Origin of the sequence: Stenotrophomonas hibiscicola ATCC 19867, from assembly GCF_000382065.1 — a bacterium.
In the GTDB taxonomy this organism is placed as follows: Bacteria; Pseudomonadota; Gammaproteobacteria; order Xanthomonadales; family Xanthomonadaceae; genus Stenotrophomonas; species Stenotrophomonas hibiscicola.
Map to the genome: position 1 here is coordinate 1 of NZ_KB907499.1, position 46,645 is coordinate 46,645.

General features: G+C 67.5%; 45 protein-coding genes. All 45 read right to left on the reverse strand.

Going from position 1 to position 46,645, the window contains the following annotated elements; translation table 11 throughout:
* Positions 1-235: transposase (locus G370_RS0104855; protein WP_026346970.1), on the reverse strand; the 235-nt coding region annotated here is incomplete at its 3' end.
* 593 nt (positions 236-828) lie between these two features.
* Positions 829-3,207, reverse strand: a complete 2,379-nt coding sequence (locus G370_RS0104860; RefSeq protein WP_019659581.1) for a methyl-accepting chemotaxis protein — start codon at positions 3,205-3,207, stop codon at positions 829-831.
* Positions 3,208-3,308: 101 nt separating this feature from the next.
* Positions 3,309-3,692, reverse strand: a complete 384-nt coding sequence (locus tag G370_RS0104865) for a hypothetical protein (protein WP_019659582.1) — start codon at positions 3,690-3,692, stop codon at positions 3,309-3,311.
* A 136-nt stretch (positions 3,693-3,828) separates the two neighbouring features.
* Complete coding sequence (locus G370_RS0104870; protein ID WP_019659583.1) at positions 3,829-4,320, reverse strand: chemotaxis protein CheW; 492 nt, start codon at positions 4,318-4,320, stop codon at positions 3,829-3,831.
* A gap of 195 nt (positions 4,321-4,515) precedes the next feature.
* Positions 4,516-5,289 (reverse strand): flagellar brake protein, encoded by a 774-nt coding sequence (locus tag G370_RS0104875; RefSeq protein WP_019659584.1) that lies wholly within the window; start codon positions 5,287-5,289, stop codon positions 4,516-4,518.
* Between the two features lie 158 nt (positions 5,290-5,447).
* The gene (locus tag G370_RS0104880; protein WP_019659585.1) at positions 5,448-7,697 is read right to left on the reverse strand and encodes a methyl-accepting chemotaxis protein; all 2,250 of its coding nucleotides are present in this window, start codon (positions 7,695-7,697) and stop codon (positions 5,448-5,450) included.
* 386 nt (positions 7,698-8,083) lie between these two features.
* Positions 8,084-10,072 carry a chemotaxis protein CheA gene (locus G370_RS0104885; RefSeq protein WP_019659586.1) on the reverse strand — a complete coding sequence of 663 codons (1,989 nt, stop codon included), beginning with the start codon at positions 10,070-10,072 and terminating at the stop codon, positions 8,084-8,086.
* A 45-nt stretch (positions 10,073-10,117) separates the two neighbouring features.
* Positions 10,118-10,483: a response regulator gene (locus tag G370_RS0104890; RefSeq protein ID WP_005409521.1), complete on the reverse strand. Its 366-nt coding sequence runs from the start codon at positions 10,481-10,483 to the stop codon at positions 10,118-10,120.
* Positions 10,480-10,788, reverse strand: coding sequence for an STAS domain-containing protein (locus tag G370_RS0104895; protein ID WP_019659587.1), 309 nt, complete (start codon positions 10,786-10,788; stop codon positions 10,480-10,482). Before G370_RS0104895 ends, G370_RS0104890 begins: the two co-directional genes overlap by 4 nt.
* A 169-nt stretch (positions 10,789-10,957) precedes the next feature.
* Positions 10,958-12,172: a chemotaxis protein CheW gene (locus G370_RS0104900; protein WP_019659588.1), complete on the reverse strand. Its 1,215-nt coding sequence runs from the start codon at positions 12,170-12,172 to the stop codon at positions 10,958-10,960.
* Positions 12,169-12,951 (reverse strand): ParA family protein, encoded by a 783-nt coding sequence (locus G370_RS0104905; protein WP_019659589.1) that lies wholly within the window; start codon positions 12,949-12,951, stop codon positions 12,169-12,171. Before G370_RS0104905 ends, G370_RS0104900 begins: the two co-directional genes overlap by 4 nt.
* A 4-nt stretch (positions 12,952-12,955) precedes the next feature.
* On the reverse strand, positions 12,956-13,972 hold the full coding sequence (motD, locus tag G370_RS0104910) for a flagellar motor protein MotD (RefSeq protein ID WP_019659590.1): 1,017 nt from the start codon (positions 13,970-13,972) through the stop codon (positions 12,956-12,958).
* A gap of 1 nt (position 13,973) precedes the next feature.
* Entirely contained in the window at positions 13,974-14,714 is a 741-nt protein-coding gene (locus G370_RS0104915) for a flagellar motor protein (protein ID WP_010482457.1), read from the reverse strand.
* Between the two features lie 103 nt (positions 14,715-14,817).
* Positions 14,818-16,650, reverse strand: coding sequence for a chemotaxis protein CheA (locus tag G370_RS0104920; protein ID WP_026346971.1), 1,833 nt, complete (start codon positions 16,648-16,650; stop codon positions 14,818-14,820).
* Between the two features lie 2 nt (positions 16,651-16,652).
* Positions 16,653-17,258 carry a protein phosphatase CheZ gene (locus G370_RS0104925; RefSeq protein ID WP_019659591.1) on the reverse strand — a complete coding sequence of 202 codons (606 nt, stop codon included), beginning with the start codon at positions 17,256-17,258 and terminating at the stop codon, positions 16,653-16,655.
* Positions 17,258-17,650 carry a chemotaxis response regulator CheY gene (gene cheY / locus G370_RS0104930; protein WP_019659592.1) on the reverse strand — a complete coding sequence of 131 codons (393 nt, stop codon included), beginning with the start codon at positions 17,648-17,650 and terminating at the stop codon, positions 17,258-17,260. Before cheY ends, G370_RS0104925 begins: the two co-directional genes overlap by 1 nt.
* Positions 17,651-17,707: 57 nt before the next feature.
* Entirely contained in the window at positions 17,708-18,451 is a 744-nt protein-coding gene (locus G370_RS0104935; RefSeq protein ID WP_019659593.1) for an RNA polymerase sigma factor FliA, read from the reverse strand.
* Positions 18,448-19,335: a MinD/ParA family ATP-binding protein gene (locus tag G370_RS0104940; protein ID WP_005409532.1), complete on the reverse strand. Its 888-nt coding sequence runs from the start codon at positions 19,333-19,335 to the stop codon at positions 18,448-18,450. Before G370_RS0104940 ends, G370_RS0104935 begins: the two co-directional genes overlap by 4 nt.
* A complete protein-coding gene (gene flhF, locus G370_RS0104945) occupies positions 19,322-20,938 on the reverse strand; it encodes a flagellar biosynthesis GTPase FlhF (protein ID WP_026346972.1) in 1,617 nt (538 codons plus the stop codon). Before flhF ends, G370_RS0104940 begins: the two co-directional genes overlap by 14 nt.
* Positions 20,939-21,083: 145 nt before the next feature.
* Complete coding sequence (gene flhA, locus G370_RS0104950; RefSeq protein ID WP_171953159.1) at positions 21,084-23,144, reverse strand: flagellar biosynthesis protein FlhA; 2,061 nt, start codon at positions 23,142-23,144, stop codon at positions 21,084-21,086.
* Positions 23,145-23,188: 44 nt separating this feature from the next.
* A complete protein-coding gene (flhB, locus tag G370_RS0104955) occupies positions 23,189-24,319 on the reverse strand; it encodes a flagellar biosynthesis protein FlhB (protein WP_019659596.1) in 1,131 nt (376 codons plus the stop codon).
* Positions 24,320-24,477: 158 nt separating this feature from the next.
* Entirely contained in the window at positions 24,478-26,613 is a 2,136-nt protein-coding gene (locus G370_RS0104960) for a putative bifunctional diguanylate cyclase/phosphodiesterase (protein ID WP_019659597.1), read from the reverse strand.
* Positions 26,614-26,887: 274 nt separating this feature from the next.
* Complete coding sequence (fliR, locus tag G370_RS0104965) at positions 26,888-27,679, reverse strand: flagellar biosynthetic protein FliR (RefSeq protein ID WP_019659598.1); 792 nt, start codon at positions 27,677-27,679, stop codon at positions 26,888-26,890.
* A gap of 13 nt (positions 27,680-27,692) precedes the next feature.
* Positions 27,693-27,962: a flagellar biosynthetic protein FliQ gene (locus G370_RS0104970; protein ID WP_005413254.1), complete on the reverse strand. Its 270-nt coding sequence runs from the start codon at positions 27,960-27,962 to the stop codon at positions 27,693-27,695.
* A 60-nt stretch (positions 27,963-28,022) separates the two neighbouring features.
* On the reverse strand, positions 28,023-28,802 hold the full coding sequence (fliP, locus tag G370_RS0104975) for a flagellar type III secretion system pore protein FliP (RefSeq protein WP_019659599.1): 780 nt from the start codon (positions 28,800-28,802) through the stop codon (positions 28,023-28,025).
* Between the two features lies 1 nt (position 28,803).
* A complete protein-coding gene (fliO, locus tag G370_RS0104980) occupies positions 28,804-29,223 on the reverse strand; it encodes a flagellar biosynthetic protein FliO (RefSeq protein ID WP_019659600.1) in 420 nt (139 codons plus the stop codon).
* On the reverse strand, positions 29,220-29,555 hold the full coding sequence (gene fliN / locus G370_RS0104985; protein WP_005409543.1) for a flagellar motor switch protein FliN: 336 nt from the start codon (positions 29,553-29,555) through the stop codon (positions 29,220-29,222). The genes fliO and fliN overlap by 4 nt, the downstream gene beginning before the upstream one ends.
* Positions 29,552-30,556: a flagellar motor switch protein FliM gene (gene fliM, locus G370_RS0104990; RefSeq protein WP_019659601.1), complete on the reverse strand. Its 1,005-nt coding sequence runs from the start codon at positions 30,554-30,556 to the stop codon at positions 29,552-29,554. The genes fliN and fliM overlap by 4 nt, the downstream gene beginning before the upstream one ends.
* Positions 30,557-30,566: 10 nt before the next feature.
* Positions 30,567-31,082: a flagellar basal body-associated FliL family protein gene (locus tag G370_RS0104995; RefSeq protein ID WP_019659602.1), complete on the reverse strand. Its 516-nt coding sequence runs from the start codon at positions 31,080-31,082 to the stop codon at positions 30,567-30,569.
* 137 nt (positions 31,083-31,219) lie between these two features.
* Positions 31,220-32,365: a flagellar hook-length control protein FliK gene (locus G370_RS0105000; protein WP_019659603.1), complete on the reverse strand. Its 1,146-nt coding sequence runs from the start codon at positions 32,363-32,365 to the stop codon at positions 31,220-31,222.
* Complete coding sequence (fliJ, locus tag G370_RS0105005) at positions 32,365-32,832, reverse strand: flagellar export protein FliJ (RefSeq protein WP_019659604.1); 468 nt, start codon at positions 32,830-32,832, stop codon at positions 32,365-32,367. The genes G370_RS0105000 and fliJ overlap by 1 nt, the downstream gene beginning before the upstream one ends.
* A gap of 3 nt (positions 32,833-32,835) precedes the next feature.
* Entirely contained in the window at positions 32,836-34,221 is a 1,386-nt protein-coding gene (locus G370_RS0105010) for a FliI/YscN family ATPase (RefSeq protein WP_019659605.1), read from the reverse strand.
* Positions 34,218-34,859: a FliH/SctL family protein gene (locus G370_RS0105015; RefSeq protein ID WP_019659606.1), complete on the reverse strand. Its 642-nt coding sequence runs from the start codon at positions 34,857-34,859 to the stop codon at positions 34,218-34,220. Before G370_RS0105015 ends, G370_RS0105010 begins: the two co-directional genes overlap by 4 nt.
* Positions 34,856-35,842 (reverse strand): flagellar motor switch protein FliG, encoded by a 987-nt coding sequence (gene fliG, locus G370_RS0105020; RefSeq protein ID WP_024958226.1) that lies wholly within the window; start codon positions 35,840-35,842, stop codon positions 34,856-34,858. Before fliG ends, G370_RS0105015 begins: the two co-directional genes overlap by 4 nt.
* 7 nt (positions 35,843-35,849) lie before the next feature.
* Positions 35,850-37,496, reverse strand: coding sequence for a flagellar basal-body MS-ring/collar protein FliF (gene fliF / locus G370_RS0105025; RefSeq protein WP_010485928.1), 1,647 nt, complete (start codon positions 37,494-37,496; stop codon positions 35,850-35,852).
* A gap of 13 nt (positions 37,497-37,509) precedes the next feature.
* Positions 37,510-37,875: a flagellar hook-basal body complex protein FliE gene (gene fliE / locus G370_RS0105030; RefSeq protein ID WP_005409552.1), complete on the reverse strand. Its 366-nt coding sequence runs from the start codon at positions 37,873-37,875 to the stop codon at positions 37,510-37,512.
* Positions 37,876-38,753: 878 nt separating this feature from the next.
* Positions 38,754-40,259 carry a sigma-54 dependent transcriptional regulator gene (locus G370_RS0105040; protein ID WP_019659607.1) on the reverse strand — a complete coding sequence of 502 codons (1,506 nt, stop codon included), beginning with the start codon at positions 40,257-40,259 and terminating at the stop codon, positions 38,754-38,756.
* Positions 40,256-40,633 (reverse strand): response regulator, encoded by a 378-nt coding sequence (locus G370_RS0105045; RefSeq protein ID WP_005409556.1) that lies wholly within the window; start codon positions 40,631-40,633, stop codon positions 40,256-40,258. The genes G370_RS0105040 and G370_RS0105045 overlap by 4 nt, the downstream gene beginning before the upstream one ends.
* A 14-nt stretch (positions 40,634-40,647) precedes the next feature.
* Positions 40,648-42,057 (reverse strand): RNA polymerase factor sigma-54, encoded by a 1,410-nt coding sequence (gene rpoN / locus G370_RS0105050; protein WP_019659608.1) that lies wholly within the window; start codon positions 42,055-42,057, stop codon positions 40,648-40,650.
* Between the two features lie 437 nt (positions 42,058-42,494).
* On the reverse strand, positions 42,495-43,127 hold the full coding sequence (locus G370_RS0105055) for a response regulator (protein ID WP_005413261.1): 633 nt from the start codon (positions 43,125-43,127) through the stop codon (positions 42,495-42,497).
* Positions 43,128-43,219: 92 nt separating this feature from the next.
* Positions 43,220-43,798 (reverse strand): PilZ domain-containing protein, encoded by a 579-nt coding sequence (locus tag G370_RS0105060; RefSeq protein WP_019659609.1) that lies wholly within the window; start codon positions 43,796-43,798, stop codon positions 43,220-43,222.
* On the reverse strand, positions 43,795-44,088 hold the full coding sequence (locus G370_RS0105065; protein ID WP_019659610.1) for a hypothetical protein: 294 nt from the start codon (positions 44,086-44,088) through the stop codon (positions 43,795-43,797). The genes G370_RS0105060 and G370_RS0105065 overlap by 4 nt, the downstream gene beginning before the upstream one ends.
* Positions 44,085-44,501 (reverse strand): flagellar export chaperone FliS, encoded by a 417-nt coding sequence (gene fliS, locus G370_RS0105070; RefSeq protein WP_019336597.1) that lies wholly within the window; start codon positions 44,499-44,501, stop codon positions 44,085-44,087. Before fliS ends, G370_RS0105065 begins: the two co-directional genes overlap by 4 nt.
* A gap of 128 nt (positions 44,502-44,629) precedes the next feature.
* Positions 44,630-46,048 carry a flagellar filament capping protein FliD gene (gene fliD, locus G370_RS0105075; protein ID WP_019659611.1) on the reverse strand — a complete coding sequence of 473 codons (1,419 nt, stop codon included), beginning with the start codon at positions 46,046-46,048 and terminating at the stop codon, positions 44,630-44,632.
* A 441-nt stretch (positions 46,049-46,489) separates the two neighbouring features.
* Positions 46,490-46,645: flagellin (locus G370_RS1000000121205; protein ID WP_281162048.1), on the reverse strand; the 156-nt coding region annotated here is incomplete at its 5' end.

Below are 46,645 nucleotides of genomic sequence, written 5' to 3' on the forward strand. Positions count from 1 at the left end.
GCCCGGACATACCGTCCTGGCTCATTTTTTCCAGGACAGCCAACTTGAACGGGAGGTCATAGAACCGGGCCTGGCGATGAAATCCGCGCCAACCATACAGCCGATAGGTCGCCACCCAGCGCCTGACCGTGGAGGCCTCCAGGCTGTGGCGACGAGCAACGGCTTTGACTGATGTGGAGGTCTTGCAGGCCTCTTTGGCGACCTGCAGTTTGAAACGAGCGTCGTATCTGTTCATGTATCCCTCGGGGTTGGATCTGGCGTCCAACTCCCGGGGGTCACTTCATGGACGGGTTTACGGCGTCCCCCGCAACCGGACTCACCCCGCCATCCCACCCTGGCCCGGCCCATTCGATATCCCGGCGTCGGACGGCAAGAGCGTTGGGTTTCCAAGTGGAAAGAGGGGTCAGATCCGTTTTCCGCAGGAAAACGGATCTGACCCCGGAAGTGACCTGGCTTTTGTTTTTTGCTTTTCTTTCTTCAATCCGGGGTGGACGCGCACGGAAATTTTCCGTGGCCGGGAGGGTGGGCTACGCAGGGGCGTGAGCCGCATGGGCCCGAGGCATGCCTCGGGCGGGTTGGGCAGGACGCCCAACCCCGGTCTTGCCGTGTGCGCAGGACAGCGCACACGAGCAAGCGGCGACCGAGCCTACAAGGACGTATTCACGGCGTCCCCTGCGCAGCCCACCCTCCCGGCCTGCCCTCAGCAGCCCAGCACTTCGACCGACCACCCCGAGGGGCTTCGCCGTTGGCTGGATAATCAGATATCCCGTAAACAAAAACGCCCCAGCACAGGGCCAGGGCGTTCTCGTACCTCAGGTCAGGCAGGCATCAGAATTCCTGCCAGTCCCCGTCGGCCAGTTCCGTGGCCATCGGGCGACCACCCGCGCTGCGGCGGGCGGGCGGGGCGGCCGGAGCCGGTGCCGCCGATGCGGCAGCACGCGGGGCCGGGGCCGCGGCGACGCGCGGTGCAACCACGGTATCGGCTTCGTCGACCACGAAGATCGACACGGCCTCGCTGAGGTGGCCGGCCTGTTCTTCCATGGCACGGGCGGCGGCGGTGGCTTCCTCCACCAGAGCAGCATTCTGCTGCGTGGTTTCGTCCATCTGCACCACGGTCTGGTTGACCTGCTCGATGCCGGCGCTCTGTTCCTGCGAAGCGGCGGAGATCTCGGCCATGATGTCGGTCACGCGCTGCACCGAGGCGACGATCTCGCCCATGGTGGCGCCAGCCTTGTGCACCAGCGCCGAGCCATCGTTCACCTTGCCGACCGAGTCGTCGATCAGGCCCTTGATTTCCTTGGCGGCGGCGGCCGAGCGCTGGGCGAGGGTACGCACTTCGCTGGCAACCACGGCGAAGCCACGGCCCTGTTCGCCGGCACGGGCGGCTTCCACCGCGGCGTTCAGTGCCAGGATGTTGGTCTGGAACGCGATGCCGTCGATGACGCTGATGATCTCGGCGATTTTCTTCGACGAGGCTTCGATGGCCGACATGGTGGTAACCACCTGGCCCACCACCTCACCGCCCTGCGAGGCGACGCCATGGGCGCCGATGGCGAGCTGGTTGGCCTGGCGGGCGTGTTCGGCGTTCTGGCGCACGGTGGAGGTCAGTTCCTCCATCGAGGCTGCGGTTTCTTCCAGATTGGCGGCCTGCTGTTCGGTACGGCGCGACAGATCGCTGTTGCCCGAGGCGATCTCGCCGGCGGCCGAGCTGATCGCGCGGCTGGACTGCTTGATGCGGGTGACGATCTCGCTCAGCTGCGCGGCCGTGGCGTTGGCATCGTCGCGCATACGGGCGAACACACCCTGGTAGTCGCCATGCATGCGCACGGTCAGGTCACCCTGCGACAGTGCGGCGAGCAGGCCGGAGATCTGTTCGATGCTGCCGGCGTTGGCGTCCAGCAGGCCGTTGATCTGCTGGGCCAGCTGCAGGAAGAAGCCTTCTTTGTCGGTAGCATCGATGCGGCCGGACAGGTCGCCGGCGGCGGCCTGGGCGATCACGCGGGCCACTTCCGCTTCAACCTGCGCTTCCTGGGTACGGTCGCGCCATTCCACCACGTAGCCGACAGTGTCACCGTCCTCATTGCGGATGGTCGAGACGACCTGGGCAAACTGGGCGTCGCCATACTGCATCGGGCGGCGGGCGACACCGTGCGCCTTCAGGTTGCCCAGCAGGGTCTGGTCCATTTCGCCACGGTGCTCAAGCACGGTGACCGGCTTGCCGATCAGCGAGGCCTGGGCATCGAAGTCCGGCAGGTCGCGGCGCACGTCGTCCTGGTACTGGCTCAGGGTCTGCTGCAGGGCGCGATTGGTGTAAACGATGGTGTTGCTGGTATCAGTCAGGTACACGCCGGTGGAGCTGTAATCCAGCGCGGTGCGGATGCGCAGGTTCTCGCGGGCGACCGCCTGGTCGGTCTCGATGCGTTCGCGCAGGTCGCGCTGCATGCGCTGCATGGCCTGCATCAGTTCGCCTACCTCGTCCTGGCGGCTGACGTCGATATGGCCATCGAGCTTGCCACCGGCGACGTCGTTGGCGACCGAGACGGCGCCGCGCACGCTGCCGACCAGTGCGCGGGCGAACAGCCAGACCAGCACCAGGCCGAGCGCGGCGCCACCCAGCAGGGCGATCACGGTCAGCACGGCCGAGGCGGAATAGGTGGACGCGGCCTGTTCGCGCGAGGCGCGGGCCAGACGGTTGTCTTCGGCGATCAGCGCTTCCAGTGCCGAGGCGGCCTTGCGGTGCTTGGTGCGGGTTTCGCCGACGAAGGTATCGATGGCATCGTCCGGCAGGTCCAGTTCCAGCATCTCGGTGACACTGTCATAGGAGGCCAGGGCGTCCTTCCACTCCTTGGCGAACGTGTCGAACAGCTTCTTCTGCTGCGCGTTGTCGACCAGCTTCGGGTACTCCTTGATCGACTTGTCCATGCTCGCGCGCAGCTCGACGCCCTGCTTGCGCGCATCGGACTTGACGTCGTCGCTGGCCCGGATCAGTTGCTGGTAGGCGGCATTGCGGTATTCGCCCAGCATGCCGCGCATCTCGCCGGCGAGGCGGATGCTCTCCATGCGTGAACCGGCCAGCTCGGTGGTGACGTTGTTCAGCGAATGCAGGCCGCGATAGGCGACGATGCCCTGCAACAGCATCACCAGCAGGAGGACGCCGAAAGTCAGCAGCAGCTTCGGCATCAGTTTCAGGTTGTTGATCCACGGCATGGGCGTTGCGAGCTCCTAAGGCAGACGCGCCCGGGCATCGGGCCCGGTTGCAGCAGAAACCACGCCGGCACCAGCACCGGCGTGGTCCGACGGACAGCGGATTACTTGATGTTGGCCAGCTTCAGGCCAGCCGGCGAGCTGACTTCGATTTCCGCGCGCGAGGCGTCACGCTGGATCTTGCCGATCACGCACACGGTCTTGCCTTCCAGGGTTTCCAGCGGGAAGGAGAACTTGCTGCGGTTCTCGCCGGCGATGCGGGCCGAGAAGGTGTGGCGCGGGAAGGCGCCGCCCATGTACAGGAAGGTCGGCTGGCCTTCGGAACCTTCTGCGTAGCGGGCCTTTTCGACCTTGCCGCAGACCATGCCGTCCTTGCCGACCGAGCGCGGTGCCAGTTCCGGCGGGATCATGTCGGCCGACTGGGCGAACGCGGAGGAGGCGGTGGCGGCCAGGACAGCGGCCGAAACGAACGCAAGCAGGGACTTCATCGAGGTATATCTCCGGGGATGGTGATGGTCGTTCCGGTTCCGCGCGCTCCTGCGCGACCGGCTTCTGTCCCCCTATCGGCACTGCCGGGGAGAACTGAAGGGTTTTGTGACCGGAACGTGAAGCAGGTCCGCTCGATCAGGCAGCAGCGTCTTCGGCAAGGGCGTTCTGCCCCATGTCGGCGCTGTCGAGCAGGGTCTCGATGTCCAGCAGGATCAGCATGCGGTCGTCGTGGGTGCCGATGCCGGAGATGAAGCGGGTGTCGACGGCAGCGCCGAATTCCGGGGTCGGACGGATCTGCTCGGCCGACAGCGGGATGACGTCCGAGACGCTGTCGACCACGATGCCGACCACGCGGTCTTCGACGTTCAGCACGATCATCACGGTGAAGGCGTCGTAGCGGGCATTGTCCAGGCGCAGCTTCAGGCGCAGGTCGATGACCGGCACGATGGTGCCGCGCAGGTTGATCACGCCCTTGATGTAGTCCGGTGCATCCGGCACCCGGGTGACGGCGTCGTAGCCGCGGATTTCCTGCACCTTGAGGATGTCCACGCCGTAGTGCTCGTCACCAAGGGTGAAGCTGAGGAATTCGCCACCGGCGCTGGCGGCGGAGTTGGTCTTGTCGTTCATCGAGGGGTCCTGGTTCTGCCGGAAGTCCCGGTGTCAGGCTCGATATCGGCCCCGCCGGGGGGGACTTTAGGTGCCGGCTCGGAGGCATCCGCGCATGGCGTGCGTCTGCCGAGGATCGGTAGTGCCGGCCGCTGGCCGGCAACGGCAATATGCGGGTTGCCGGCCAGCGGCCGCCACTACCCATTGAAACGCGCCCTACAGCTCGCCGTTGCGGCGTGCCTTGCGCTGGCGGTCGATGCGGAAGATGTAGCGCTGGATGGCGCTGTCGGCGCCGCGCGGCAGGGTGTCAAAGCGCATGCCCACCCGCTTGATCTCGATCCCGTTGGGTTGGCGCTGCGGCAACAGGTTGCAGACAACCAGCCCGATCTCCAGGTCCGGGCCGTCGGGCAACGACAGCACCGCCGGGTAGCGCTTCTGCAGGCTGAACACTGCGCAATCGGTAGGCACGGCGACCGCCAGGCCGCCGCCACTGATGTCCACCACCCGCATCGACAGGGCGTCGGCGCGGCTCTCGCCGGCGGGGATCAGCAGTTGGGGCGAATCGGTGACGGGGGTTTCCAGCCGGTACATCTCACGGCGTTGCAGATGCACCAGTTCGTCCGGAAGGGGAGCGCGAAAGGCAACGTGCCCATCGTTGTCCACGCGCTCCAGCGCTTGCAGGCGGAACCGCACGAGGACACGCTCGAGCTGGGCGAAGCACAGCAGATGGTCGGCCTGTTCAGCGGCGCGGTTGGAAGCCTCCTGCAGGCTGCCATCGAGCAGCAGGTAGTCTTCATCCTCTTCGAGTTCGAGCAGTGCGGTCGGGAACGACCGGTCGCGGCCGTCGATATGGGCATTGATCAGTGATCGCTGGTCGATCAGCGAGCGCAGCAGCTGGCGCAACTGGCGCGGGTTGCGGACCAGGAAACGTTCGTCGGCGGCATCAGCCGCGTGGACATCATGCACTGCAGTGTCGTTGCCGTCGGACATGGAATCTATGGTCAGGGGCGGGCGCCAGCACGCGTTGGCGCGAGGCTCGATGGGGATATCGGCCTCTGCACCGGATTATGAAGTGGGATTTGCATCACTTTCCATGCGTAAGGGACCAGACCCCTCTCCCGAAGGAGAAGGGTCCGACCCTCGCGACATCAGAACTCCTGCCAGTCGCCGTCTGCAGCCAGCGCCGACTGGGCTGTCCCGGTGCGCAGCGTACGTGCCGGGGCCGCCTTCACGACCGGTGCGGCAGCTGCGACCTGGCGCGGTACCGGCGCCGCCAGCGGACGCGCCGGAATGGCCGTCGTGCCCTGCGATGCCAGCCGGAAGCGGGCCACGGCTTCGCCCAGCTGCACGGCCTGGTCTTCCATCGCACGCGCGGCGGCGGTGGCTTCCTCCACCAGCGCAGCGTTCTGCTGGGTGGTTTCGTCCATCTGCACCACGGTCTGGTTGACCTGCTCGATGCCGGCGCTCTGTTCCTGCGATGCGGCGGAGATCTCGGCCATGATGTCGGTCACGCGCTGCACCGAGGCGACGATCTCGCCCATCGTGCTGCCGGCCTGGTGCACCAGGCTGGAGCCTTCGGCGACCTTGCCCACCGAGTCGTCGATCAGGCCCTTGATTTCCTTGGCGGCGGCGGCCGAGCGCTGGGCGAGGGTACGCACTTCGCTGGCAACCACGGCGAAGCCACGGCCCTGTTCGCCGGCACGGGCGGCTTCCACCGCGGCGTTCAGTGCCAGGATGTTGGTCTGGAACGCGATGCCGTCGATGACGCTGATGATCTCGGCGATTTTCTTCGACGAGGCTTCGATGGCCGACATGGTGGTAACCACCTGGCCGACCACCTCGCCGCCCTGCGAGGCGACGCCATGGGCGCCGATGGCGAGCTGGTTGGCCTGGCGGGCGTGTTCGGCGTTCTGGCGCACGGTGGAGGTCAGTTCCTCCATCGAGGCGGCGGTTTCCTCCAGGTTGGCGGCCTGCTGCTCGGTACGGCGCGACAGGTCGCTGTTGCCCGAGGCGATCTCGCCGGCGGCAAGCGTGATGCTCGAAGCGCTGGCCTGGATCTGGCTCACGATCTGGGTCAGCTGCGTAACCGTGGTATTGGCATCGTCACGCATGCGCGCGAACACGCCGTTGAACTGGCCGTCCATGCGCGCGGTCAGATCGCCGGCTGCGATCGATTGCAGCAGCTGCGAGAGCTGGCCGAGGTTGCCGTCGGCCACCTGCATCATGCTGTTGAGCTGCTCGATCATCACGCGGAAATCGTGATCGAAGCGCTGCGCGTCACCGCGCTGGCTGAAGTCGCCCGCAGCGGCGGCCGAGGCCAGGTGCTGGATCTGCGTATTGATGGCCAGCAGGCTGGCCTTGGCGGCGTCCATCGATTCGTGCAGGATCGCGCGGCTGCCTGGCAGGCGGCGGGCGTCCGGAGCAAGGTTGCCGATGGCGTACTGGTTGAGCACTTCAATGGCATCGACGATCGCATCGAGGTGTTCGAAGATCACCGTGTTGATGCCGCTGGCCAGCTGGCCGTAGACGCCCGGGAAGTCTTCCGGAATACGGTGGCTGATGTCCGGGCCGGCATGCATCTGTGCCATCAGCTGCGTCTGCTCGCTGAAACGGCGCAGCATTGCGGTCATTTCGGCCGTGGCCGTAAGCATCCTGCCGGCTTCGTCCCTGCTGGTGGCCTGGGTGCTGACGCTGAGATCGCCGCGGGCGACCGCCTGGATGGCATGCACGGCCTTGCCCAGCGGGCCGGTGACCGCGCGCGAGATGACGATGGCCAGCGCGGCGGCCACCAGCGACAGCAGGATGATGCAGCCGATGATGGCGATCATGCTGTTGCGATGGGTGGCGTTGGCGTCGGCGATCTTGCCGTCCATCTGCCCGGCGATATGGGCGCCCAGTGCCTTCATCGCAGCGAACAGGTCGCGGCGCGCCGGGCGTGACTGCTCGTCGGAGATCTGCCGCGCCAGGACGCCGTCACCGGCGGTCACGGCGTCGCGCATCGCCTTGTTGGCGGCGAAATAGCGATCCAGTTGCGCGCTGGCTGCGCGATACAGTTCACGCTCCTTGTCCAGCGCCGGCAGCGCCGCGTACGCCGCCAGTTCGTCATGTACGGCCTTGGCGGTGTCGTCCATGCGCTTGTTGTAGTCGGCCACCTTTTCCGGCTGGTCGAGCATGCTCAGCTGGGCCAGTTCGTAGGTGCGGAACTCCCCGAGCTGCGAGCGCGCCTCGCCCAGGTGCTGGACCGAGGGGATATCGTTGCCAGCCATGTCGCGTAGCTGCGCGTTGGCTTCGCTCAGTCGCAGCAGGGCGAACGCGCCGAGGATCAGGGTCATCAACGTGGTGAGGGTGAACCCCACAGCCAGCTTGCGGGCGATGGGCAGATCTTGGAACCACTTCATGCAGGGTGCTCCAGGTGGGCAGAGTGCCGGCGTCTGTGCGCCGGTTTGGGGGTGGTTGCAGAGCGAACGGTGGTTCCCGGTGGGGTTCGGTGACGGCCGTCAATGCGAAATAGCGGCGCAGTCTCGATGGACTTTATGGACGCAGATCACATTCGGATGCGTAGGGAGGGCAGCGCGGAAGCGTTGCAGCGACGCGGTTTTCGATTGGATGAAGTGGTTGCGACAGCAACTATCGTGCCGACGGAGTTCACGATGTGGTTTCGGGGTGCCGTCCCGCAGTCATATTCCGTTCCTGCGGAAGGGAATCTGACCCCCCTGGCAGGGCGAACACAAACGAAAACCGCCGCCCCGAGGGGCGGCGGTCCATGGTTCGCATGCAGCGTGGATCAGGCCGCCTGCGGCATCCGCAGCGAGCGCACCAACCCACCGATGTCGACGATCAGCGCGACCCGGCCGTCGCCGAGGATGGTGGCGCCGGATACTCCGCCGATGCGGCGGTAGTTGTTCTCGATGTTCTTCACCACGACCTGCTGCTGGCCGACCAGTTCGTCCACCTCCAGCGCGATCTTCTGGCCATCACCTTCGACCACCACCACCAGCGATTCGCTGCCGGGTGCGCGGTTGCCGTAGCCGTAGTACTCGCTCAGCGAGAGGATCGGCAGGTACTCGCCACGCACGCGCAGCACGCGGCCCTCGCCGGCCATGCTGCGGATGTCCTCGGCCTGCGGCTGCAGGGCCTCCAGCACGTACGCCAGGGGCAGGATCAGGGTTTCGCCGGCCACTGCTACGGTCATGCCATCGAGGATGGCCAGGGTCAGCGGCAGGCGGATCAGCGTGCGGGTGCCGGTACCGAGGCTGCTTTCGATCTGCACCTCGCCGCCCAGTGCCTGGATGTTGCGGCGGACCACGTCCATGCCGACACCACGCCCGGACAGGTCGGTGACCGCATCGGCCGTGGAGAAGCCTGGCTGGAAGATCAGGTCCCAGACCTGCGAATCGGTCGGGTTGTCCGGCACGGCCAGGCCGCGTTCGTGAGCCTTGGCCAGGATCTTGGCGCGGTCCAGGCCACGGCCATCGTCGCTGACTTCGATGACGATATGGCCGCCTTGATGCGAGGCTGCCAGCGTGATCGTGCCGGTCTCGTCCTTGCCCGCACCGCGGCGGACGTCGGGCATTTCCAAGCCGTGGTCGATCGAGTTGCGTACCAGATGCACCAGCGGATCGGCGATCTTCTCGATCAGGCCCTTGTCCAGTTCGGTGCCTTCGCCGACGGTGCGCAGGCGCACCTGCTTGCCGAGGCGGCTGGACAGGTCCCGGACCAGGCGCGGGAAGCGGCGGAACACCGCATCGACGGGCAGCATGCGCACGCCGATCACCGCTTCCTGCAGGTCGCGTGTGTTGCGTTCAAGCTGGTCCAGGCCGGCGAACAGGCTCTCGGCGTGGACCGGGTCCAGCGCGTGCGAGACCTGCTTGAGCATGGCCTGGGTGATGACCAGTTCGCCGACCAGGTTGATCAGCGCATCGACCTTGTCGACGCTGACGCGGATCGAGGTTTCCGCCTCCTGGCTGGCACCACCGCTGGCGGCAGGCGCGGCAGGTGCCGACGGCGCCGCTGCCACCGGAGCGGGGGCCGCTGCGGCCGGGGCCTGGGTGGCCAGGCTTGGCGGCGCGGCCGGACGGATGTCCAGTTCGCAGTCGTCCAACACCCAGGCGAAGGTGTCTTCGATCTTGCTGCGCGGCACCTTGCCGACCAGGCCCAGATCCCACGCCAGGTGGGCCTCCAGCGGGTCGAGCTGGGCGAAGCCGGGCAGGCGTTCCATGCGCGCGGCGACCTGCAGCGAACCGAGGTGTTCCAGTTCGCGGATGATGCGCAGCGGATCGTTGCCACTCATGAACAGCGACGGCGCTGGAGTGAAACCAATCTGCCAGGCTTCGGGGGTATCGTCCACCTTGGCCGCTGCCACGACCGGAGCGCTCGATGCGGCCTGGCCGGAGAGAACGGCTTCCAGGCGCGCCTTCACTGCGGCGACAGCGGCGGGGTCGGCAGCCTGGCCGTGTTCGGCTTCGCGCAGCAGGGCGCGAAGCACGTCCACCGAAGACAGCATGGCGTCGACGGCATGGCCTTCCAGCGCCCGCTTGCCGGCACGCAGCTCATCGAGCAGCGTTTCCAGCACGTGGGTCAGGCCGGCGATGGCATCGAAGCCGAAGGTGCCGGCGCCGCCCTTGATCGAATGGGCGGCGCGGAACACCGAATTGATGATCTCCGCGTCCTGCTGCCCCGATTCCAGGGCCAGCAGGCCAGCCTCCATCGCGTCGAGGCCTTCGCGGCTCTCCTCGAAGAAGGTGGCGTGGAAGCGTTGCAGGTCCATGCTCATGGCAGTGGCGGTCCGGAAGCGAAGAAGGGGAGCGGTGCGGGGCGATCAGCCCAGCACTTTCTGCACGGTGGCGACCAGCTGTTCCGGATTGAACGGCTTGACCAGCCAGCCGGTGGCACCGGCGGCCTTGCCTTCGGACTTCTTGTCGGCAGCCGATTCGGTGGTCAGCATCAGCAGCGGGGTGAACTTGTAGTCCGGCAGCTGGCGCAGTTCGCGGATCAGCGCGATGCCGTCCATGTTCGGCATGTTGACGTCGGTGACCACCGCATTGAAGCGCTGGCCCTTGGCGCGACCGAGCGCGACCGCGCCGTCTTCGGCTTCTTCGACGGCAAAACCGGCCGAGGTGAGGGCGAAGGAAACCATCTGGCGCATCGACGCCGAATCGTCCACCACCAAGATACGTGCGCTCATGCAGCGTTCTCCACAGATTTCAGGTTGTCATGGGTTGCGTCCAGGCCCAGGGCCTGGGTGACGCCCAGCAGGCGCGCGGCGTCACGGAAGGTTGCGGTGCAACCGTGGAAGCCGGTGCCCAGGCCTGCCTCGCGGCGGGCCTGCACGAATGCACACAGCACCTGCACGGCGGCCGTGTGGATGCGGGCGACCTGGCTTGCATCCAGGGTCAGCTCGCCTGCCTGCGCCACCAGCGGGGCGAGGCGGTTCTTGAGCTCGGTGCTGCTCTCGATGCCGAGATCCCCACCCAGTTCGACAGTGCTCATCGTTGCTCCGGACAAACGGTTCCGTGATCCATAACGGCACCCCGGCAGGGTTCTTTAGGGGAATCGACGCGGTGCGCCGATGCGGTGTTGTTCGGGGACGGGAGATGCCAATGCTGCGCATCGGCACCTGCAGTCCCCGACAGGCACCGCGTCGGCGCAAAGCGCCGACTCAACTCAACAGCCGTGTGGCGTCGAGCAGGATCATCGGACGCTGGCTGACCCGGGCGACGCCACGGAACAGGTCGTTGGAAATCTGGCAGATGCGCGCGGTATCAGGCGGCTCGATCTGCGAGTCGGTAAGGTTGGCGACATCTTCCACCGCCGACACGCGCAGGCCGATGGTTTCGCCGTCTTCCTCCAGCACCACGATGCGGGTCTGCGAATCGTCTTCGGCAGCGGCCGCACCCAGGTGCAGGCCGAGATCCATCACCGGTACCACCTGGCCCCGAAGGTTCATGATGCCGAGCATCGCTGGTGCGGTGCCGCGCAATGGCAGCAGGGGAACTGGCAGCACCACTTCCTGCACCTTCAGCAGTTCCAGCGCATAAGCCTGGGTGCCGCAACGCAGGCGCAGCCAGCGCGAGGTGCGCTCGCCGGCGCGGCGGTTCTGCGGATGCGGGCTGCTGGCGGGCTGGAGAGCCTGTGCCTGCAGTTCCTGCCAGGTGCCGGGACGGTTGGTGGCCGGGGCATCCACGGCAACGCGGGGCGGCGGCGCGACGGCAGCGGGCGCAGCCGGGGCAGGCGCGGGTGCAGGGCGCGGCGCCGGGGGCGCTACCACGGCCGGGGGCGGCGTGGGGACATCCGCGCCGCCGGCAGCGGCCTCGAACGCAGCCTGCAGGCCGGGGCTGTCAGTGTGGGCGAGGTGATGGCTGTCGGCCGCGTCGGTCTCGTAGATCACTTCGTCGGGCAGGTCGTCCCAGGTGGGCTCCGGGCCGGCCTTGGCCGGGGCCGTCTCGTGGATCACCTCGTCAGGCAGATCATCCCAGGTCGGTTCCCGCTCGGGAGCGGCGACCGGCATTGCGGCGGCCTCGAAGGCGGCCTCCAGTGCTGCGTCGTCCTCTGCCGGTGCAACGGCAACAGTCTCCGTTTCGTAGATCACCTCGGCAGGCAGATCGTCCCAGGTGGGTTCGCGCCCGGCCGTTGCGGCGGCCTCGAAGGCGGCTTCGAGCGCGGCGTTGTCCGCGGCAGGCGCCGCGGCGACGGTGTCGGTTTCGTAGATCACCTCGGCCGGCAGGTCATCCCAGGTCGGCTCATGTTCCGGTTGCGATATGCTGGCCGGGGCCGGGGCGACGCTGTCCGGCGTTGGAAGCACGACGGCCGCCGGAGCGATCGCTTCGCCCAGCAGTTCGTCCAGATAGTCGTCCAGTACGCCGGTGCTGTTCATGCGGCCTGCTCCAGGGCGCGGGCATCCTCACCGAGGATCCAGTTCAGTGCGCGGCGATAGGCGGCCAGGCCGCGGCCCGGGTACTCCTCACCAACGCTGGGCAGGGTCAGGCCTGCGGCATTGCTGATGCGGGTGTCGATCGGAATGGCGTCTTCCCACACGCGGGTGCCATGACGATCCTGCATGGTGCGCAGCGACTCGTTGCCGGCGCGGGTGCGGCGGTCGAACAGGGTCGGCAGGATCGAGATCGGCAGCGGGCGGCGGCGAGAGCGCTCGACCATCTCGCCGGTGCGGACCATGCCGTCCAGGCCATGCAGGGCCAGCGGCTCGGCCTGGGTGGGGATGATCAGGCGGTCGGCAGCGGCCAGCGCGTTGATCATCAACAGGCCAAGGGTGGGGGCACAGTCCAGCAGGATGTAGTCGTGCTGGCCCTGGTGGCGCGCCAGTGCGTTCTGCAGGGCCAGGCCGAGGCCGGGCTGGTTGGCGCTGCGGCGCTCCAGCGTGGCCAGCGCCGACTGCGCGCAGACATAGTCCAGGCCTTGGATGCTGCTGGCATGGCACAGGCTGGAAAGATCGGCCGGCGGAGCGCCGAACAGTTCCAGCACGCCGGCCGGCGGCGGATCCACCGGTACGCCGAAGGCGCGGCTGAGCGAGGCGTGCGGATCGAGATCGATCAGCAGCACGCGATGGCCCAGCGCGGCCAGGCCGCGGCCGAGGGCGAGGGTGGTGGTGGTCTTGCCGACTCCGCCCTTCTGGTTGGCGATTGCCCAGATGCGCATCGGTTTACTCCTTCATTGCCGGGGGAACGGCGGCGCCGACGCGGCTGCCAGCCGGCACCGGCGGCAACTTCACCGGTGCGATGGGGGAGGTGGGGGCGCTGGCCGGAGTTGCGGCGGCCTGTTCGGTGGTGCTGTCGTCGACGGCGCCGGTGGCCGCATTGAGGCGCTGGCCGAGCGGATCCACCGAATGCGAGGTGTCGGCCAGGATGATGACCATCACCCGGCGGTTGCGGTTGCGCCCCTGCGCGCTGTCGTTCTCTTCGCGCGGACGGAACTGGCCATAGCCGACCATCGCCAGCCGCGACGGCTGCACGCCCTGGTCGGCGAACAGGTGCACCACGCTGGCGGCGCGTCCGGCCGACAGTTCCCAGTTCGAAGGGAAGGTGGCGGTGGCGATCGGCACGTTGTCGGTATGGCCTTCCACGCGCACGCTGTTGGGCACGTCACGCAGCACCTCGGCCAGGCTGGCCAGCGTCTGCCGTGCATGCACGTCCAGCGCGGCCGAGCCGGTGGGGAACAGGATGTCGCTGTTGATCTCCACTTCAATCCACAACTCGGTGCGGCGCACGCTGATCATGCCGCGGTCGATCAGCGGCGCCAATGCAGCGGTGAGGCGGTCGGCGATGCTGTTGAGCTGGCGCTCGGCACGGGCGATCTGTTCCTGGTTGTGCACGGAGACCGGCATGCGCATCTGCGAGGCCATCGACGGCAGCAGGGTCGGGTCGTGCGACGGCGCCGGCGCGGAGGGGCCGATCTTGGTGCCGGACTTGATCACCGAAGGGCTGTCCCAGCCGCCACCCTGCACCTGCTTGTTCCCCACCTGCACCGGGTTGATGGTGCGCGGTGCGCCACCGAAGGCATCGGTGAGCGCGTCGGCCATGATCCGGTACTTGCCCTCGTTGACCGAGGAGATCGCGTACATGACCACGAAGAAGGCGAGCAGCAGCGTCATCAGGTCGGCATAGGGGATCGCCCATGCTTCATGGTTGGCGTGCTCTTCGTGGTGCTTGCGGCGGGCCATGTCAGTGCAGGAAGCCGGAAAGGTTGGTTTCGATGTTGCGCGGGTTCTCGCCCTGGGCGATCGAAATCAGGCCTTCAATGACCATTTCGCGGTCGCGGGTGTTGTGCGAGATCACACTCTTGAGCTTGGCAGCCACCGGCAGGAACAGCAGATTGGCCGAGGCGATGCCGTAGATGGTGGCGGTGAACGCGGCGGCGATGCCGTGGCCGAGTTTGCTCGGGTCGGCCAGGTTCTTCATCACCGCGATCAGGCCGAGCACGGCACCGATGATGCCGAGTGTCGGTGCGTAGATGCCCATCGCTTCGAAGACCTTGGCGCCGGCCTGGTCCTGGTGTTCCTGGCTGCCCAGTTCGATTTCCAGCATGTGCCGCATCGATTCGGGCTCGACGCCGTCCACCAGCAGCTGCAGGCCCTTGCGCAGGAACGGGTCCTGCTGCGCTTCCACCTGCGATTCCAGGCCCAGCAGGCCCTGGCGGCGGGCGATGTTGCTCCACTCGACGATCTGCTGGATCAGTTCGCGGCGATCACTGTGTGGCGGGCGCACGACCCAGCGCACGATCTTGAACGCATGCTTGAACACCGCCGGTGAGGTATGCAGCAGGATCGCGGCGACGGTGCCGACGATGACGATCACGAACGCCGCAGGCGACCACAACGACGCCAGGCCGGCGCCCTTGAGGATGCTGCCACCGACCAGCGAGGCCAGGGCGAGAAAGAGTCCAATGAGGCTGAGTCTATCCATGGTTCCGGTATCGGCGTGTATGAATGGGACTTGAGACACCGGTAGATCGCGTACAGACGGTAGTCACAGTTTTTCGGGTTGCCGGGCATGGCCCTGGCGGGGTTCAACGCAGCCCGTCCACGTCCAGGATCAGGGCCATGCGACCATCGCCGATCAAGGTTGCACCGGCATAACCGCGCAGGCCTCGCAGGGCCTTCGGCAGTGGCTTGATGACCACTTCCTCACGCCCGCGCACCTGGTCCACGACCAGCCCGAAGCGGGCTTCGCCGGCCTGCAGCACCACGATGGTCAGCAGGGTTGACGCGGCCGGTGTCACATCCAGCCACTGGCGCAGGTCGACCAGCGGCAGGGTGTGCGAGCGGCGATCAAGCACGGCGCGGCCATCGAACCAGCCCAGCGAGGTGCGCGGCGCGTGCAGCACTTCCATCACGCGTGCCAGGGGTAGTGCGTAGACGTCCTCGCCGGCCTGCACCAGCAGGGTCGGCAGGATCGCCAGGGTGAGCGGCACGCGGATCAGGAAGCGGCTGCCACGACCCAGTTCCGACTGGATCTGGATCTGGCCGCTCAGTTCGCGGATGCGCGACTGCACCACGTCCATGCCGACGCCACGGCCGGAGATATCGGTGACCTGCTGCTTGGTCGAGAAGCCCGGCAGGAACACCAGGTGCAGGCACTCCTCGCTGCTCAGGCGGGCAGCGGCTTCTGGATCGATCAGGCCTTTCTCACGCGCCTTCGCGCGCAGCTTCTCCGGGTCGATGCCGGCGCCATCGTCCTGCACCTCGATGCTGACGTAGTCGCCTTCCTGCTGCGCCGACAGGCGTACATGGCCCATCCGCGGCTTGCCTTGTGCTTCGCGCAGGTCGGGCATTTCCACGCCATGGTCGATGGCGTTGCGGACCAGGTGCACCAGCGGGTCGGCCAGGGCCTCGACCAGGTTGCGGTCGAGCTCGGTCTCGGCACCGATCAGCTCCAGGTCCACTTCCTTCTTCAGCGAGCGGGCAACGTCGCGGGCGACCTTGGGGAACCGCGAGAACACCTTGCCCACCGGCTGCATGCGGGTGCGCATCACCGCCGATTGCAGGCGCGCGGTGGCGATATCCAGCGTCGACACGGCGCGGTCCAGCTCTTCATCGCGCAGGCGTGCACGCAGGGTCTTGAGCCGATTGCGCGACAGCACCAGTTCGCCGATCAGGTTGACGATCGCGTCCAGGCGTTTGGTATCAACGCGCACCGTGTGTTCGGCCTCGGCCAGCGGCTTGGCCGCCGGCTTGGCCACGGGTGCCGGTGCAGCGACCGGGCGCGGCGCGGGCGCCGGCGCCGGTGCCAGGACTGCAGCAGGCTTGGCACCCGGTGCGGCGCCACCGTGCAACTGGTCGAGCAGGGCTTCGAACTCGTCCTCGCTGATCAGGCCGTCGTCGGCTTTTTTTGCCGGCGCGATCGCAGTCGGAGCATTGCCACCGTGCAGCTGGTCGAGCAGCGCCTCGAATTCGTCGTCGGTGATCAGGTCGCTGCCCCCCGCGGCGGGTGCTGCTGCGGCGGCGGGCGCAGCCACGGCACCCCCGTGCACGTCGAACTGGGCGATCAGGTCCGGCGGCGCATAGCCCGGCTCGGTGCCGGACGACACGGCGTCCAGCATCGACTGCAGGTAATCCAGTGATTGCTGGGCCGCGTCGAAGTGGTGGGCCTGCAGCACGGCCTGGCCGGCGCGCGCCGCGCCCAGCGCCTCCTCAGCGGCGTGGCACAGCTCGACCATGGCAGTGACGCCGAGGAAGCCGGCGCCGCCCTTGAGCGTGTGGTAGCCGCGGAACACCGCATTGAGCTGGTCGCTGTCCTGCGGTGCCTGCTCCAGCGACACCAGCTGTTCGCCGAGGCGGTCCAGGATCTCCTGCGCCTCGATGATGAAATCGGCAGTGATGTCGTCGGATACCGCGCTCATGCTTACAGCCCCAGATCCGACAACAGGTCGTCGGCGTCGTTCTGCGAGACCGCGTGGCGGTCCAGTCCCTTCAGTGCCGGCCCGGCCAGTGCCGGGTCGGTGCGATGCTGTTCCGGCGGCAGGCCGAGTGCGCCGAAGCCTTCGTGGACGCGGCGGACAATGCCGACCACGCGGCGGATGATCTGCCCGGTCAGGTCCTGGTAGCTCTGGGTCAGGGCGATCTCGGTCAGGTTGTGGCGGATGCGCTCGAGCTGCGCGTCCTGGCCTGGCTGCAGGCCTTCGGCACGCAGCTGTTCGGTCAGGCTGCGGCATTCCTCGGCCAGGTCCAGGGTACGGTGGGTGGCCTGTTCGGTCATCGCCACCACGTGGTCCAGGCGCGCGCAGGCGTCATCCAGCTCACCGGCCTCGCTGGGCACGGTCGGTAGTTCACCCAGCGCCTGTCCCAGCTCGCGGGCCAGCCGCGACAGGCCGCTCATCATCGGCTGCGTGCGCAGCGCGACCAGTCCGTCGATGCGTTGCCGCCAGGCAGCTTCGTCACCGGACTCCAGTGCGTCCAGGGCTTCCTGCAGGCGCAGGGCGAGGGCGTTCTTGTCGACCGTGGTATCCATCAGGCGCTGGCCGCCAGGCGTTCAAAGATCTTGCCGAGCTTTTCTTCCAGCGTCTGCGCGGTGAAGGGCTTGATGATGTAGCCGTTCACGCCGTTCTGGGCGGCTTCGATGATCTGTTCGCGCTTGGCTTCGGCAGTGACCATCAGCACTGGCAGGGTCTTCAGCTTGGCATCGGCGCGGATCGCCTTGAGCAGCTCGATGCCGGTCATCACCGGCATGTTCCAGTCGGTGACGACGAAATCGAACGACTGGCTCTGCAGCAGCGACAGCGCGGCATGCCCGTCCTCGGCTTCGGCGGTATTGGTGAAGCCAAGATCGCCCAGCAGGTTCTTGACGATGCGACGCATGGTCGAGAAGTCGTCGACGATCAGGATGCGCATGTTCTTGTTCAAAGCAGAGTTCCTTTGTTGTTCATTCCGGGTGGCCGGGGGCAGCCGCCTCGGGCATGTTCACTCTTCCAGGCCGGCGTCGGCCGCCTCGAAAATCTTCAATCGTCCACGCAGGCGCAGCACGGCCTGGCCGTGTATCTGGCAGACCCGCGACTCGCTCACGCCGAGCACCGCGCCGATCTCCTTCAGGTTCAGTTCCTGCTCGTAATAGAGCGAGAGCACCAGCTGTTCGCGCTCGGGCAGGTGGCCGATGGCCTTGCCCAGCTCGCGGCCGAACTCGCCGCGCTCCAGCACCTGCTGCGGCGTCGGGCCGCCCTGGGCGACGGTATCCAGCTCGCCCTGGTCCTCGATGCGTGACTCCAGGCTCAGCACCTGGCCACGCGCGGCGTCTTCCATCAGCCGCAGGTATTCGGGCAGCGGCATCTCCATCGCGGCGGCCACTTCGGTGGCGCTGGCGGCACGGCCGGTGCTCTGTTCCAGGCGGCGGATGGTGGCAGCGGCGTCGCGTGCGCGGCGATGCACCGAGCGCGGCACCCAGTCGCCACGGCGGATCTCGTCGATCATCGAACCGCGGATGCGGATCGAGGCGTAGGTCTCGAACGAGGCGCCCTGGTCGGCGTCGTAGCTGCGCGACGCTTCGATCAGCCCCATCATGCCGGCCTGGATCAGGTCGTCCACCTCCACGCTCGCCGGCAGGCGTGCGGCCAGGTGGTGGGCGATGCGCCGCACCAGGTCCGAGTGCTGGGAGATGACCTCGTTGGCCGCCGAGCGCTGGACCTCCCGGTACTGGGCTGCGCCTTTCATGCGGCCACCCCGCGCTGCTTGAGAATGCGCTCGAGGAAGAACTCGACGCCGCCACGCGGTTCGGTCGGCGCCTGCCAGCGTGCGGTGCGGCGCGCGATCTCGGTGATCGCCAGCGCGGCCGGGCTGGACGGGTAGGCCTTCACCACCGGTTGCTGGCGCTGCACCGACAGGCGCAGCCAGTCGTCCTGCGGCACGCAGCCCAGGTAGTTCAGCGAGACATCGGCGAGGAACTTCTCGCACACGCGGGTCAGCTTTTCGTACAGCACGCGGCCCTCGTTGGGGTCGCGCACCATGTTGGCCACCACCTGGATGCGGTCCACGCCGCGCTCGCGCGACAGCACCTTGATCAGTGCGTAGGCGTCGGTGATCGAGGCCGGTTCGTCACAGACCACCACCACGGTGTCCTGCGCGGCCTGGCAGAAGGTCAGCACGCCGTCGGTGATGCCGGCGGCGGTATCGACCACCATGATGTCCAGCTCGCGTTCCAGTTCGGAGAACACGTTGACCAGGCCGACATGCTCGGCCGGGGCCAGCTCGGCCATGTGCCGGCGGCCGGAAGCGGCCGGGACCACCAGCACGCCGTTCGGGCCTTCGACGATGACGTCGTCCAGCGAGCAGCGGCCGGCCACCAGGTCGGCCAGCGTAAAGGTGGGGTTCAAGCCCAGGATCACGTCGATGTTGGCCAGGCCCAGGTCGGCGTCCAGCAGCAGCGTGCGCTTGCCCATGCCCGCCAGCGCCACAGCCAGGTTGGCCGAGACGTTGGTCTTGCCCACGCCGCCCTTGCCGCCGGTCACCGCGATGGTGCGCACAGGGCCGAGCGGCTCGCTGCGGGTGGCCGACAGCGGGAAGGTCTTGGTCAGCTTGGCGTACTCACGCGACGGCATGGTTCAACTCCGGGTTGCAGGGCATATCGGCCGCTCGGCGCAAATCTTCAAGGCGAAGTACGAGATTGGCTGCACTGGCCCGGTGCAGGTCCTCCGGGACGTCCTGGCCATCGGTCACCCAGGTGATCGGCAGGGCATGGTCCACGGCCACAGACAGGGCGTTGCCGAAGCGGCCGGTCTCGTCCAGCTTGCTCAGCACCAGACCCTGCAGGTTGGCGGCGCCGAAGCGGCGGACCACCTCGTCCATGTCGCCGAAGCTGGTATTGGCCGGCAGCACCAGCAGGGTGCGCACCTGGCGGGCGGCACGCAGCCACTGCAGCTGGGCGGCCAGCGCGCGGTCGCGCGGGCCCAGCCCGGCGGTGTCGATCAGCACCAGCTTGTAGTCCTTCAGGCGTTCCAGCAGCTGGTCCAGGTCGGTGCCGCTGTTGGCCTCGTGCACCGCGATGCCGAGCTGGCGGCCGTAGCCGTACAGCTGCTCGCGGGCGCCGATGCGGGCGGTATCGGTGGTGACCAGGGCGACGTCACGCGGCGCGTGCTTCTCGGCGAATCGCGAGGCCAGCTTGGCGATGGTGGTGGTCTTGCCGGCGCCGGTCGGGCCGACCAGGGCGATCACGCCGCCTTCTTCCAGCGGGTCGACCGGGGCGATCGGCAGCTTGCGCGAGATCAGCCCCAGCATCAGGCCGCGGCCACGATGGGCTTCGGTCTCCAGCGGGATCTGCATGGCCACGTCGCGGGCCAGGCCGGCATCGAAGCCATATTCGTCCATCAGGTCCAACGCGGTGGCGCGCACCGGGCAGCCGCGCAGGCGCTCGTCGGTGAAGCGGTTCATCTCGCGCTCGATCACCTGGCGCATGCCGGCCACTTCCTGGCGCAACTGTCGGATCTCGGCGTCGTCCTGGGCGACCACCGTCAGCACCGGAGCCGGAGCCAGGGTGGGGGCCGGCGCGGTTTCGACAATGGCATCGGCCAACGCCGGTTCGCTGGCGGCGCTGGCCGGCTGCGCGTCGGCGACGGCAGCGGTCGGCAGCGGCGGCGGCTGCACGGCCGGCGCCACGCTTTCGTGATGCGCCTCGTGCGGCGGATCGATCGGGAAGCGGGCGCGGTTGGCCGGCACGGCGGCGGCCGGTGCAACGATGGCCTCGGCGAACGGCGCGAAGATCTGTTCCGGCAGCGCCGGTTCGTTGACGGCGGCACGCGCGAGGGTGGCCGCAAAGCCGGTGCTGCCGCGGGTCGGCACGATCTCGTCGGCGCTGTCCAGGGTGCGGCCGGTGGCGCCGACCGCGGCGCGGGCGAGGGCGGCCACCGCCGAGGTGGTGGCGGCGACCGGCTCCGGTGCCGGGGTGGCGCTGCGACGGCGGGTGACGGCGGCGATCACCGCATCGGCGGCGGTGCGCGGTTTGGGCGCCGGCGGCGGCGCCACGTCGCGGCGCGAGGCTTCCAGCGCACGCTGCACGGCGCTTTCATCGTAGTTGGCGGCGGCGACGATCTCGATGCCTTCCTCGATCCGGCGGTTGGACAGGATCACGGCATCAGGACCATGTTCCTTGCGCACCAGGTTCATGGCCGAACGCATGTCGGCGGCGACGAATCGTTTGATTTTCATGCTGTGGTCACGAGGCGAAGACGGCGGAGTGGCGGCCGGGGAACTCGGGTGGTCGGTGGTCTGCACGGTGCGGGTTCCCCTTGGTATCTGTCTGTTGCGTTGGTTCGAAGGTGGTGTCTGTTTTCTGGCGCGTCGGCGGGCGGCGTCAGCTGATCGTTCCGACCAGCTTCAGGCGCTTGTCCTCCGGCACCTCGCTGTAGGCCAGGACCGACAGCGACGGAACGCTGTGGCGGACCAGGCGTGCCAGCGCGGCGCGCACCGGGCCAGGTACCAGCACGACCGCGGGCTCGTTGCGGGCTTCCTGCTTGCTGACACATTCGGCCAGACTCTGGTGCAGTCGCTCAGCGAGTCCGGGTTCCAGCGCGGCGCCGTTGCCCTGCGTGGACTCCTGCAAGACACGTTCCAATTGCGGGTTGAGGGTGAACACCGGCAGCTCCGCCGACATTCCGGCGATCTCCTGCACGATGAAGCGGCCCAGGGCGGTGCGCACGGCGGCGGTCAGCACGGCCGGGTCCTGGCTGCTGGGCGCATGTTCGACCAGTGCCTCGGCGATCTTGCGCAGCTGGCGGATCGGAATGCGCTCGACCAGCAGGTTCTGCAGCACGCGCACCACCGCCGACAGCGGCAGCGCCTTCGGCGTCAGATCTTCGACGAGCTTGGGCGCGCTCTTGGCCAGGTTGGCCAGCAGGTGTTGCACTTCCTCATGGCCGAGCAACTCAGGTGCGTGCTCGCGGATCAGGTGCGAAAGGTGGGTGGCGACCACGGTGGCCGGGTCGACCACCGTGTAGCCCAGCGTTTCGGCCTGGGCACGCTGGTGCGGTTGGATCCAGGTGGCATCGAGGCCGAACGCGGGGTCCTTGCCGGCGATGCCTTCCAGCGTGCCCAGCGCGCTGCCCGGGTCCAGCGCGAGCTCGCGGTCGGGGTGGATCTCGGCGGTGGCCACCGGCACGCCGTGCACCAGCACGCGGTAGCCGTTGGCGGGCAGTTCCAGGTTGTCGCGGATGTGTACCGATGGAATCAGGAAGCCGACATCCTGGGTCAGCTTGCGGCGAACGCCCTTGATGCGCGCCATCAGTTCGCCGCCCTGGTTGCTGTCCACCAGCGGAATCAGCCGGTAGCCGACCTCCAGGCCCAGCGGATCGACCGGGCGCAGTTCGTCCCAGCTCAGTTCGGCGGTGGGCGCCGGCGCGGCCGGGCGGCCGAGGGCGTTGAGCGCCGCCGGGTCCTTGCCCGTTGCGGCGGCATCGGCGGCCGGGGCCTGGGTCTTGCGGTACAGCTTCCAGGCAATGAAGCCGAGGATCGACGCCAGCGTCAGGAAAGCGACGTTGGGCATGCCCGGCACCAGGCCCACCAGGCCGATGATGCCGGCGGTGATCGCCAGCGCCCGGTACTGGCCGAACACCTGGCCGGTCATGGCCTGGGCCATGTCCTGCGAGCGCGAGGCGCGGGTGACCAGCATCGCCACCGCACTGGAGACCAGCAGCGCCGGCAGCTGGGCCACCAGGCCGTCACCGATCGACAACAGGGTGTAGGTGGCAGCGGCTTCACCGAAGGGCATGCCATGCTGCAGCACACCCACGGCCAGGCCGCCGAGCATGTTGATGAACAGGATCAGGATGCCGGCGATGGCGTCGCCGCGGATGAACTTGCTGGCACCGTCCATCGCACCGTAGAAGTCGGCTTCCTCGCGGACTTCTTCGCGGCGCAGCTTGGCTTCTTCACGCGTCAGCAAACCGGCGTTGAGGTCGGCGTCGATCGCCATCTGCTTGCCGGGCATCGCGTCGAGGATGAAGCGCGCGGTCACTTCCGAGACCCGGCCGGCGCCCTTGGTGATCACCACGAAGTTGATGATGGTGAGGATCGCGAACACCACGATGCCCACCGCGTAGTTGCCGCCGATCACGAATTCGCCGAAGGCGGCGATGACCTTGCCCGCGGCATCGTGGCCGTTCTGGCCGTTGAGCAGGATCACGCGGGTGGAGGCCACGTTCAGCGCCAGCCGCAGCATGGTGGTGATCAGCAGCACGATCGGGAAGATGGTGAAGTCCAGCGGGCGCTTCACGTAGACCACCGCCAGCAGCACCATCAGCGAGATGGCAATGTTGAAGGTGAACAGCGCATCGAGCACCGGCGCGGCCAGCGGCACCACGACCATGGCCAGCAGGGCCAGCACGATCAGCGGCGCGCCAAGACCCTGGCGGATCATTTCCAGGGCGCGGCGGGTGTTGAAGCCGGTGGAGGGCTGGGCGCTCACGGGCGGCCTCCCTTGCCGAATTCATCCACCTGGATGTGCGGGGCGTCCGGCATCGGGCCAGTGCGCCACGCGCGCAGCTGGTAGACGTAGGACAGGACCTGGGCGACGGCCGAATACAGTCTCACGGGGATTTCCTTTCCGAGTTGGCCCTCCCGATACAAGGCGCGTGCCAAAGGTGGGGCAGAGACGATCGCGACCTTGTTGCCGTCGGCCACTTCACGGATGCGCAGGGCGGTCTCGTCCACGCCCAGGGCGACCACGGTGGGGGCGTTCATGGCGCCGCCCTCGTACTTCAGGGCCACCGCGTAGTGGGTGGGGTTGACCACCACCACGTCGGCGGTGGGTACCGCTTCCATCATCCGGCGGTTGGCCATCTGCTGCTGCAGCTGGCGGATGCGGCCCTTGACCTCGGGGCTGCCCTCGCTTTCCTTCATTTCCCGGCGCAGCTCTTCCCGGGTCATCTTCAGCTTGCGCATCCAGTTCCAGCGCTGGTACGGCGCGTCGATGGCGGCCAGCACCAGCATCGCGCCGGCGGTGGCCAGCAGCAGGCGCAGGGTGAAGCCGAGGCCGTCGGTGATGGCCGTCTCCAGCGGGTGGTGGATCAGGCCGCGCAGGGTGTCGAAGCCGGTCCAGACCACCAGCCCGGCGGCGACGCCGACGAAGGCCACGCGCAGCAGCGATTTGGTGAACTCGGCAATGGCCTCCGGGCCGTACAGGCGCTTGAGCCCGCTCATCGGGTTCATGCGGTTGATGTCGGGCATCAACGCCTTCTGCGACCAGCGCAGGCCGCCCATCACCAGCGGGGCGACGAAGCTGGCCAGCAGGCAGACCAGCACCAGCGGCGCGATCACCAGCATGAACTGCAGCAGCAGGTCGCCGAAGTGGCCGAACAGTTCCTTCGGGTTCTGCCGCAGGCTCTGTTCCGGGCTCAGCGCCTGCTTCATCCAGGCCGTGGCGCCGCGGCCGATCGAGCCGCTCATCGCCATCACCGCCAGCACGCCGGCGCCGAACACGGCGGCCGTGCCGAGCTCGCGCGAGCGCGGCAGGTTGCCCTGTTCGCGGGCGTCGCGCAGGCGTTTTTCGGTCGGTTGTTCGGTCTTTTCGCCGGCGGATTCGTTCTCGGACATCACGGGCACTGCGGCAGGGGTTGCCGGAGGGCGTGCAAGAACCGTGCCGTGATGGGGTGTTGCCTATCCACGCGCGGCGCGGATCTATTTGTAGAGCCGAGCCCATGCTCGGCTATGTTTGGATCGGGCGCGAAGAGCAGCCGAGCGCAGGCTCGGCTCTACAGGGGAGAGTTGTCGCTGGACGGTGGGCTCTGCGCCAGCTCCACCCGCGGCCGCGGCAGGTCGTGCAGCTGCATGAAGCGCGCCGCGTCGACCGGGCGGCCGAGCAGGTAGCCCTGCAGGTAGTCGCAGCCCAGGCGCTCCAGGTAGGCGCGCTGGGCGGTGGTTTCCACGCCTTCGGCGACGATGTCCATGTCCAGCGCATGGCCCAGCGCCACGATCGCCGAGACGATCACCACGTCCTCTGCACTGTGTTCCAGGTCGCGCACGAACGCATGGTCGATCTTGATCTCGGTGGCCGGCAGCCGCTTCAGGTACAGCAAGCTGGAATAGCCAGTGCCGAAGTCATCGATGGATATGCCTACGCCCAGCGCCGACAGCGCCTGCAGCAGGCGCAGGCTGGTGTCGGTATCGCGCATCACCGTGCTTTCGGTGATTTCCAGCACCAGGTGGCGCGGAGCGATGTTGTGGCGTTCGATCACCGCGCGCACATCCTGCAGCAGGTGCGGCGAACTGAACTGCACCGGCGACAGGTTCACCGACATCGACCAGCCTTCGTGACCGGCATCGTGCCAGCGCCGCAGTTGCAGGCAGGCCTGGTCCAGCGCCCAGCGCCCGATCTCGTTGATCGCGCCGCTGCGCTCGGCCAGGCGGATGAACCGATCGGGCGGAATCAGGCCATGCTCCGGATGGTGCCAGCGGATCAACGCTTCGGCACCGGCCACCTTCTGCGTGGCCACGCGGATCTTGGGCTGGTAGTGCAGGAACAGCTGCTCGCTGCCAATGGCCCGGCGCAGGTCGGCCAGCAGCCGGAACTGTTGTTCGGCGCTGTCATTCATCCAGTCGGCGAACAGCACGAAGGCGTTGCGTCCGGATTCCTTGGCCTGGTACATCGCCGCATCGGCAAACGCCATCAGCTGCCGTTCGCTGGCAGCGTGGTCGGGGCAGATTGCCACGCCGATGCTGGCGGTTACCTGCAGTTCGTTGTCCGGCAGCAACGGGCCGCTGCCCACCGCCTGCAGGATGCGCCGGGCGAGGGTGGGCAGGTCCTCGTCGTGTTCGATGCGTACCACCAGCACGAACTCGTCACCGCCCAGTCGTGCCAGCATATCGTTGGGCCGCAGCAGCTGGCGGGTGCGCTCGGCCACCGCCACCAGCAGGGCATCGCCGGCCTGGTGGCCGTAGGCATCATTGACCTGCTTGAAGCCGTCCAGGTCCATGAACATCACGGCGAAACGGCTGCCGCCCTGCTCGGCCTCGGCCAGTGCCTGCACGATGCGACGCTGCAGCAGCAGGCGGTTGGGCAGGCGGGTGAGCGGGTCATGCAGTGCGGCCTGGGTCAGTTCCTGCTGCGCATCGGTCAACGAGGTGCTCAGCATGGAGTTGCGCAGTCGCAGCAGCTGCGCCTCCACCCGCTGGTCCAGCCAGGACACCACCAGCACCACCGCGAGGATCGCCACGGACAGCACCACCACCAGCATGGCCAGCCATTCGCTCTGCAAGCCGTCGCCGACGGCTGCGCCGCAGATGCTGCCCTCCGGAAAGCGAGCGGCGGCCATGCCGGTGTAGTGCATGCCGACGATCGCCAGGCCGAGCAGCCCCGCCGCGGCCAAGCGGTCGCCGATACGGGTGCGCTGCCCACGCAGGCGGAACGCAACATACAGGGCTGTCCACGAGGCGGCGACCGCCACCATCAGTGATAGCAGCAGCCAGCCCGGGTCGTAGTCGATGCCTGGCTGCATGCGCATTGCGGCCATGCCGACGTAGTGCATGCCGGCGATGCCGGTGCCCATCAGCAGGGCACCGCCGGCCAGCCGTGGATGCGGCAGAGTACGCAGCGAGACCAGCCACAGTGCGAATACCGACGAAGCGATCGCCAAGGCCAGCGAGAGCAGGGTGATCGGCAGGTCGTAGCCGAGCGGAATGGGGAGATCGAAGGCGAGCATGCCGATGAAGTGCATCGACCAGATGCCCAGGCCCATGGCGAAGCCACCACCGAGGCGCCACCACCAGGCCGCGGCCTTGCCGGGCGCGGTAATCGTGCGCCCGGCCATTGCCAGTGCAGTGTAGGAAGCCATCACGGCTACCAGCAGCGAGATTGCGACCAGCCACGGGTTGTACGTGCCTACCAGCATTCGTCAGTCTCCCGGACCTGCCTGTCGACGGAAACCACGGTGGGGCATGCATGAGGCAGGCCGACGCAGGGCGGCGGCCACGTGCGGCATCCCCCCGGTTGCCGCCCATTCACTCTAACGCGCAGACCCGGGGGAAGGGCAAGCAGTAGAACGTGAAATTGCGCCCCGTAGAGCCGAGCCCATGCTCGGCTGCCGCTCCTGCCGAAGACAGCCGAGCATGGGCTCGGCTCTACAGAAACAAAGGCATGGCAAGCAGTAAAACGTGATGATCAGGTCAGTGTGTGACCGCGTCCGCAGCCTGGAAGGCGGCATCGAACAGGCGCTGTACCGGCGGGCCCATTTCCCCGGCCAGCAGCGCCAGCAGGAACAGACCCAGCAGCAACGAGACCGGCAGGCCCAGCTGGATCGGATTCAGCGCCGGAGCGGCCCGGGCCAGCACGCCGAACGCCAGATTCACTGCCAGCATCGCCACCGTCAGCGGAATCGCCAGGGTCAGCGCGCCGCGTAGCACGGTCAGCAGGAAAGTCGGGGCGATGCTGAAGAACGCGTGCGGGTCCGGCAGCGGAGCGCCGATCGGCAGTGCGCGATAGCTGTCCACCAGCAGCGAGATCAGCGCCAAGTGGCCGTTGGCGGTGAAGAACAGCAGCCCGAACAGCAGATAGAACCACTGTCCGATCACGCCGGAGGTACCACCGCGCAGCGGGTCGCTCATCTGCGCGAAGGCCAGGCCGGTGCCCTGCGCGATCAGTTCGCCCGCCATCGCACCGGCTTCGAACAACAGCCGCAGCAGGAAGCCGATGGAGACGCCGATGGCCAGCTCGCGCGCGATGGTCAGCACCGTGGCGGCGTCGAAGCCGGTCCAGTCCGGCACCGGGGGCAGCAGCGGGGCCAGTGCGATGGCCAGGGTGCCAGCCACCACCACGCGCACCCGTGACGGGACGGCGCGGGTCCCGACCATCGGCATGGCCATGGCCACAGCGCCGATGCGCAGCATGGTCCACAGTACGGTGCCGATCATGCCGAAGGCCTGAAGGCCGTCGGCAGCCATCTGGGTGGCGGCGTCCATCGAAGCGCGTGTCCTAGCCGATCAGGTGCGGAATTCGCTGGAACAGCAGCGTGGTGAACTCCACCAGGTGGCCGATCAGCAGGCTGCCCAGCGCGAACAGCACCGCGGTCAGTGCCGCCGCCTTGGCAACGAAGGCGATGGTCGGTTCGTTGAGCTGGGTCGCGGCCTGCACCACGCCCACCACCACGCCCACCACCAGCACGGTGAGCAGCAGCGGGCCAGCCACCCACAACACGGTGATCAGGCCGCCACGCAGTTCAGTCAGGGCAAGTTCGGGAGACATTCGGGGGTCCATCTGTTCTTGTAGAGTCGAGCCATGCTCGACTGCGCTTTGCGCGGGATATCAAGCCGGATTGAAGCTCGCCGCCAACGTACCCACGGTCAGCACCCAGCCATCCACCAGCACGAACAGCAGGATCTTGAACGGTGCCGACACCAGCATCGGCGACAGCATCATCATGCCCATCGACATCAGCACGCTGGCCACGACCAGGTCGATGATCACGAACGGGATGAAGATCAGGAAGCCGATCTCGAAAGCGGTTTTCAGCTCGCTGGTGACAAACGATGCGACCAGTACCGGGAACGGGATCGCATCGGGGCTGGCGTAGGTGCCGTGCCCGGCGATGCCGGCGAAGGTCATCAGGTCGGTCTCGCGGATCTGCGCCAGCATGAAGGCGCGCAACGGCGTGGTGGTCAGCGTCCAGGCGGTCTGGAAGTCGATCTCGCCATTGAGGTACGGCGCCATGCCGGCGCTCCAGGCCTTGTCCCAGGTCGGCATCATTACCATCGCGGTGAGGAAGAGGGCCAGGCCCAGCAGCACCTGGTTGGACGGGGTCTGCCCGGTACCCAGCGCCTGGCGCAGCAGGCCCAGCACGATGATGATGCGGGTGAACGAGGTCAGCACCAGCAACATCGACGGGATCAGGGTGATCGCCGTCATCAGCAGCAGGGTCTGCAGCGGCAGGCTGACCGGTGCACCGCCGATCTTGCCCACGTTGATGTCCGGCAGCGGCGTGTTCGGGGCGCCGGGCGCGGCGAACGCCAGTGCCGGCAACAGGCACAGGGCAAGCAACAGCAGCCACGGCATCAGGGTGGCAAGACGGGTACGGGTGACACGCATGTCAGGGGTCCTTGCGCAGCCGCTGCTGCAGCAGCTGGGCGAAATTCGGAAGATTCTTGAAGTCCGGCACGCGCACCGGCGCCGGGGGCGGCAACGCTTCGGGCAGGGTATGCAGGGTGTTGATGCCACCGGCGGTGACGCCCAGCAGCAGTTGCTGGCCGTTGACCTCGACCACCACCACGCGCTCCTTGGCGCCCACGCTCAGGCTGGCCACCAGCTTCATGCCTTCGGCCGGGCGGAAGCCGCTGCCGGGCATGCGCTTGAGCAGCCAGCCGAGGCCGATGACCAGCGCGAGCACTGCCAGCAGCGCCAGCACCGCGCCGAACAGGCTGGGTGCGGCGGCCGCATGCTGGCCGACCTGGGGCCCGATGGGCGCGGCGGTCTTGCCGACCGCCAGCAGGGTGGAGGCCAGCAGGCTCAACGCAGTCTCCGGATCCGCTCGCTCGGGCTGACCACGTCGGTCAGGCGCACGCCGAAGCGGTCGTTGATCACCACAACCTCGCCGTGGGCGATCAGGGTACCGTTGACGAACACGTCCAGCGACTCGCCGGCACCCCGTTCCAGTTCCACCACCGAGCCCTGGTTGAGCTGCAGCAGGTTGCGGATCGGCAGGCGCGCGCGACCGACTTCCAGCGACAGAGTCACCGGTACGTCCAGGATCACGTCCAGGTTCAGGTCCGGGCCGTTCGCCTCATCGGCCTGCAGGCTGCTGAACTGGGCCGGGGTGGGTTCGAGGGCGTCGATATCGTTCATTGCGGGTCTTCCTGGATGACGGGTACGCGCGGGCGGGTGCCCGGCGGATGGGTAGCGGTGATCTTCACGGCGTTCATGCCGTTGGCGATGCCGAACTCGCCGGTGAACACCGGGATGTTCTCCACGCACAGCGGCACCTGCGGGCTCAGCTCGATCGGCAGGATGTCGCCGACCTTCAGCTGGGTCAGGTCGCGCAGGGTCATGCGCTTGCTGGCCAGTACGCTGGACAGGGTGACTTCGGCGATGTTGAGCTGCTCGCGCAGGGTCTTGCCCCAGCTCTCGTCGCGGTCGTTGCGGTCGCTCTGGATGCCGGCGTCGAGCAGTTCGCGGATCGGTTCCAGCATCGAGTACGGCAAGGTCACGTGGATATCGCCGCCGCCGCCGTCGAGCTCGACGTGCAGGCGGCACACCACCACGTATTCGCGCGGGGTCACGATGTTGGCGAAGTGCGGGTTGATCTCCGAGTTGATGTACTCGAAGTCGACATCCATCACCGGTGCCCAGGCCTCGCGCAGGTCGGCGAAGGTCTGCTTCAGCAGCAGGTGGATCACCCGCATTTCAGTGGCGGTGAACTCGCGGCCTTCGATGCGGGTCGGGTAGCGCCCGTCGCCACCGAAGAAGTTGTCGACGATCGCGAATACCAGGGTCGGCTCGAACACGATCAGGCCGGTGCCGCGCAGCGGCTTGAAGCGGATCAGGTTCAGGTTGGTCGGTACATACAGCGAGTGCATGTAGTCGTTGAACTTGATCAGTTCGATGCCGCGCACCGACAGCTCGGCCGAGCGGCGGATCAGGTTGAACAGGCCGATCCGCCACAGGCGGGCGAAACGCTCGTGGACCATTTCCAGGGTCGGCATGCGACCGCGGATGATGCGGTCCTGGCTGGCGAAGTCGTACGAGCGCGCTTCGCCTGACGGCGGTTCCGGATCGGTTTCGACCGCGCCAGTGTCCACGCCGTGGAGCAGGGCATCGATCTCGTCCTGGGACAACAGGTCATTCATCGGTGGGCCCTTACTGGGTCACGAAGCTGGTGAACAGCAGGTCGTCGGCACCATTGCTGCCGGTCTCGGCCTTGAGCACTTTCTGCACTTCGGCCAGCGACGCAGCCTGCAGCTTCTGCTTGCCGGCGACATCGGCGATCTGGTCCGGGCTGACCTGCGAGAACAGCATCAGCAGGCGTGCGCGGATGGCGGGTGCATGGGTCTTGATCGCTTCCAGCGCAGCCGGGTCACGGGTCATCAGCTGCACTTCCAGCTGCAGGTAGCGCGGACCATCGACCGGGCCATTGAGATTGACCACGAACGCCGGGTCCAGCGCGAAGTACTGCGCGGGGGCCGGGGTGGCGCTCTTCTTCGGCGCCTGCGCAGTCTTGTCTTCGTGCTTGGACTGGGTGAAGAACCAGACGCCGCCACCGGCGGCAGCGGCGGCCAGTACGGCCACCAGTGCGGTGATCAGGATCGGACTACGCGGCTTGGCGGCCTTGTCCTTCTCGGCGGTCTTCTTGGTTTTGTCAGCGGCTGCGGCCACGGGGTGAAGCTCCTGAGGGTTGCTTCACCGGGATATGCAAGGGGTGTGCCGGAGCCGGGGCAGCGGGGGGCGACGGAATTCCGTCGGGATGCCAGCCGCATCGCTCTGGTGGCTGCCAACCTTGGTTGGCACGCCTGTCAGGCGTAAGCGTCCAGCAATCCGCGCTGGCGGATCAGCTGCGCCGACGACACGCTGCCATCGCCCGGCGTCGGTTCTCCGTCGCCGGGCAGACCGCCGCCACCGGGCCGCCCCGACGCATTGCCGTCACCCCCAGGGGCCTGCTGGCCGACATCGGCATGAGCCAGCTGGAAGCCCTGTTCTCCCAGCAGTTCACGCAGGCGTGGCAGGCTGCTTTCCAGTGCCTGGCGCACGTCCACATGCGGGCTGCTGAAGCTGGCGTGCACCTTGTCGCCGTTCAACTGCAGGCGCACGTCGACCGGGCCCATGTCGTCCGGACTCAGGCGGATGTGGGCATGGCCGATCTTCTGGTCGGCCAGCCAACCCAGGCGCGCACCGATTGCCTGGTCGAAACCATCGTCGCCGAGCACCGGCTTCGGTGTCGGTTCGCCATTGAAGATGGCATTGCCCGTGGCCAGCGCGGCCTTCAGATCCTGCACAGCCGCGTTGCCCGGTGCATGCAGCAGCGGCGCCGTGGCGCGGTCGCCGATGAGGGTTGCGTCGCTGCCTTCACCGCGCTCGCCGCGCTTACCGGGCAGCACCAGCTCAGGCAACGGCAGAGTGGTCGCCTGGTCGGCCCCATTGGGGGCGTCGCCTTCGGCGGTGGCCGTAGCGGTCGCCGCTGCTGTGGAGGGCAGGGCTGCTGCGACCGGCAGTGCAGCGGGCGAGGGCAGTGCGTTGCCGTCTGCATCGGTGGCCGTCGCCACTGCTGGCAGAGCGGCGGCAGGATCGGCAGGCGTCGGTACCGCCAGTACCAGTCCTGCCAGGCCGAGCGGCGGCCATGGGGCTTCCTCGGTCGTCGCCGAGGCGTTCTTTTCGGCAGCGGGCCTGGCTTGCACCGGGGGCACCGTCGCTGCGGCCTCTTCAGGTGCGGCAGCGCTGTCCGGCCTGCGCTCGGGGCTGGACTGGCCATTGCTGTCGGATGCCGGCCCCTGTGCAGGCGACGTGGGCATGTTCGAGGGCCTGGAGGATCCATTGGCGCCCGGCGCACCACCCTGCAGCAGCTGGCTGAAATCCTTGCTGCCGTCACCGCGTGGCGCGCGCGTTGCGCTGCTGCCGGAATTCTGCGGCTGCGCGTTGGCGCTGCCGGCCAATGGCGCGGGCATCACGAGCGGCCTCCCTGCTCGGCGCCGTCCCGGTCTTCGATCTGTATCAGGCGGGCGCGGCGGGCACCGATGTCATCCATCTCGCGCTGGTCGCGGCGATCCGTCACCACCTTCTCCTGTGCGCGGTAGCTGGCGGCCAGTTGTTCCAGCACGGCCTTGTCACGGCTGGCCAGGATCAGCCGGGCGCGCTCGGCTTCCACCTTCTCGCGGTTGCCATTGACCGTGGCCTGCTGCTGTTCGACCGCACTGTCGAGGCGGTCGAGAAACGCGCGCCGGTTCAGCAGCTGCGCCGGGCTGGTCGCCGCCATCTGCGCATTCGCATACTCCTCGGCGTAGCGGCGCAGTTCGTCCAGTCGCGACAGATGGGTATCGAGCACGCGCTGGCGTTCGGCCAGATCGCGGGCCACTGCGTCCTCGTGTTCCTGGGCCCGCTTCAGCAGGGGATCGATGCGCTTGGACTGGTTCATGGCTTAACTCTCTTGTTCCACCAGGCGCTGCAGCGCCGCCTGGCTGTGCGGGAGATCTGCGGCCTTGGCAACGTCCTGGCCGAGGAACTCCATGATTTCCGGCCAGCGTTCCAGGGCTTCGTCGGTGGCCGCGTCGTTGCCGCGCTGGTAAGCGCCGATGGCGATCAGGTCACGGTTGGCCGAATACGCCGAGACCAGTCGTTTCAGTTTGCGGATGCGCAGGCGCCACGGTTCGTCGGCGATTTCCGTGACCACGCGGCTGACCGACGATTCGACGTCGATGGCCGGGTACAGACCGCTGTCGGCCACGCGCCGCGAGAGCAGGATGTGGCCGTCGAGGATCGCGCGCGCCGCATCGGCGATCGGGTCCTGCGGATCATCGCCTTCGGTGAGCACCGTGTAGAACGCAGTGATCGAGCCACGGCCCTTGGCGCCATTGCCGGCGCGTTCGACCAGTGCCGGCAGCTTGGCGAACACCGACGGTGGGTAACCGCGGGTGGTCGGCGGTTCGCCGACCGACAGGCCGATCTCGCGCTGCGCCTGAGCAAAGCGGGTCAGCGAGTCCATCAGCAGCAGCACGTTCAGTCCCTGGTCGCGGAACCATTCGGCGATGGCGGTAGCGCGGTAGGCACCGTGCAGGCGCGCCAGCGGCGGCCGGTCGGCGGGACTGGCCACCACCACGGCGCGGCGCAGGCCTTCCTCGCCCAGCGTGGTCTCGACGAAATCGCGGACTTCGCGTCCACGTTCACCGATCAGGCCGACCACGATCACGTCGGCGGCGGTATAGCGGGTCATCATGCCCAGCAGCGTCGACTTGCCGACGCCGGAGCCGGCGAACAGGCCGACACGCTGGCCGCGGCCGATCGGCAGCAGCGCGTTGATCGCGCGCACGCCCACGTCCAGCGGCTGGGTGATCGGTTCACGCGCCAGCGGATTGATCGACATGCCGGCCATGCCAACGTGGCCCTCGGCGCGGATCGGGCCCTTGCCGTCCAGCGGCACGCCATCGCTGTCGATGACGCGGCCGAGCAGCCCTTCGCCCACTTCAACGCCGCCACGGCGCGCAGACGGCACCACCCGTGCGTTGGGCAGCAGGCCGTGCAGTTCCGCGCTCGGCATCAGGTAAGTGCGCTCGCCGGCGAAGCCGACCACTTCGGCATCGACCCAGCCACCATCGACCACTTCCACCTTGCAGCTGGCACCCAGCGGCGCTTCGCAGCCGACCGCTTCCAGGGTCAGTCCGACCGCGCGGCGCAGCACGCCTTCGCGGATCAGGCCACGGCCATGGGCGGTATCCACGCGCAGGCCGTCGAGCCGACGGGCCAGGCGCAGGTTGCGGGCCATGGCCCAGTCGGCCGGTGGCGGCGTCGGCTGCGGATCGGGATTCATGTATTGGCTCCGGTCTGGCGGATCACCGCGTCCAGCGCGCCGCGCAGGCGCGCTTCCAGGGTGCCGTCGATGCGCACCGCTTCGGCGTGCACGCGAAGATCGCCGCGGCTGAGACTGGTATCCGGCACCAGGCGTTGCTGTGGCGGCAGGCTCAACAGCGGGGCGAGCGCGGCGATGTCGTCCGGGTGCAGCCGCACTTCGACCTCGCGGGTGCTGCCACCCACCGCGTCGATCGCCTCACCGACCAGCTGTGCCAGCAGTGCCGGCTCAGCTTCGTAGGCACGGCCGACCAGCGCACCGGCGATGCGTACGGCCAGCTCGCCGAGCGCGCCGACCACTTCGTTTTCCAGCCGCACCAGCGGTCGGCTGAAGTTGTCGAGGATGCCTTCGATCTGCGCGGCGAGGCGACGCACTTCGGCCTGGCCCTGGCCGTAACCTTCAGCATGGCCGTGCTGGAAGCCTTCCTTCTCGGCGCTGTCCTGTATTGCCTGGATTTCCTCCAGCGTCGGCAGCTGCAGCGGTGGCTCCGGCTCGTGTGCCGGGTCCGGCTCGGTGAGTTCGAACGCATCCTCCTGCTCCAGCACCGGTTCGGGCTGGGCCAGCAGGTCCGGGGCAAGCCAGCGCACGACGTTGCTCACAGCATGGCCTCCGCGCTGCCGCCGATGGTAACGGTGCCTTCATCGGCCATGCGTTTGACGATGGCCAGGATCTCGCGCTGGGCGCCTTCCACGTCGGACAGGCGCACCGGTCCACGGGCCTCCATGTCTTCCAGCAGAATCTCGGCCGCGCGCTGCGACATGTTGCGGGTGATCTTGTCGCGCACCTTGATGTCGGCGCCGCGCAGGGCCAGGCCCAGGCGCTCGCCGCTCACTTCGCGCAGCACAAGCTGCATCTCGCGGTCATCCAGGTCGACCAGATCGTCGAACACGAACATCAGGTCCTGGATGCGGTTGCTCAGCGGCGCATCGATGCGGGCGATTTCGCCCAGGATCGCCTGGTCCTGGCCGCTGTCCATGAAGTTCAGGATGTTGGCCGCGCACTGCACGCCACCGATGTTCGACGACTTCAGGTTCTGGTTGCCGGCGAACTGGCGCTCCATGATCTCGTTGAGTTCATTGAGCGCGTTCGGCGGAATGCCGTCGAGGGTGGCGATGCGCAGCAGCACGTCCACCCGGGTACGGTCCGGCAGCAGCTTCAGCGCGTCGGCGGCCTGGTCGGTTTCCAGGTGCGCCATCACGATGGCGATGATCTGCGGGTGCTCGTTGCGCACCAGGTCGGCCACCGCACGCGGGTCCATCCATTTCAGCGCGTCCAGGCCGGTGGTGTTGCGGCCCAGCAGGATGCGGTCGATCAGGTTGCCGGCCTTCTCGCTGCCCAGCGCCTGCACCAGCATGTTGCGGATGTAGTCGTCCGAACCCACGCCCAGCGAGGTCTTCGAGCCCAGCTCCTGGCCGAACTGGTCCATCACCCGTTCCACCTGTTCGCGGGTGATGTCGGTCATGGTGGCCATGGCGATCCCGATCTTCTGCACCTCCTTGGGTTCCATGTGGCGCAGCACTTCGGCTGCATCCAGCTCACCCAGGGACAGCAGCAGCACGGCCGCGCGCTGCACGCCGGTCAGTTGTGCCTCAGTCATTGGCCACCCAGCCCTTGACCACCTGGGCCACGCGCTTGGAGTCGGTCTTCACGGCTTCACGCGCCATCCGCAGTCGTTCCTCATATGAATCCACCGGCAGGGCCAGTGCATCCGGCCCGCCCAGGCTGGCCCGGTCGGCGCCCAGCGCCGGCAGCGGCATGCCATCGTCATCGACCAGCTGCACGTCCGCGGTGTGCGGTTCCAGTGCCTGTTCGTCGTTCTTCCTGTTCTGGCCGGTGATCGCACGCAATGCCGGGCGCAGCACGCCGAACAGCAATGCCAGCACCACCACGGCGCCCAGCAGCATGCGGCCGGCATCGTGCACCCACGGCAGCTCCCACCAGGCCGGGCCTTCGACCGGCGTGGTATCACGCACGAACGGGGCGTTCATCACCGACACGGTATCGCCACGCTCGGCATTGAAACCGACGGCCTGCTTGACCAGTGCCTCGACGCGGGTCAATTCGGCGGCCGACAGCGGCTGCGGGCTGACCTTGCCGTTGGCGCCGGCGCGCGGCACGTTGTCCACCAGGACCGCCACCGAGACGCGCTTGATGCGGCCCGCCGGCTGACGGGTGTGCTGCAGGGTGCGGTCCAGCTCGTAGTTGCGGGTGGCGTTCTTGCTGCTTTCGGTCGGCGCCTGCGCGGTGGCCGGCGCGGCCTGCTGGCCCGGCGGGCTGTTGCTGGTCGCGCCCGGCACGCCCTGCGGGCCCGGGGTGCTGGTGGTGTTCTCGCTCATCTGCTCGCTGCGCAGCTTCTGCGGTTCACCGTTGTAGAGCTCACGGGCTTCCTCGGTTACCGAGAAATCCATGTCCACGCTCACTTCCGGGTTGACGCGGCCGGGGCCGGTCATTGGTTCCAGCAGCTCGCGGATGCGCTGGTTGAACGAGGTTTCCTGGCGGCGCACCTGTTCGAACTGGGCAGCGTTGACCGCCGCCTCACTGTTCGGGTCGCTGACGCTGAGCATGCGCCCGCTCTGGTCGACCACGGTCACCCGTTCCGGGGCGAGATCCGGGATGCTGGCCGCGACCATGTGCACGATGGCGTCCACCTGGCTGCGTTCCAGCTGCTGGCCGCCACGCAGTTCCAGGGTCACCGAGGCGCTGGCCACGTCACGCTGGCGGGTGAAGGCGCTGGGCTTGGGAATGGCCAGGTGCACGCGCGAATCGCGCACCGGGCGCAGCGTGTTGATGGTGCGCGACAGCTCGGTTTCCAGCGCATGCTGGTAGCGCGCGCTTTCGACGAACTGGCTGACGCCGAAGCCCGGGTCGCGCTCCATCAGCTCGAAGCCGAGCTTGCCGCTGTCGGTCAGGCCGGAGCCGGCCAGCTTCAGGCGCGCGTCGTGCAGGTTCTTTTCCGGCACGGTGATGCCACCGGTGGCCGGGTCGAGTGCGAACGGAATCTGCGCGGCGCGCAGCAGGTCGGTCGCTTCAGCGGTCGCCTTCTGGTCCAGGCCGGTGTACAGCGGGACCATGCCCGGCTTCTGCGACCAGAAGAACACGGACAGGCCTGCCGCCACCGCCACCGCGATCATCGCCATCAGGCCCAGCCGACGGGTGATCTGCAGACTCTGCAGGCGGTCGAACCATTGCCCGGCCTTCTCGGCGTTCAGGCTGTCCTTGGAGAGCGTCAGTGCCATGCGTCAATGTTCCTTACAGCGGCATGTTCATCACGTCCTGGTAGGCCTGGACGAGACGGTTGCGGACTTCCACGGTGGCGCGGAAGGCGATCTGGGACTGCTGCGAGGCGACCATCACCTTGGCCAGGTCGGCGCTGGGGTCGCCCATTTCGAAGGCTTTGGCGAGGGCGCCGGATTTCTGTTGCGCATCGTTGACGCCGGCAATCGCACCACGCAGGGTTTCGGTGAAGCTGGCCGGCTGGGCCTGCGGTGCATCGAGCACCGTGCCCGGCAGGGCGTTGCTGCGCGGCGTTTCGCCCAGCGGGTTGAGCGCCGGCTGTCCCATCTGGGTCTGATAGGAGCGGATCTGCGAAAGGATCGAAGTGACGGAGTGGGACATCTGCAACGGTTCCAGAAACAGGGATGGGGTTGTCTGCTGGAGCCAGTGCAAGTGCCGTGCCGAAACCGGTTTTCGATTCAGTGACGTGAGGGTGTGGGTGTTTGGTGGCAGGGCTGCGCCCTGCACCCGCCGACGCGACGTCAACATCAACGTCAAAATCGGGCTATCCGTGGGGTGGCGGGGTGGGTCCGGTTGCGGGGGACGCCGTGAATACGTCCCTGTAGGCTCGGTCGCGCCATCCATGGCGCTCACGCCCCCGCAACCGGACCCACCCCGCCTTCGACAGTTGGCCGCGATCTGTTGGAACCTGCTGCTGATGGTGCTTCTGATGGTGGTGGGTGCCGACCGTTGGTCGGCACGGGGTCGGATCCGGTTGCAACGCAACCGGCTCTGACTCCGGTCGTGGCGCCATTTAACCGGCGTCGGTTTTCTGGCCTAGGGCTGCAGGGTCCATCGGCCGGAATTCTGGCGCTGGCGCGGGGCGATGGGGCCGTCGTGCTGGGTGTAGATGAAAGGGCCCTGGCGGTCTGTCTGGCAGGTCAGCAGGAGGGTGTAGTAGGCGGGACCGGCTGGGTGGCTTTCAGTCATCTGGATTGGGCAGGGTGCAGCCGGTGGCGGCGGCAATGCCGGGGCAGAGCAGGGCGGCGAGCAGGGTGAGGCGATGCATGGTGGAGCCTCGTTGGGAGGTCTCACTCCATCCTCCGGAACGCGGCAACGTTGTCTGTAGGAGCTTGTGCAAATGCGCGGCGTTGTCAGCGCGCGGCCACGGTCTCTATCCACACATGGCGTGGATCTACTGACGTCGTGCAGCGGCGCCAAAAACACCAACGCCTGGGCAAGCCCAGGCGTTCGTGCCCCCTTCATGCTGACAGCGCGCTTCAGCCGGCCAGTTCGGCCTGCTCGCGTTCGATGCCGTACTTGCGCAGCTTTTCCACCAGGGTGGTGCGGCGCAGGCCGAGCAGCTGGGCGGCGTGGGCAACCACGCCCTGGGTGCGTTCCAGTGCTTCGTTGATCAGGCCCAGTTCGATGCTGGCCATGTGGTTGCGCAGGTCCATGCCTTCGTCGGGCAGGGCGGCCGGTGCCGCCGGGCGATTGACGGCGATGCCGTGCTCCAGCGCCGGCTGGTTGCCGCTGCCTGGGGTGTGGAACGAGAAGCTGCGCAGGTCCAGGCGTTCTTCGTTGGCAACCGTAGCTGCCGGTGCCGGTGCAGCCACCGCTGCCAGTGCGGCATCGCCACGGTAGCGGGCCGGCAGGTCCTGCACGCGTACTGAACCGCCCGGATGCAGCACCGCCAGGCGCTCGACCAGGTTGGTCAGCTCGCGCACGTTGCCTGGCCATTCGTAGCTGGACAGCGCCTGCAGCGCTTCGGGAGTGAAGCGCACTTCGCCACGGCCGGTGCGGGCCAGCTGCGCGGCGATGGTTTCCACCAGCGCCGGCAGGTCCTCACGGCGCTCGCGCAACGCGGGCACTTCGATCGGGAACACGTTGAGGCGGTAGAACAGATCCTCGCGGAACTTGCCCTCGGCGATGCGGGTCTCCAGGTCGCGGTGGGTCGCGGCCACCACGCGCACGTTGCAGCGGATGGTCTGGTTGCCACCGACGCGCTCGAAGCTGCGTTCCTGCAGCACGCGCAGCAGCTTCACCTGCATCGGCAGGCTCATGTCGCCGATCTCGTCGAGCAGCAGGGTGCCGCCTTCGGCCATTTCGAAACGGCCCTTGCGCGCGGTCAGTGCGCCAGTGAAGGCACCCTTTTCGTGGCCGAACAGCTCGCTTTCCAGCAGGTCAGGCGGAATGGCGCCGCAATTGATCGCCACGAACGGGCCATCACGGCGCGGCGAACGCTGGTGGATCGCGCGCGACACCACTTCCTTGCCGGTGCCGGATTCGCCCAGCACCAGCACGGTGGTGTCGAACGCGGCCACCTGTTCGATCATGGTGCGCAGCGCGGTGACCGCCGGGCCGTTGCCGGTCGGTCCCTGCTCCTGCGCGGCACCGGCCTGGTGCTCGGCATCCAGGCGCTTGAGGCTGGCGCGGCGCAGCAGCGCTTCCATCTGCGCATGGCGCAGTGGCGTTTCCAGCGGCCAGATGTTGGCTTCGTGCAGGCCGTGCTGCTGCGCGAACGCAGCGGCATCACCGTCGGCCAGCAGTACCGGCGGCGGCAGGCTGCTGCCGCCCAGCCAGTGATATAGCGCGGTGCTGGCGGGGCTGTCGTCCAGGCTGCCGACGATCACGGCCATCCAGTCGTTCTGGCGCTGGCGACCCAGGTCGAAGTCGGCTGCGTCGGACACCCAGCGCGGGTTGAAGTCCATGAATTCCAGCAGGGCAACGGTGCGCTCCGCGCGCACGGCGTCGTTGTCCAGCACCAGGATGCGCGATTCGCTCACGACTGTTCCTCCCTGAGGCCTTCCAGGATCGGCATGACTTCCTGGATGTAGGACAGCTTGCTGACAAAGTTGTCGGCGCCGGCGCGCAACGCGTGTTCGCGGTGCTCGGCGTCGTCGAAGTGGCTGGCGATCACGATGTACGGCGCATCGTCCTGCGACTTGATCAGGCGGGTGGCCTGCAGCCCCCCCATTTCCGGCATGGCCAGATCCATCAGCACCACCTGCGGGCGCAGCGTTTCCGAGCGCTCGATCGCTTCCAGGCCGTTGCCGGCGCTGCCGACGATCTGCAGCCAGTCGATCTTGCGGAAATGGCGCATCGCCGCGTTGATGAAGCCCTCGTGGTCATCGACCAGCAGGACCGTGAGCTTGTTCATGTCCAACATCCTTTTCAGCCCACCCGGGCCAGCTGGGGTTGCCTGGCGCTGAGCCGGCGCCGTTCGCGGGCCGGGGCGATATCCAGTTGTTCTCGGTATTTTGCGACGGTTCGGCGGGCAATGTTCACCCCCTGGCGCGACAGCAGGCCGGCAATGGCCTCGTCGGCCAGCGGGCGGCCGGCCGGTTCGGCGTCGATCAGGCGGCGGACCATGGCCTTCACCGCCTGGCCGGAGACGCTGGCGCCCTCCAGGCGCACGGCGAAGAAGTGCTTCAGCTCGAAGGTGCCGCGCGGGGTCTGCAGGAACTTGCCGGTGGTGATGCGCGAGACGGTGGACTCATGCATGCCGATTTCCTCGGCCACTTCCTTCAGGGTCAACGGCGCCATGGCCTCTTCGCCCCGCACCAGGAAGGCGGCCTGGCGCTCGACGATCACCCGCGCCGTACGCAGCAGGGTGTCGTAGCGCATCGACAGGCCACGGCTGAACCAGCGCGCCTCCTGCAGCATCTCGCGCAGCGCCGGTGCGGCCTCGCTGGTCTCGGCCAAGGCCTGTTCGTACTGGCTGTTGATCGAGACCCGGCGGCTGGTGGCCGGGTTGAGGGCGACTTTCCACTGGCCGTCGGCGTGCCAGGCGACCACGTCCGGTACCACCACGGCATTGCGTTCGGGCAGCAGGCTGTCGCCCGGGCGCGGCTGCAGCGACAGGATCAGGCGCACGGCTTCGCGCACGTCGTCGATCTCGGCGTCGTGCAGGCGGGCGAGGGCGGGGTAGTCGTGTGCGGCCAGTGCTTCGAGTGCGCCGTCGAGAATGCGGGTAGCCAGGTGGCGGGCGGGAACCGCGCCATGCAGGCTGCGCAGCTGCGCCTGCAGGCCTTCGCGCAGGTCCTGTGCAGCCATGCCGGCGGGCTCACCGTGCAGCAGCTGCTGGCGGATGGCCTCGACGCCGTTGGCGGCGATATCGAACTGGGCGCTGGCAAGCAACTGCAGCTGGTCCAGCGGTGCCTGCAGGTAGCCGGCCTCGTCGCAGTGATCGAGCCAGAACGCGGCCACCGCCAGTTCGCGGTCGTCCATGTCCAGCGACAGGCGCTGAAGCACACGCAGCTGCGGGTCGGTCGATTCGCCGGCGGCGATGCGCGCCATGCGGTCGTCGTCGCCGTCTTGCCAGCTGGCGCCGACCACGTCCCACATCGAAGACTCGGGCAACTCGTCGAACGCGGCGGTTTCCAGCGTGGTCGCGCTGGCCTCGGTGGCGTCGGCGGCAGGCGCTTCGGCCTCTTCGATTTCGAGCAGCGGGTTGGAGTCCAGCAGGCGCTGGATTTCCTGCTCCAGGTGCAGGCCGTCGAGTTGCAGCAGCCGGATCGACTGCAGCAACTGCGGGGTGAGTTGAAGTTGTTGGCCCAGCTGGGTCGAGAGTGCAGCCTTCATCGTGGTTCCCCGGCGCCGCTCCCCGGCGCCTTGTGGAACGCATCTTGCTTTTGATCCGGCGGGGGCGGAATCAGGGGGTTCCTGAGGGGCTTGGTGAATGTCCTGACAGGGTGTAGGGGTATTCCCTACATCGACGCGGATTGTTGACGATGATCGCTGCTAAGTTGCTGATTTCCGGTGCAAGGCCAGGGTTGATCGGGCTGCGCCGTGTACGGATTCCTGTCGGGGAGTGTCAGGGCGACGGGAATTCGTCGCTGGGTGCGGGTTGGCTGCGTCGGCTGTCGATAGAGACGATCACCGGTAGAGTCGACTGTCAGTCGACTGCTCTCCGATCAGACCAAGGAAAGTCCCGCGCTTCGCGCGCAAGTCGACTGGCAGTCGACTCTACCAACAGCCCACTCTACCCAGCCATCGCTTCGTCACGCCGAGGCTGGCGCTTACTCCAGCTCGTGCTGGTGGCGCGCGGCCAGCAGCAGCAGATCGTTGGCGCGGCGGCAGCCGAGCGATTCCATCATGCGTGCGCGGTGGGTCTCCACCGTCTTGACGCTGATGCCGAGGTCGGCGGCGATTTCCTTGTTGCTCTCACCCTTGCCGATGCGGCGCAGGATCTCGCGCTGGCGCGGCGACAGCGCGGCGATGCCGGTGGGCTTCTCGCGGCCCAGCATCGGTGCCAGCATCTTGGCGGAGATCTGCGGGCTCAGGAACACCTGGCCGGCGTGCGCGGCGCGCAGCGCCAGTTCCAACTCCTGCGGCGCTGCATCCTTGACCACGAACCCGACCGCGCCCCGATCCAGCGCATCGCGCACGTGAGCGGCATCGTCGTGCATGGTCATCATCACCACCCGGGTACCGGGCGCGCGCAGGCGGATGTCGCTGAGTGCTTCCAGGCCGGTGCGGCCCGGCAGCGAGAGGTCCATCAGCACCACATCCGGTGCGTGCTGCAGGGCCAGCTGCAGTGCCTGCTCGGCGTTGCTGGCCTCGGCAACAAGCTGCACGTCGGCAAACCCCTGCAGCAGCCGCGCCAGGCCGGCGCGGACGAGGGTGTGATCGTCGACGATGAGAACTCGCACAGGCACGCAACAGATCCGTGTAGGGGAGTCCACCTTAACTTAGCTGAACGGGCGCGCCAAGGCTTGCCCGCAAAGCGTGATGGTGGCAGGTTTCAGCGGGCGCGGCGCGCCTCGGCCACCTGGCGGCGGTGCAGGCGGAACAAGTGCCGCTCCATTGCCATCTCAAGGCCATCGCCAAGACGCTGGAAACGCAGCCACAGGTAGTGACCGCCGCCACCGTCCGCCGCTTCGGCGATCACTTCCACCGGCAGGTCGATATGGTCGGGCAGCCAATCGCTGGGCTGCAGGCGCACCACGCCGGCCTGGCCGGGGCTGGCGCCACTGCGTGGGCCCAGCTGCAGGCGGATGCCGCGGCGCGACCAGCGCACGGGGCGCAGGGTCAGTTCCTGGCCCTGCTGGCGTACCAGCCGGCCGAGCAGCACCATCGCCAGATCCAGCTTGGCCTCCAGCCGCTGCAACTGCAGGCTGGCCTCATTGCGGTCGTCATGTTCGTCAACGCGGCTGTCTTCAACCAGCGCCAGGCTGCGCAGCAGGCCTTCGGCGCTGCTGGTGCGACCGGCCGCGCTGCCTGCCTGGAACTCGGCCGGCAGGGCCAGCTCGCAGCTGAGCGTCTCGTCGAACAGCTCGCTTTCAGCCGGGTGGTGCAGCGACGTGGTCGGCAATTGGGTCATGCCAGCGATTCTGCCTGCAGGTAGGCATGCGCTGCGCGAAGGGAACGCTGGCCGTCATTCATCAGTGCTGCCACCGCATCACGGCGCTGGCGCAGCAGGCCGAGCAGATTCTGCTGGCGTTCGAACAGCGCAGCCAGCGGTGCGTGGTCGGTGGCGGCCAGCGGCTGGCTGAGCAGCGCATGCAGCGTGCTGTCGTGGCCATCGAGCAGGCTGTCGGCCTGGTCGAGGGACTCTTCGCCCAGGGCCTTCTCGAAGGCATCCAGCTGGGCGTGCAGTTCGTGCAGGCTCATGGCGCCACCGCCGCCGGCCGGCGCTGCTCGTGCGGGATCGCGTTCCAGGCGCTGTCGATCTCGCCCAGCAACTGCAGCGATTCATCCAGCGCGGCACGGTCGTTGTGCAGGTTGGCCTCGGTCAGGCGCTGCAACACGTAGTCGTACAGTGCCGACAGATTGCCGGCGATCTCGCCGCCGGCTTCGTGATCCAGCGAGCCGTTGAGGTGGCCGACAATCGCGCAGACTTCGCCGATCGCCTTGCCCTTTCCGGCCTGGTCGCCACGCTCAAGACTGGCCTGGGCACGGCGTACGCGCTCCAGCGCGCCCGCCAGCAGCATCGCCACCAGCTTGTGCGGATCGGCGTCGGCAACCGCACTGGTCACTCCCACCTGGCGGTACTGCTCGGCATATTGACGGCTGGAACCGTACATTCGTGATTCTCCTTGCGCTGGGTGCCGTCGGGTGGTCGTGGGGACCGTGGCCGGCGGTGCGGCGTTGATTGCTGTTGCGTCCGTTATCGGTGCGAACCACGCCAAACTTGAGCGTTGCACGCCGTCCTTTAGCGGTTCAGCTGTGCCAGCTGCTGCTGCAGTGCGGTGTTGCTCTGCTGCAGCTTGCCCATCAGGCTGTCGAGCGCCAGGAACTGCTTCTTGTAGCGTTCCTCGACGTTCTTCATGCGCGTGTCGAGGTCCTTGCGGCGCTTGTCGATGTTGTCCAGCGTGGTGTTCAGGCCCTTGGTGCGGGCGACGAACGCCCCTTCCTTGCCGACGGTGGTGCTGACATAGCCGTCGACCATGGTGTACAGGGTGCCAGCACCGCCGGTGTCGCCGGTGATGGCCGAGCGGATCTTCTCAGGCTGGCTGGCCAGTGCGGCGGCAAACTTGGTGGTATCGAGAACGAGGCTGCCGTCGGCGTTGGGATAACCGCGGGTCTGCAGGCCCAGCACCTTCGGATCCAGGCCGTCGGCCGAGAGCTCCTTCAACACGCTCGACATCATCGAACGCAGCTGGCTGGAGGCGCCGCGCATCTGCGCGTCACCCGTCAGGGTGGCGGCTTCCTTGGTCTTGGCGTCGTATTTGGTCTCCGAGTTGATCGCCGCGATCGCCGCGTTGTAGGCGGTCACGAATTCCTGCATGACCTTGGTCGCTGCGGCCGTGTCGGTGCTGATCACCACGGTACTCTTGCCGGGAACCTTCAGGTTCAGGGTCAGGCCCGGTACCGCATCGGTCACCGTATTGCTGGCACTGACCACTTTGACGCCGTCGATGGTCAGTTCGGCGTCCGCAGCGGCCGTGTTTTCTTTCAGGCTGCCTACCAGTGCACCCAGCTTCGGGTCGCTGCCTGCATACTCCAGCTTGATCGCGTTGGCGGCACCGGTCTTTTCCTGGGCGATCGACAGATACTGGTTGTCGCCCGAGCTGATAAGCGTGGCCTGCACGCCTTCCTTGCGCCCGGCGGCATCGATCTTGTTGCGGATGGTGGTCAGCGTGTCGCCGTCCTCCACCGTCACGTTCATGGTCTTGGCCTTGTCGCCCACGCCAACGGTCAGCGTCAAGGTTCCGGCACCGAAGGTGTCGGTCTTGGGCACCGAGGTATCGGCGATCAGCTTGTGTGCCGTGGCGAGGGATTTCACCTCCACCTGGTGCGTGCCGTTGGAGGCCGCTGCCTTGGTCGTGCCCACGTCGTACAACGCGACCGACGCCGTCAGCACATCATCTGCATTGTTCGGACCGGCCTTGCCGGTGGCGGTGACGGTGCGGGTATCGAAGGCCGTCGTGGCCTTGAGGGCCGTCAGCGCGGTCTTCAGCTTGTCGAAGGCCGCCGTAACGGTGCCGATCGACGACAGCTGCATCTTGGCCTTGGACTGCTGCAGGTTCAGCGCATTGTCGGCGGGCTTGCGGTCAGCTGCGACCAGCTGGTTGACGATGCTGGAAATGTCCAGCCCCGAGCCAATGCCACCGTATCCAAAGTCTGCCACGTCGTTTCTCCTGGTATCCGGGCCTGGCCGTCGTGCGGCGGCCCGTCGTCAACGAAAATAGCGGCCTGCGCCGCTGGGTCTTGAGGACTTCGTTGATGCATGCGCCGTGCCAATGGTCTGGCGCAGGTTCTGGCACGCAGATTGCAGGAGGGTTGGGGCAGGGTGCGGGGACATTCACCGCAGGCTGCCGGGGGTCTGCAAAAAGCCCTCCCCCAATGCAGGGGAGGGATCAGGCTACTGACAATCGGGGGGAGACGAAGCCGCCCGGTACGTACAGTCAAAGGTACAGCGCTGAAAGAGAGGTCCGCAGGAGCGGGCGATGCCGAGCCGGTTCGGGAGGTTTCCCGGGCCGGGCATGGCCCGCGCCTTCGAGCACCATGGCTTCCAGGTTGCCGCTACCGTCGATTCACTTCGACGGTAGCGGCGCCTTCTTGCCGTGGATCAGCGCAGCAGGCTGAGCACGCCCTGCGGCACCTGGTTGGCCTGGGCCAGCATGGCCGTGCCGGCCTGCTGCAGGATCTGGGTGCGGGTCAGCTCGGCGGTTTCCTTGGCGAAGTCGGTGTCCTTGATGCGGCTGCGCGAGGAGGACAGGTTTTC

Excerpts from the sequence above, each read along its gene's own strand:
- G370_RS0104885 (WP_019659586.1), bottom strand. The coding sequence starts at position 10,072 with ATGAGCATGGACCTGCAACGCTTCCACGCCACCTTCTTCGAGGAGAGC.
- motD (WP_019659590.1), bottom strand. The coding sequence starts at position 13,972 with ATGGCCCGCCGCAAGCACCACGAAGAGCACGCCAACCATGAAGCATGG.
- G370_RS0104880 (WP_019659585.1), bottom strand. The coding sequence starts at position 7,697 with ATGAAGTGGTTCCAAGATCTGCCCATCGCCCGCAAGCTGGCTGTGGGG.
- fliR (WP_019659598.1), bottom strand. The coding sequence starts at position 27,679 with ATGGACGCCGCCACCCAGATGGCTGCCGACGGCCTTCAGGCCTTCGGC.
- fliN (WP_005409543.1), bottom strand. The coding sequence starts at position 29,555 with ATGAACGATATCGACGCCCTCGAACCCACCCCGGCCCAGTTCAGCAGC.
- G370_RS0104940 (WP_005409532.1), bottom strand. The coding sequence starts at position 19,335 with ATGCCGTCGCGTGAGTACGCCAAGCTGACCAAGACCTTCCCGCTGTCG.
- G370_RS0105010 (WP_019659605.1), bottom strand. The coding sequence starts at position 34,221 with ATGAATCCCGATCCGCAGCCGACGCCGCCACCGGCCGACTGGGCCATG.
- flhF (WP_026346972.1), bottom strand. The coding sequence starts at position 20,938 with ATGAAAATCAAACGATTCGTCGCCGCCGACATGCGTTCGGCCATGAAC.
- flhA (WP_171953159.1), bottom strand. The coding sequence starts at position 23,144 with ATGATCCGCCAGGGTCTTGGCGCGCCGCTGATCGTGCTGGCCCTGCTG.
- fliM (WP_019659601.1), bottom strand. The coding sequence starts at position 30,556 with ATGAATGACCTGTTGTCCCAGGACGAGATCGATGCCCTGCTCCACGGC.
- G370_RS0104900 (WP_019659588.1), bottom strand. The coding sequence starts at position 12,172 with ATGAACAGCACCGGCGTACTGGACGACTATCTGGACGAACTGCTGGGC.
- G370_RS0105060 (WP_019659609.1), bottom strand. The coding sequence starts at position 43,798 with ATGACCCAATTGCCGACCACGTCGCTGCACCACCCGGCTGAAAGCGAG.
- G370_RS0105045 (WP_005409556.1), bottom strand. The coding sequence starts at position 40,633 with ATGAACAAGCTCACGGTCCTGCTGGTCGATGACCACGAGGGCTTCATC.
- G370_RS0104920 (WP_026346971.1), bottom strand. The coding sequence starts at position 16,650 with ATGAGCGCGGTATCCGACGACATCACTGCCGATTTCATCATCGAGGCG.
- G370_RS0104915 (WP_010482457.1), bottom strand. The coding sequence starts at position 14,714 with ATGGATAGACTCAGCCTCATTGGACTCTTTCTCGCCCTGGCCTCGCTG.
- G370_RS0104905 (WP_019659589.1), bottom strand. The coding sequence starts at position 12,951 with ATGCGCATCTGGGCAATCGCCAACCAGAAGGGCGGAGTCGGCAAGACC.
- G370_RS0104875 (WP_019659584.1), bottom strand. The coding sequence starts at position 5,289 with ATGTCCGACGGCAACGACACTGCAGTGCATGATGTCCACGCGGCTGAT.
- fliE (WP_005409552.1), bottom strand. The coding sequence starts at position 37,875 with ATGTCCCACTCCGTCACTTCGATCCTTTCGCAGATCCGCTCCTATCAG.
- rpoN (WP_019659608.1), bottom strand. The coding sequence starts at position 42,057 with ATGAAGGCTGCACTCTCGACCCAGCTGGGCCAACAACTTCAACTCACC.
- fliP (WP_019659599.1), bottom strand. The coding sequence starts at position 28,802 with ATGCGTGTCACCCGTACCCGTCTTGCCACCCTGATGCCGTGGCTGCTG.
- G370_RS0104970 (WP_005413254.1), bottom strand. The coding sequence starts at position 27,962 with ATGTCTCCCGAACTTGCCCTGACTGAACTGCGTGGCGGCCTGATCACC.
- G370_RS0105065 (WP_019659610.1), bottom strand. The coding sequence starts at position 44,088 with ATGAGCCTGCACGAACTGCACGCCCAGCTGGATGCCTTCGAGAAGGCC.
- G370_RS0105000 (WP_019659603.1), bottom strand. The coding sequence starts at position 32,365 with ATGCCCGCGCCATTGGCCGGCAGCGCCAACGCGCAGCCGCAGAATTCC.
- G370_RS0104890 (WP_005409521.1), bottom strand. The coding sequence starts at position 10,483 with ATGAGCGCACGTATCTTGGTGGTGGACGATTCGGCGTCGATGCGCCAG.
- fliJ (WP_019659604.1), bottom strand. The coding sequence starts at position 32,832 with ATGAACCAGTCCAAGCGCATCGATCCCCTGCTGAAGCGGGCCCAGGAA.
- G370_RS0104870 (WP_019659583.1), bottom strand. The coding sequence starts at position 4,320 with ATGAACGACAAGACCAACTCCGCCGCCAGCGCCGGTGGCGAATTCCTC.
- G370_RS0104925 (WP_019659591.1), bottom strand. The coding sequence starts at position 17,258 with ATGGATACCACGGTCGACAAGAACGCCCTCGCCCTGCGCCTGCAGGAA.
- G370_RS0104935 (WP_019659593.1), bottom strand. The coding sequence starts at position 18,451 with ATGAAAGGCGCAGCCCAGTACCGGGAGGTCCAGCGCTCGGCGGCCAAC.
- fliS (WP_019336597.1), bottom strand. The coding sequence starts at position 44,501 with ATGTACGGTTCCAGCCGTCAATATGCCGAGCAGTACCGCCAGGTGGGA.
- G370_RS0104860 (WP_019659581.1), bottom strand. The coding sequence starts at position 3,207 with ATGCCGTGGATCAACAACCTGAAACTGATGCCGAAGCTGCTGCTGACT.
- G370_RS0104865 (WP_019659582.1), bottom strand. The coding sequence starts at position 3,692 with ATGAAGTCCCTGCTTGCGTTCGTTTCGGCCGCTGTCCTGGCCGCCACC.
- fliF (WP_010485928.1), bottom strand. The coding sequence starts at position 37,496 with ATGGCACTGACGCTCTCCAAGGACAGCCTGAACGCCGAGAAGGCCGGG.
- G370_RS0104960 (WP_019659597.1), bottom strand. The coding sequence starts at position 26,613 with ATGCTGGTAGGCACGTACAACCCGTGGCTGGTCGCAATCTCGCTGCTG.
- flhB (WP_019659596.1), bottom strand. The coding sequence starts at position 24,319 with ATGTCCGAGAACGAATCCGCCGGCGAAAAGACCGAACAACCGACCGAA.
- G370_RS0104895 (WP_019659587.1), bottom strand. The coding sequence starts at position 10,788 with ATGAGCACTGTCGAACTGGGTGGGGATCTCGGCATCGAGAGCAGCACC.